The sequence below is a fragment of the Pseudoalteromonas sp. SWYJZ19 genome, from assembly GCF_015864375.1.
In the GTDB taxonomy this organism is placed as follows: Bacteria; Pseudomonadota; Gammaproteobacteria; order Enterobacterales; family Alteromonadaceae; genus Pseudoalteromonas; species Pseudoalteromonas arctica.
Genome location: NZ_JADYXI010000015.1, coordinates 1 through 57,671 on the forward strand (window position 1 = coordinate 1; position 57,671 = coordinate 57,671).

The 57,671-nt window shown below is 39.7% G+C and carries 50 protein-coding genes and 1 pseudogene (1 of these 51 running past the window's edge); 24 read left to right on the forward strand and 27 right to left on the reverse strand.

Going from position 1 to position 57,671, the window contains the following annotated elements:
• Positions 1 to 205 precede the first annotated feature (205 nt).
• Together I6F45_RS14690 and I6F45_RS14695 are read right to left on the reverse strand one after the other, a co-directional pair.
• Positions 206 to 592 (reverse strand): hypothetical protein, encoded by a 387-nt coding sequence (locus tag I6F45_RS14690; protein WP_197160907.1) that lies wholly within the window; start codon positions 590 to 592, stop codon positions 206 to 208.
• A 103-nt stretch (positions 593 to 695) separates the two neighbouring features.
• Positions 696 to 1,244 carry a hypothetical protein gene (locus I6F45_RS14695; RefSeq protein WP_197160909.1) on the reverse strand — a complete coding sequence of 183 codons (549 nt, stop codon included), beginning with the start codon at positions 1,242 to 1,244 and terminating at the stop codon, positions 696 to 698.
• Between the two features lie 263 nt (positions 1,245 to 1,507).
• Between I6F45_RS14695 and I6F45_RS14700 the strand changes: the two genes are divergently transcribed.
• Positions 1,508 to 2,476, forward strand: a complete 969-nt coding sequence (locus tag I6F45_RS14700; RefSeq protein WP_197160911.1) for an integron integrase — start codon at positions 1,508 to 1,510, stop codon at positions 2,474 to 2,476.
• A 422-nt stretch (positions 2,477 to 2,898) separates the two neighbouring features.
• Here I6F45_RS14700 and I6F45_RS14705 read toward each other — a convergent pair whose 3' ends face one another.
• From I6F45_RS14705 to I6F45_RS14735, 7 genes are all read right to left on the reverse strand, one after another.
• Positions 2,899 to 3,669 (reverse strand): SDR family oxidoreductase, encoded by a 771-nt coding sequence (locus tag I6F45_RS14705; protein ID WP_197160913.1) that lies wholly within the window; start codon positions 3,667 to 3,669, stop codon positions 2,899 to 2,901.
• A gap of 9 nt (positions 3,670 to 3,678) precedes the next feature.
• Positions 3,679 to 4,578 carry a 3-hydroxyisobutyrate dehydrogenase gene (gene mmsB / locus I6F45_RS14710; RefSeq protein ID WP_165727519.1) on the reverse strand — a complete coding sequence of 300 codons (900 nt, stop codon included), beginning with the start codon at positions 4,576 to 4,578 and terminating at the stop codon, positions 3,679 to 3,681.
• A gap of 24 nt (positions 4,579 to 4,602) precedes the next feature.
• A complete protein-coding gene (locus I6F45_RS14715) occupies positions 4,603 to 5,745 on the reverse strand; it encodes an enoyl-CoA hydratase/isomerase family protein (RefSeq protein WP_197160915.1) in 1,143 nt (380 codons plus the stop codon).
• The gene (locus tag I6F45_RS14720; RefSeq protein ID WP_197160917.1) at positions 5,745 to 6,536 is read right to left on the reverse strand and encodes an enoyl-CoA hydratase; all 792 of its coding nucleotides are present in this window, start codon (positions 6,534 to 6,536) and stop codon (positions 5,745 to 5,747) included. The genes I6F45_RS14715 and I6F45_RS14720 overlap by 1 nt, the downstream gene beginning before the upstream one ends.
• 10 nt (positions 6,537 to 6,546) lie before the next feature.
• The gene (locus I6F45_RS14725; protein ID WP_165727517.1) at positions 6,547 to 7,704 is read right to left on the reverse strand and encodes an acyl-CoA dehydrogenase family protein; all 1,158 of its coding nucleotides are present in this window, start codon (positions 7,702 to 7,704) and stop codon (positions 6,547 to 6,549) included.
• 168 nt (positions 7,705 to 7,872) lie between these two features.
• Complete coding sequence (locus I6F45_RS14730) at positions 7,873 to 9,363, reverse strand: CoA-acylating methylmalonate-semialdehyde dehydrogenase (RefSeq protein WP_197160919.1); 1,491 nt, start codon at positions 9,361 to 9,363, stop codon at positions 7,873 to 7,875.
• Between the two features lie 124 nt (positions 9,364 to 9,487).
• A complete protein-coding gene (locus I6F45_RS14735; protein ID WP_197139734.1) occupies positions 9,488 to 10,669 on the reverse strand; it encodes a thiolase family protein in 1,182 nt (393 codons plus the stop codon).
• A 330-nt stretch (positions 10,670 to 10,999) separates the two neighbouring features.
• On the opposite strand from I6F45_RS14735, the gene I6F45_RS14740 reads away from it, so the two are divergent.
• From I6F45_RS14740 to I6F45_RS14780, 9 genes are all read left to right on the forward strand, one after another.
• Positions 11,000 to 11,434 carry a MerR family transcriptional regulator gene (locus I6F45_RS14740; protein WP_007580242.1) on the forward strand — a complete coding sequence of 145 codons (435 nt, stop codon included), beginning with the start codon at positions 11,000 to 11,002 and terminating at the stop codon, positions 11,432 to 11,434.
• A gap of 46 nt (positions 11,435 to 11,480) precedes the next feature.
• Entirely contained in the window at positions 11,481 to 12,656 is a 1,176-nt protein-coding gene (locus tag I6F45_RS14745; protein WP_165727515.1) for an isovaleryl-CoA dehydrogenase, read from the forward strand.
• Positions 12,657 to 12,666: 10 nt separating this feature from the next.
• On the forward strand, positions 12,667 to 14,274 hold the full coding sequence (locus I6F45_RS14750) for a carboxyl transferase domain-containing protein (RefSeq protein WP_197119144.1): 1,608 nt from the start codon (positions 12,667 to 12,669) through the stop codon (positions 14,272 to 14,274).
• A 12-nt stretch (positions 14,275 to 14,286) separates the two neighbouring features.
• The gene (locus I6F45_RS14755) at positions 14,287 to 15,057 is read left to right on the forward strand and encodes an enoyl-CoA hydratase/isomerase family protein (protein ID WP_197139730.1); all 771 of its coding nucleotides are present in this window, start codon (positions 14,287 to 14,289) and stop codon (positions 15,055 to 15,057) included.
• An 8-nt stretch (positions 15,058 to 15,065) separates the two neighbouring features.
• Positions 15,066 to 17,084: an acetyl/propionyl/methylcrotonyl-CoA carboxylase subunit alpha gene (locus I6F45_RS14760; protein WP_197160921.1), complete on the forward strand. Its 2,019-nt coding sequence runs from the start codon at positions 15,066 to 15,068 to the stop codon at positions 17,082 to 17,084.
• Entirely contained in the window at positions 17,084 to 17,980 is an 897-nt protein-coding gene (locus I6F45_RS14765) for a hydroxymethylglutaryl-CoA lyase (protein ID WP_197160923.1), read from the forward strand. Before I6F45_RS14760 ends, I6F45_RS14765 begins: the two co-directional genes overlap by 1 nt.
• Positions 17,981 to 18,054: 74 nt before the next feature.
• Positions 18,055 to 18,753 (forward strand): CoA transferase subunit A, encoded by a 699-nt coding sequence (locus I6F45_RS14770; protein WP_197160925.1) that lies wholly within the window; start codon positions 18,055 to 18,057, stop codon positions 18,751 to 18,753.
• A gap of 14 nt (positions 18,754 to 18,767) precedes the next feature.
• Positions 18,768 to 19,424: a CoA transferase subunit B gene (locus I6F45_RS14775; RefSeq protein ID WP_007580251.1), complete on the forward strand. Its 657-nt coding sequence runs from the start codon at positions 18,768 to 18,770 to the stop codon at positions 19,422 to 19,424.
• A gap of 344 nt (positions 19,425 to 19,768) precedes the next feature.
• Complete coding sequence (locus I6F45_RS14780) at positions 19,769 to 20,650, forward strand: LysR family transcriptional regulator (RefSeq protein WP_166419004.1); 882 nt, start codon at positions 19,769 to 19,771, stop codon at positions 20,648 to 20,650.
• Between the two features lie 773 nt (positions 20,651 to 21,423).
• Here the strand turns inward: I6F45_RS14780 and I6F45_RS14785 are convergent.
• Both I6F45_RS14785 and msrA read right to left on the reverse strand, forming a co-directional pair.
• Positions 21,424 to 22,200: an amino acid ABC transporter substrate-binding protein gene (locus I6F45_RS14785; RefSeq protein WP_165727508.1), complete on the reverse strand. Its 777-nt coding sequence runs from the start codon at positions 22,198 to 22,200 to the stop codon at positions 21,424 to 21,426.
• A gap of 139 nt (positions 22,201 to 22,339) precedes the next feature.
• Positions 22,340 to 23,629: a peptide-methionine (S)-S-oxide reductase MsrA gene (gene msrA, locus I6F45_RS14790; protein WP_165727507.1), complete on the reverse strand. Its 1,290-nt coding sequence runs from the start codon at positions 23,627 to 23,629 to the stop codon at positions 22,340 to 22,342.
• A 249-nt stretch (positions 23,630 to 23,878) separates the two neighbouring features.
• Here msrA and pxpB point away from each other — a divergent pair, with 249 nt between their 5' ends.
• From pxpB to I6F45_RS14820, 6 genes and pseudogenes are all read left to right on the forward strand, one after another.
• Positions 23,879 to 24,544 carry a 5-oxoprolinase subunit PxpB gene (gene pxpB, locus I6F45_RS14795; RefSeq protein WP_197160934.1) on the forward strand — a complete coding sequence of 222 codons (666 nt, stop codon included), beginning with the start codon at positions 23,879 to 23,881 and terminating at the stop codon, positions 24,542 to 24,544.
• On the forward strand, positions 24,537 to 25,466 hold the full coding sequence (locus I6F45_RS14800) for a biotin-dependent carboxyltransferase family protein (RefSeq protein ID WP_197160936.1): 930 nt from the start codon (positions 24,537 to 24,539) through the stop codon (positions 25,464 to 25,466). Before pxpB ends, I6F45_RS14800 begins: the two co-directional genes overlap by 8 nt.
• 22 nt (positions 25,467 to 25,488) lie before the next feature.
• A pseudogene (locus I6F45_RS21625) lies at positions 25,489 to 25,596 on the forward strand (5-oxoproline transporter, DUF979 family subunit); the annotation flags it as partial.
• Complete coding sequence (gene pcp / locus I6F45_RS14810) at positions 25,589 to 26,257, forward strand: pyroglutamyl-peptidase I (RefSeq protein ID WP_197160938.1); 669 nt, start codon at positions 25,589 to 25,591, stop codon at positions 26,255 to 26,257. The pseudogene I6F45_RS21625 and the gene pcp, both read left to right, overlap by 8 nt.
• A 153-nt stretch (positions 26,258 to 26,410) precedes the next feature.
• Positions 26,411 to 28,084, forward strand: coding sequence for an asparagine synthase B (gene asnB, locus I6F45_RS14815; protein ID WP_024598933.1), 1,674 nt, complete (start codon positions 26,411 to 26,413; stop codon positions 28,082 to 28,084).
• Positions 28,068 to 28,958: a PhzF family phenazine biosynthesis protein gene (locus I6F45_RS14820; protein ID WP_197160940.1), complete on the forward strand. Its 891-nt coding sequence runs from the start codon at positions 28,068 to 28,070 to the stop codon at positions 28,956 to 28,958. The genes asnB and I6F45_RS14820 overlap by 17 nt, the downstream gene beginning before the upstream one ends.
• 20 nt (positions 28,959 to 28,978) lie before the next feature.
• Here the strand turns inward: I6F45_RS14820 and egtD are convergent, their stop codons facing one another.
• Together egtD and egtB are read right to left on the reverse strand one after the other, a co-directional pair.
• Positions 28,979 to 29,953, reverse strand: a complete 975-nt coding sequence (gene egtD, locus I6F45_RS14825) for an L-histidine N(alpha)-methyltransferase (protein WP_197160942.1) — start codon at positions 29,951 to 29,953, stop codon at positions 28,979 to 28,981.
• Positions 29,950 to 31,221, reverse strand: a complete 1,272-nt coding sequence (gene egtB, locus I6F45_RS14830) for an ergothioneine biosynthesis protein EgtB (protein ID WP_197160944.1) — start codon at positions 31,219 to 31,221, stop codon at positions 29,950 to 29,952. The genes egtD and egtB overlap by 4 nt, the downstream gene beginning before the upstream one ends.
• A gap of 462 nt (positions 31,222 to 31,683) precedes the next feature.
• Here egtB and I6F45_RS14835 point away from each other — a divergent pair, with 462 nt between their 5' ends.
• Positions 31,684 to 33,264, forward strand: a complete 1,581-nt coding sequence (locus I6F45_RS14835; protein WP_197160946.1) for a BCCT family transporter — start codon at positions 31,684 to 31,686, stop codon at positions 33,262 to 33,264.
• 152 nt (positions 33,265 to 33,416) lie between these two features.
• Here I6F45_RS14835 and I6F45_RS14840 read toward each other — a convergent pair whose 3' ends face one another.
• From I6F45_RS14840 to trhO, 3 genes are all read right to left on the reverse strand, one after another.
• The gene (locus tag I6F45_RS14840) at positions 33,417 to 34,127 is read right to left on the reverse strand and encodes a 3'-5' exonuclease (RefSeq protein WP_197160948.1); all 711 of its coding nucleotides are present in this window, start codon (positions 34,125 to 34,127) and stop codon (positions 33,417 to 33,419) included.
• Between the two features lie 3 nt (positions 34,128 to 34,130).
• Positions 34,131 to 36,026 (reverse strand): DUF294 nucleotidyltransferase-like domain-containing protein, encoded by a 1,896-nt coding sequence (locus I6F45_RS14845; RefSeq protein ID WP_197160950.1) that lies wholly within the window; start codon positions 36,024 to 36,026, stop codon positions 34,131 to 34,133.
• 147 nt (positions 36,027 to 36,173) lie between these two features.
• Positions 36,174 to 37,181, reverse strand: coding sequence for an oxygen-dependent tRNA uridine(34) hydroxylase TrhO (trhO, locus tag I6F45_RS14850; protein ID WP_197160952.1), 1,008 nt, complete (start codon positions 37,179 to 37,181; stop codon positions 36,174 to 36,176).
• A gap of 208 nt (positions 37,182 to 37,389) precedes the next feature.
• Here trhO and I6F45_RS14855 point away from each other — a divergent pair, with 208 nt between their 5' ends.
• Both I6F45_RS14855 and I6F45_RS14860 read left to right on the forward strand, forming a co-directional pair.
• Positions 37,390 to 38,718: a DEAD/DEAH box helicase gene (locus I6F45_RS14855; RefSeq protein ID WP_197160954.1), complete on the forward strand. Its 1,329-nt coding sequence runs from the start codon at positions 37,390 to 37,392 to the stop codon at positions 38,716 to 38,718.
• Between the two features lie 2 nt (positions 38,719 to 38,720).
• On the forward strand, positions 38,721 to 39,554 hold the full coding sequence (locus I6F45_RS14860) for a CvfB family protein (protein WP_024590152.1): 834 nt from the start codon (positions 38,721 to 38,723) through the stop codon (positions 39,552 to 39,554).
• A gap of 43 nt (positions 39,555 to 39,597) precedes the next feature.
• Here I6F45_RS14860 and I6F45_RS14865 read toward each other — a convergent pair whose 3' ends face one another.
• From I6F45_RS14865 to gyrA, 10 genes are all read right to left on the reverse strand, one after another.
• Positions 39,598 to 39,972 carry a hypothetical protein gene (locus I6F45_RS14865; protein WP_165727496.1) on the reverse strand — a complete coding sequence of 125 codons (375 nt, stop codon included), beginning with the start codon at positions 39,970 to 39,972 and terminating at the stop codon, positions 39,598 to 39,600.
• Between the two features lie 93 nt (positions 39,973 to 40,065).
• Positions 40,066 to 40,770 carry an orotidine-5'-phosphate decarboxylase gene (pyrF, locus tag I6F45_RS14870; RefSeq protein WP_165739707.1) on the reverse strand — a complete coding sequence of 235 codons (705 nt, stop codon included), beginning with the start codon at positions 40,768 to 40,770 and terminating at the stop codon, positions 40,066 to 40,068.
• A 43-nt stretch (positions 40,771 to 40,813) separates the two neighbouring features.
• A complete protein-coding gene (gene lapB, locus I6F45_RS14875) occupies positions 40,814 to 41,950 on the reverse strand; it encodes a lipopolysaccharide assembly protein LapB (RefSeq protein ID WP_165727494.1) in 1,137 nt (378 codons plus the stop codon).
• Positions 41,951 to 41,952: 2 nt separating this feature from the next.
• On the reverse strand, positions 41,953 to 42,234 hold the full coding sequence (locus I6F45_RS14880) for a lipopolysaccharide assembly protein LapA domain-containing protein (RefSeq protein WP_024600249.1): 282 nt from the start codon (positions 42,232 to 42,234) through the stop codon (positions 41,953 to 41,955).
• A 21-nt stretch (positions 42,235 to 42,255) separates the two neighbouring features.
• The gene (gene ihfB / locus I6F45_RS14885) at positions 42,256 to 42,543 is read right to left on the reverse strand and encodes an integration host factor subunit beta (protein WP_007583054.1); all 288 of its coding nucleotides are present in this window, start codon (positions 42,541 to 42,543) and stop codon (positions 42,256 to 42,258) included.
• A gap of 67 nt (positions 42,544 to 42,610) precedes the next feature.
• Entirely contained in the window at positions 42,611 to 44,278 is a 1,668-nt protein-coding gene (gene rpsA, locus I6F45_RS14890; protein ID WP_002961176.1) for a 30S ribosomal protein S1, read from the reverse strand.
• 96 nt (positions 44,279 to 44,374) lie between these two features.
• Positions 44,375 to 45,085: a (d)CMP kinase gene (gene cmk, locus I6F45_RS14895; protein WP_165739709.1), complete on the reverse strand. Its 711-nt coding sequence runs from the start codon at positions 45,083 to 45,085 to the stop codon at positions 44,375 to 44,377.
• A 106-nt stretch (positions 45,086 to 45,191) separates the two neighbouring features.
• Positions 45,192 to 46,469, reverse strand: coding sequence for a 3-phosphoshikimate 1-carboxyvinyltransferase (gene aroA / locus I6F45_RS14900; RefSeq protein WP_165727492.1), 1,278 nt, complete (start codon positions 46,467 to 46,469; stop codon positions 45,192 to 45,194).
• Complete coding sequence (serC, locus tag I6F45_RS14905) at positions 46,469 to 47,551, reverse strand: 3-phosphoserine/phosphohydroxythreonine transaminase (protein WP_165739711.1); 1,083 nt, start codon at positions 47,549 to 47,551, stop codon at positions 46,469 to 46,471. Before serC ends, aroA begins: the two co-directional genes overlap by 1 nt.
• A gap of 118 nt (positions 47,552 to 47,669) precedes the next feature.
• Positions 47,670 to 50,369, reverse strand: coding sequence for a DNA gyrase subunit A (gyrA, locus tag I6F45_RS14910; RefSeq protein WP_197160956.1), 2,700 nt, complete (start codon positions 50,367 to 50,369; stop codon positions 47,670 to 47,672).
• Between the two features lie 177 nt (positions 50,370 to 50,546).
• Here gyrA and ubiG point away from each other — a divergent pair, with 177 nt between their 5' ends.
• From ubiG to yfaE, 5 genes are all read left to right on the forward strand, one after another.
• Positions 50,547 to 51,257 (forward strand): bifunctional 2-polyprenyl-6-hydroxyphenol methylase/3-demethylubiquinol 3-O-methyltransferase UbiG, encoded by a 711-nt coding sequence (gene ubiG, locus I6F45_RS14915; RefSeq protein WP_165727489.1) that lies wholly within the window; start codon positions 50,547 to 50,549, stop codon positions 51,255 to 51,257.
• On the forward strand, positions 51,257 to 51,937 hold the full coding sequence (locus I6F45_RS14920) for an HAD-IA family hydrolase (RefSeq protein WP_165727488.1): 681 nt from the start codon (positions 51,257 to 51,259) through the stop codon (positions 51,935 to 51,937). The genes ubiG and I6F45_RS14920 overlap by 1 nt, the downstream gene beginning before the upstream one ends.
• Before the next feature lie 1,065 nt (positions 51,938 to 53,002).
• Positions 53,003 to 55,285 (forward strand): class 1a ribonucleoside-diphosphate reductase subunit alpha, encoded by a 2,283-nt coding sequence (nrdA, locus tag I6F45_RS14925; RefSeq protein WP_165727487.1) that lies wholly within the window; start codon positions 53,003 to 53,005, stop codon positions 55,283 to 55,285.
• 65 nt (positions 55,286 to 55,350) lie between these two features.
• Positions 55,351 to 56,481 (forward strand): class Ia ribonucleoside-diphosphate reductase subunit beta, encoded by a 1,131-nt coding sequence (gene nrdB / locus I6F45_RS14930; RefSeq protein ID WP_165727486.1) that lies wholly within the window; start codon positions 55,351 to 55,353, stop codon positions 56,479 to 56,481.
• A complete protein-coding gene (gene yfaE, locus I6F45_RS14935) occupies positions 56,481 to 56,753 on the forward strand; it encodes a class I ribonucleotide reductase maintenance protein YfaE (RefSeq protein ID WP_197160958.1) in 273 nt (90 codons plus the stop codon). Before nrdB ends, yfaE begins: the two co-directional genes overlap by 1 nt.
• An 87-nt stretch (positions 56,754 to 56,840) precedes the next feature.
• Here the strand turns inward: yfaE and aldA are convergent, their stop codons facing one another.
• A protein-coding gene (aldA, locus tag I6F45_RS14940; RefSeq protein ID WP_165727484.1) for an aldehyde dehydrogenase crosses the window boundary here: on the reverse strand, positions 56,841 to 57,671 show its 3' portion. It continues 618 nt past the right edge of the window; only the last 831 of its 1,449 coding nucleotides appear in the window; the start codon falls outside the window, past its right edge; it ends in the stop codon at positions 56,841 to 56,843.

Sequence of the window (57,671 nt, forward strand, 5' to 3'; positions counted from 1 at the left end):
TTACCGTGGGTGAATAATATCTATTAGATCACAGCGAACAGATGGATTCAAGGTTAAAAAGCAACCAACCAAGAATAGTTGGATACGTTCCTAAAAAGAGTAATTCTACAGCCTCAACGCCGCGTTAAGCGGACAAAAATTGTGGGTTAGAATGTGTAGCGAAGCGAAACGTAACCCACTGTTTTTGTTCCGTTTAAACGCCTTGTTAGGTGCTTAGCAAGTACATGTTAATTACAAAGTATAAAATACATGAACTAGCAAATAATTTAAACAAGCCAACAAAGATCAAAAACTTACCAATTAGAACAGCTTTACTGCCACTGGTGATTTTTGACTTTTCAACAGCCCATACATTAGGAGGCGGAACTTGTTTATTACGCAAAATATTTAAACCGTATGCAGCTATAAATAAACCGCCACTAAAACCTATTAAAACAAATAAGCAGCCTTGAAGTAGACGACTCAAGATAGAATCACTAATTAAATTATTTAAACCAATAAATGAACAATAAACAGTAATGCATAATGCTATCAAAAGCAGTAACATTTTATGAAGACTGATAACTTTATTAGTTGAATTACTAACGATCATTACACTTGCACCTAACGCCGCAATAAGCGGACTAAAATGGTGGGTTATAATGTGGAGAGAAGCGAAACGTAACCCACTGTTTTAGTTCCGTTTAATTGCCTTGTTATGTGTGTATGCCCGACATTTCAGAAATAAATTCTTTTAGTTTCAGCTGTAACGTTTGCCTATTTTTCAATGATCTTTCATAAGCCTCTCGGTTGTCTAAATCTGCAAAAAAGACTTCATCATGAATTTCCTCATCTATCTTTTTAGATTGCTCAATATGATTAACAAGTTCATTGCTCATTAGTGAACCATAAACATTTAAAGCTAAATTTGTTTGAGACTTCAGTTTAGACCAGACTCGTGAGTCAGGGTTATGTCCTATTTCATGTGCATATTGAGGATCCAAAGCTAATTCAGTTTCTTCAATTGCGTGTGAAACTAAACCTAATAGATCCAATAAAACATCTTTGTTTATTTCCCATATTCGATCTTTTCTTTGTTTTTTCACCGAATCATAATGGATAATTGCAGCGATAGCAGTGCCCACAGCAATTACAATATTGCTAACAACTGTCATGTCAAACGTTATGTCAGCTACTAAAACTAATGAGAGAGAAACCATTGCAACAAAAAAGCCAATAATTGTACCTAATAAAAATAAAAACATACTTCCTCAAAACCTAGAAATAAAACGGATAAAAATACACATAACAGCTTTATCAGAGGACACTTTCCTCTTTTTATGAGCAATGTATGTCCTCTTAATTATTTTTAATATTAATAACAAATCCTGTAACACATTGCCAGCTTTAAACTTTAAGTCAGGCTGTTCTTTTATTAAAATGCAGAAAAGAGGAAAATGTCCTCATTTCTTGACTTAGGAGGAAAAACGTCAATACTGTATATAAATACAGTTAATTGAGATTTAAAATGAAAACTAAATCCCCTTTTCTTAATAGTATTATCAACTATATGTATAGCCATCACTATGCTAAAAAATCTATCGAAACTTATGTATTTTGGATTACTTCCTATATCCATTTTCATAATAAGCGGCACCCTACCAGTATGGGTAATAATGAAGTAGAAATATTTTTAAATCACTTAACAGTCACTAAAAAAGTGGCAGCGAGAACACAAGCAACCGCTTTAAATGCGCTTGCTTTTTTATATAAACATATTATTAAGAATGAGCTCTCATTAGATTTAAATTTCGTTAAAAGTAACCGCCAACAGAAACTTCCTGTCGTACTTACAAAAACTGAGGTATCGCTATTTTTTAGAAATATAAATAAACGACATTATTTGATAGCAAGCCTGCTATATGGAAGTGGTTTACGGCTGATGGAAGCAGTAAAAATAAGAGTTCAAGATATTGACTTCGACTATAAAAACATACGCATTTGGAACGGTAAAGGTAATAAAAATCGTATTGTGACACTTGCTGAAGAATTAATACCAATGCTAAGAAATCAAATAATTCAAGTTGATGAATATTTACAGTTAGATTTAAAAAATGATGCGTACGCCGGTGTATGGATGCCTCATCGACTTAGTAAAAAATACCCAAGCGCTAATAAGTCTTTACAATGGCAGTTTTTATTCCCATCACATAAATTAAGTACGGACCCTGAAACAGGAGAAATAAGACGTCACCACTTAGATCATTCTGGGGTAAGAAAGGCAGTTAAACTGTCTTCAACAAAAGCTGAAATTAATAAACACGTTACGCCACATACTTTACGCCACTCTTTCGCTACGCATTTGCTGCAAAGCGGCGCTGATATACGCACAGTACAAACACAACTAGGCCATAGTGATGTGCGTACTACACAAATATATACCCATGTACTACAACAAGGTGCTAATGGTGTTATTAGTCCTTTTTCAAGATTATAAATAGCTCAGTAACAAAACAAAAATTGGGTTATATAGTTTATCTATATGAGAAGTTTTTAACGCAGTTAATGAGTTATTTAGAACGCTAAAATGTTTAACGTTTTAATTCAGCGGGTATCCTACCCATGTACTACAACAAGGTGCCAACGGTGTTATTAGCCCTTTTTCAAGATTATAAATATCTCAGTAACAAGGCAAAAATTTAGTTATATTGTTTGTCTATATGAGAAGTTTTTAACGCAGTTAATTAGAACGCTAGAATGTTCTACGTTTTAATTCAACGGGTATCCTACTCATGTATTGCAGCAAGGCGCCAATGCCGTTATCAGCCCTTTTTCAAGATTATAAACTCCCCGATTTAAAACAAAAAAGCACAGCCCACAATAGCCATGCTTTTTAAATAAACCTTAATCCAGTTCGGTTTACAAACGAATCCCGCCGTCTATTTCAACCACGCGACCTGTAAAAAAGTCGTTTTCGATTATGTATTGTGCGGTATGGGCAATTTCGTCGCTTTCACCCAAGCGCCCGACTGGCGTTACTGCAAGCATACGTTGTTTGGCTTCGGGCTTCATGGCGTCGGTCATGGCGGTGCTTATTATACCTGGTGCAATAGCGCCTACACGTATACCAAAGCGGCCAAGTTCTTTAGCCCATGTGGTGGTAAGTGCCACTACGCCTGCTTTTGATGCCGCGTAATTTGTTTGGCCTATGTTACCTGCACGCGCTACGCTCGACATATTAACGATTACGCCGCCTTTGCCTGATTCAATCATGTGGCTTGCCGCTTCGCGCCCTGCTAAAAACACACCTGTCAGGTTTACATCAATCACTGATTGAAATTGCTCAAGAGACATTTTTTTAACGACTTTGCCGTCTTTAGCCTTTATAAACATGCCGTCGCGTAAAATACCGGCGTTGTTTATAAGCACGCCAATGTGGCCAAAATCACTGTTAATGGTATTAAATACGTTTTCTACTTCGCTTTCAGCGGTTACGTTTGCGGCATACCCTTTAATGTTGCCTGTGACACCTTCAAGCTGTGTGAGTTGCTCGCATGCTGTATTAAGAAGCTCTTGCGCCATATCTATTAAAGCAATGTTTGCGCCCATAAGTGCAAACTTTTGCGCCATTGCAAAGCCTAAACCTTGTGCGCCACCGGTTATTACTACCGTGTTATTTTTAATTTCCACGCGTTGCTCCTACTTGGAAAACAGTTTAAAAATGGCACTAAAATCATCACTACCTGCACCTTGGTGCTGTAGCATAGTGTATAAATTTTTAGCCATTGAACCCATAGGGGTTGATGAATTACTTTGCTGCGCGGCCTCCATAGCAAGGCCTAAATCTTTAGCCATTAAATCAACCATAAAGCCTGGTTTGTAATCGTTACTTGCAGGTGCGGTATCCATTACACCTGGGCATGGGTTGTAAAGTTCAAGCGTCCAGTTACGGCCCGAACTTGCGGTCATTATGTCGCTAAGTACTTTAGGATCGAGGCCGTTATTAATACCCATTTGCAGGGCTTCGCTGGTGCCTGCCATTAAAATACTTAACAGCATGTTGTTACATATTTTGGCAACTTGCCCTGCGCCAATATCGCCTGCATGGAATATGTTTTTACCCATATCACTCAGCACTGTATTTGCTTTATTAAACGCTGCTTTTTCGCCGCCTACAATAAAAGTAAGTGTGCCAGCAGTTGCGCCTGCAACGCCGCCCGATACCGGTGCATCTACAAAGCTTATGCCTTGTTCACCAAGCGCACTGCCTACAATACGGGCTGATTCTGCATCTATTGTTGAGCAGTCAATTACTAAAGTATTTTTGCTTAGCACTTTAATTAAACCGCTGTCGTCGTTATTACCTAAATAAAGCGATTTAACATGTTTGCCCGCAGGTAACATACTAATAAGTACGTCAGCATTAGTTGCGCACTGCTTTGCATCAACCGCTGCTTTTGCGCCTTTGCTTGCAAGTTCATTTACGACCGATTGGTTTAAATCGAACACACTAACAGTATGTCCAGCTTTAATTAAGTTAGCCGCCATTGGGCCGCCCATATTACCTAAACCAATAAAACCTATGTTTAATTTACTCATAGTTGTTCCTTTTAAATACCAATTTTACTTAACAGCAAGCTCATTGAGCGGGTGATTTTCGCCAAAGCGGTTAGCAAAAAAGCTATCTATTATTGTTTGTGGTACATCACTAAGTGTTTTGTATTGCCAATTTGGCGCACCGTCTTTATCTATTAGTAGCGCCCTTACACCTTCTTGAAACTCACCTACTTCGCCAGCGCGAACCGACATACCCAGCTCCATTTTAAAACACGCTAATAAGCTTTTGCCTTGGCTTGTTTTTAATTGCTCACTTACAAGTGCACAACTTAGTGGGCAGCCATGCTTAAGTGATTTTTGAGCGCGCTGTAGCCATTTATCGTCAGTAGTTAGCCCTAAAATGTAATCAACCTGCTCCTGCAAGGTTGTAAACTCACCCAGTTTTTGAATCGTTTTTAGGTTAGCTTTTACGTTGCCTTTAGGCATACGCGCCGACTGGTTATCTAAATCGGTGAGTAAATCGGTTAACCTGTCATGATTTAGGCTTGCCGTTTTTCCCCACTTGACAGTTAAAATTTGCGCAAGCATGGCATCATATTTAGTGCTGTCGATAAAGTGATCGGCAAGCGATACAAAACGCGCGTCGTCGCAGTTTATAGAGGCCGACGTTAAGCCTAAAAATAGTCCGACGCTTTGTGGCATTTTATGTAAAAAGTAACTGCCGCCTACATCTGGGTATAAACCAATGGTTTGCTCTGGCATGGCAATGCGAGATGTTTCGGTTACGACGCGGTGGCTAGCACCGGCCATTAACCCTAAACCGCCGCCCATTACTATGCCGTTACCCCAAACAAGGATTGGTTTATCAAAGGTATGAATAAGGTAATCAAGCTTGTACTCTAGCGTAAAAAACTCTTCAACTAGGCTTGTTGGTTTACCTTGCGCCATTGCACGATGAAGGCTTACAACATCGCCACCAGCACAAAATGCTTTATCGCCAGCGCCTTTTAACAATACCATTGCAATAGCATCATCATCTTGCCAAGCTCGCAATTGCGGCTCAAGTAATTTGATCATCTCAAAATTAAGCGCATTTAACGCTTTTGGCGCATTGAGTGTAATAAGCCCTATTAAACTGCCATTTTCTGCGGTTGCGGTTTCAAATACCACGGGCTCTACGGCGCTATTTAATACTGTTAAAGCACTCATTAGCCGTTTACCCAGTTAGCACGGCGTTTTTCTAAAAAGGCATTTACGCCCTCTTGTTGATCTTCGGTATCAAACAAACCAACAAATAACTCACGTTCAAGGGGTAATATGCTTGCCATTGGTTGATGACGCCCTTTTTGAATCAATATTTTACACGCTGCTACTGAGCTTGGACTTTGATCGGCCACTTGGTTAGCTAGCTTTAATGCCGCAGCAAAGCTTTCACCTTGTGGAACTACTTCTTCTACTAAGCCAATTTGCAGGGCTTTATCAGCTTTTAAGCGCTCGCCGCATAAAATCATGCGTTTTGCCCAGCCTTCACCTACAAGCCATGCTAAATTTTGTGTACCACCCGCACACGGTAATAACCCTACTTTAGCTTCAGGAAGCGCCATTTGTGCTTGCTCTTCAGCAATACGTATATCGCACGCAAGGGCGACTTCTAGCCCGCCGCCCATTGCATAGCCGTTTATAGCTGCAACCGACACGCCTCTAAAATTAGTAAGCGCTTCAAATGCTTCACCAAATACACGCGACATATCAGCAGCTACGCCTTTATCGCCGCATGCAAATACGTTTAGGTCGGCACCGGCGCTAAAAAACTTTTCGCCTTCGCCAGTAAGTACTAATGCATAAATATTTTTATTATTATTAAGCTCGTTAACGGTATTTTTTAAATCAACTAAGGTGTCTTTTGTCCAGGTGTTTGCTGGCGGGTTAGACATCGTTAAAATAGCAACATGACCTTCGGTTGTAAGTTCAATACTTGGATTAGATTTAGATTCTGACATAGATTGCTCCTTATAAAACGTCGCTTGCTGACTCTGCTAAAATACGGCGCGCAATAATTACGCGCATGATTTCGTTAGTGCCTTCTAAAATTTGATGAACACGCACATCGCGTACATGGCGCTCTAGCGGGTATTCTTTTATGTAACCGTAACCACCATGAATTTGCAGTGCGTCGTTACACACGGTAAAGCCCACATCGGTAGCAAAGCGTTTAGCCATGGCGCAGTAAGTGGTTTTTTCAACATCATTATTATCTAATTTAAATGCAGCAAGCCTTACCATTTGGCGCGCAGCTACAAGCTCGGTGTTCATATCGGCAATTTTAAATTGCAGCGCTTGAAACGCAGCGAGTGGTTTACCAAATTGGGTGCGTTCTTTTAAATATTCGCGGGCGGTATTGAGTGCTGCCTGCGCTGTACCAATTGAACATGTGGCAATGTTAATTCGGCCGCCATCAAGGCCTTGCATCGCAAATTTAAAGCCTTCGCCCTCAGCCCCTAATAAGTTGTGTGCAGGAATGCGTACATCTTCAAAGCTAATTAGGCGTGTAGGTTGTGCGTTCCAACCCATTTTTTCCTCAGCTTTGCCGTATTCCACGCCTTTTGCGTCGGCCGGGACTACAAATGCCGAAATACCCGCTGCGCCTTCGCCGCCTGTACGTGCCATTACAACTAATACTTCGGTTTCGCCAGCGCCCGATATAAACATTTTTGAGCCGTTAATAACGTACTCATCGCCCTCAAGCACAGCTTTTGTTTTAAGTGATGCGGCATCTGAACCCGACCCAGGCTCTGTTAAACAATAAGAAGCAAGTAGCTCGCCCATTACTAATTGCTCTACGTATTGGTCTTTAACTGCATCGGTACCAAAACTTGCTACCATCCACGTTGCCATATTATGAATGGTCAACATGGCCGTGGTTGCTGTACAGCCCATAGCAAGCTGTTCAAAAATAATACTCGAATCTAAACGCGATAAACCAAGGCCGCCGGCTTCCTCTGGCGTGTATAAACCACAAAATCCAAGTTCGCCCGCTGCTTTAATCGTGTCTTTAGGAAAAATATGTTCGCGATCCCATTTTGCTGCATAGGGTGCGAGTTCTGACTCGGCAAATTGGCGTGCTGTTTGCGCAAAAGCTTGTTGATCTTCAGATAAGTTAAAGTCCATGTTAGACCTCTTTAGTTGTGTTAGTTGTGTGTTTGTTGTTGTGTGTCGTTTTCCCATTACAGGAATAGTTAGTGATGAGCGGCGAAGACTTATGTGTGTTGTGTGTGAAGTAGCCTTCGCGCCCATCTTTTTTATTATTAGTTATTTAGTTATTCGTTTTAATCATGATTACTTTAAGTTAATGCTCATGTTTGGACCAGACGCAATGTCGTCTTCAAACCAACGTGAGGTAATCGTTTTAGTTTCTGTGTAAAAACGAATACCTTGTTTACCGTACGTGTGTGTATCGCCGTAAAACGAGCCTTTCCAACCAGTGAACGAAAAGAATGGAAGTGGCACCGGAATTGGCACATTAATACCGACTTGGCCCACTTCAATTTCGTGTTGGAATTTACGAGCCACTGCGCCGCTTGACGTAAATAACGAGGTACCGTTACCGTAAGGGCTGTCGTTAATAAGTGCGATTGCTTCATCAAGCGTGTTTACAAACATACACGCTAGTACTGGGCCAAATATTTCTTCTTTGTATAAATCCATCTCTTTGGTTACGTCAGTAAATAACGTTGGGCCAACCCAGTTACCTTGCTCATACCCTTCAACCGTAAAGTCAGAGCCATCAATTAAACAGGTAGCGCCTTGCTCTTTACCACCGGCAATGAGTGATAAAATACGTGCTTTTGCTGCTTTTGATGTTTGTGGACCGTATGCCGCGTTTGCATCATCCCACACGCCTGGGCGTACATTTTCAAAGCCTGCTTTAATTTCATCTACCCATTGACTTGCTTGACCTACAAATACAGCAACCGAAATACCCATACAACGCTGACCAGCAGCACCTACCGATGCGCCTACTAGGTTGTTTACAACGTGCGATTTACTTGCATCAGGCATAATAACCATGTGATTTTTAGCGCCAACACACGCTTGCACACGTTTAAGATTTTGTGTGCCTTTAGAATAAATATAAGCACCTACACCACACGAGCCAACAAACGAAATAGCGCGCACTGCTTTATCTTCTAGTAAGCGGTCTACTTGTGGTTTTGTACCGTGAACAACTTGTAATACGCCTTTTGGTGCGCCGGCTTCAATAAATAGCTCTGCTAAGCGCATTGGTGTAAGTGGATCTTGCTCAGACGGTTTTAAAATAAAGGTGTTGCCACACACAATAGCCAGCGGGAACATCCAAAGTGGGATCATTGCAGGGAAGTTAAACGGAGTAACGCCCGCACACACGCCAAGTGGCTGCATGTAAGAATACGTATCGATTTTACGCGCTACGTTTTCCATTGTTTCACCCATCATTAATGATGGTGCGTTCGCTGCCTGTTCTACTACTTCAATACCACGCCAAACATCGCCTTTTGCATCTTCAAATGTTTTACCCAATTCGTGGCAAATAATGGTAGCAAGCTCATCGTGATGTTCTTTTAATAGCGCAGCGTACTTCATCATAATGCGTGCACGTTCAGTAATGGGTACGTCTTTCCATGTTTTAAACGTCTCAGAGGCTGAGGCAATTGCCGCGTCCATTTCTGACTCGGTGGTGCATGGCACTTGTGCAAGTACTTCTTGAGTTGCTGGGTTTATAACGTCGATAAGCTCTTTAGACGCTGATTGAATAAATTCGCCATTAATAAGTAGTGGAACTTGGTGCATAATTAAATCCTAGTGTGTGAGTTGTGTGTTCTCTTTAAAATTGGTAGCGCCGCTTTGTTAGTATTATGAGTGCAGCGCTTTTATAGTTATTCGTATAGCTTTCTTATAACTATTTAATACCTAGTTAATACGCTTCTACGGCCATAGCAACTGCTTCACCGCCGCCAATACATAAAGACGCAATGCCTTTTTTAAGGCCTCGGTTTTTAAGGGCATGAATAAGCGTTACTAAAATACGCGCGCCGCTTGCACCAATTGGATGACCCAATGCACATGCACCGCCATTCACGTTTACTTTGCTTTCATCAAGTTTTAACTCGTTAATAGCCAGCATGGTTACCATGGCAAATGCTTCGTTAATTTCCCAAAGGTCAACGTCGTTTACAGCCCAACCTGCTTTTTCAAGCACGCTGCTTATTGCACCTACTGGCGCTACTGTAAATTCACTTGGTTTTTGAGAATGAGTACTGTGCGCTACAATTTTACAAAGCGGTGTTAAACCCTGCTCTTTTGCTTTTGATTCGCTCATTAATATAAGCGCCGCGCCCCCGTCTGAAATTGACGATGAATTAGCGGCTGTAATGGTGCCGTCTTTTTTAAAGGCTGCACGTAAGGTAGGAATTTTTTCTGGGCGGGCGTTACCTGGTTGCTCGTCAATCGAAACTGTTACATCACCTTTGCGTGTTTGCATTGTGTGCGGTGCAACTTCGTTATCAAAGCTACCATTTTGTATTGCTGCTTTTGCTTTACTTAATGAGCCTAATGCAAACGTATCCATTTGCTCGCGACCAATGCCGTATTCGTCGGCGGTGTCTTGTGCAAAACAACCCATTGCTTTGTTGTCGTAAGCATCTTCAAGGCCGTCGCTCATCATGTGATCTTTTATTTCGCCATGCCCCATACGCATTCCGCCACGCGCTTTTGGAATAAAGTACGGTGCGTTTGTCATGCTTTCCATGCCACCAGCAATAGCAGATTGAATAGAGCCGGCTTTAATTAAATCGTTTGCAAGCATGGCTGCTTTTAAACCAGATCCGCACACTTTATTAATTGTTGTAGCGCCAGTGCTAAGTGCAAGCCCTGCTTTTAACATTGCTTGGCGTGCAGGCGCTTGCCCAAGCCCTGCTGGTAATACACAGCCCATAATTACTTCGTCTATTGCATCATTAGCTAAACCAGTTTGTGCAAGTGCACTGGCAATGGCGGTAGCGCCAAGCTCGGTAGACTGCGCATCACTTAACGCTCCCATAAAACCACCCATTGGGGTGCGTTTTGCTGCTACAATTACCACTGATTCTAAAGTCATAACTAACTCCGTTGTAATTTAATGCAAATAATTGTTAGTATATTTGCTCTATTAATTTAGTATTCATTTATTATTTAATACCTACACACAATACTAACGTTTACGCCAACGTCAACTAAAAACAGCTTAATTTTTAGTTTTATAAGTGTAAGCATTATTTTCCAGCTGTTAGGCCACACTGAGGAAATAAAATTAACCTACTGAAAATTAATAAAATAAGTCAACTCTTCGCGCCAACACTCCTTTATAAATAGTTTCAAAACACACCAAGCTTTACCTTTACGTAAACTTCACTTATATTGGAGTTATTCGAATGAGGTAAATACAATTATGAAACCAGATAATCAAACAAACTTTGCAAGCTCAGCCAAAATGCCGGCCAGTAATGAACAAACATTTAGCATTAGCGAACTCGCTAAAGAATTTGACATTACAACCCGCTCTATTCGCTTTTACGAAGATCAAGGGTTAATAACCCCAGAGCGTAATGGTCAAACACGTATTTATTCAAAACGCGACAAAGTTCGCTTAAAACTAATATTACGTGGTAAACGATTGGGCTTTACGCTTGCCGAAACCGGCCGTTTGTTTGAACTGTACGACGCTGATAAGTCGAGCGCTAAGCAGCTGGTTACCATGCTTGATTTAATAGCTGATAAAAAGTCTGACCTATCTCAACAAATGGACGACATTAAAGTTGTTCTTATGGAATTAGTGACGGCCGAACGCCGCTGCAGAGACACACTTAACAAAATAGACGAGTAGCCTATTTTAAGAATAACAACACACTGACGACACACAGGAATGAATCATGAGCACTATTTCACTATATAAAGAAATGAACTTTGGCCTAGGCGAAACCGCCGATATGATCCGCGACCACGTAAACAGTTTTGCGAGTCAGGAAATTGCCCCGCTTGCTGAAAAAACTGACTTAGATAACGCTTTTCCAAATCAACTTTGGGCACAAATGGGCGAAATGGGCGTACTGGGTATGACCGTATCTGAAGAGTTAGGTGGCGCGGGGTTAGGTTACTTAGAACATGTTATTGCTATGGAAGAAATTAGCCGTGCCAGTGCCTCTATTGGCCTAAGCTATGGCGCGCATTCAAACCTGTGTGTTAATCAAATTAACCGTAATGGCACACAAGCTCAAAAAGAAAAATACTTACCTAAGCTTATTAGTGGTGAGCACATTGGTGCCCTTGCAATGAGTGAGCCTAATGCAGGCTCTGACGTTGTATCAATGAAACTTAAAGCTGAGAAAAAAGGCGATAAGTACATTTTAAACGGTAACAAAATGTGGATCACTAATGGCCCAGACGCACATACATTAGTTATTTACGCTAAAACAGATTTAGATGCTGGTGCTAAAGGCATTACCGCGTTTATTGTAGAGAGTGACTTTCCGGGTTTTTCTACGGCGCAAAAGCTAGACAAACTAGGCATGCGTGGCTCAAACACCTGTGAGCTGGTATTTGAAAACTGCGAAGTACCCGAGGAGAACATTCTAGGTAACTTAAACGAAGGCGTTAAAGTACTTATGAGTGGCCTTGATTACGAACGCGTAGTACTTGCAGCAGGCCCGCTTGGCATAATGCAAGCGTGTATGGATATAGTAGTACCGTACATTCATGAGCGTAAACAGTTTGACACCCCTATTGGGCAGTTTCAGTTAATTCAAGGCAAAGTAGCCGACATGTATACACAAATGAATGCTGCGCGCTCATATGTATACACGGTAGCTCGCTCTTGTGACCGAGGTGAAACCACCCGTAAAGATGCCGCCGGTGCAATTTTATACGCCGCAGAGCTTGCAACCAAAATGGCGCTAGATGCGATTCAAATTTTAGGTGGCAATGGCTACATAAACGAATACGCAACAGGCCGCCTGCTGCGTGACGCCAAATTATACGAAATTGGTGCAGGTACATCAGAAATACGCCGCATGCTTATTGGCCGCGAACTTTTCACTGAAAGCCGTTAAGGATTAAACCATGACGATTTTAAAATCGAGCGTTAATCCTCACGATCCAACGTTTGTGCAAAACCATAAAAACATGTCGACGCTGGTGGATGATTTACGCAGTAAAGTAGCCACTATTAGCCAAGGCGGAGGCGCCGCATTAAAAGAGCGCCACGAAGGCCGTGGTAAGTTATTTGTACGCGACCGTATAAGTACGTTAATTGACGAAGGCTCACCGTTTTTAGAAATTTCACAATTTGCGGCATTTGGTGTGTACGAACAAGCAATACCGTGCGCCGGTGTTGTAGCCGGTATTGGCCGTGTTAAAGGCATTGAATGCATGATTATTGCAAACGATGCCACGGTTAAAGGCGGTACGTACTTTCCGCTTACTGTTAAAAAGCATTTACGTGCACAAGATATCGCAGAGCGTTGCCACTTACCGTGTATTTATTTGGTTGATTCGGGCGGTGCAAACCTGCCAGAGCAAGACGATGTATTTCCCGATAAGCTGCATTTTGGTCGTATTTTTTATAATCAAGCGCGTATGTCGGGTAAAGGTATCCCACAAATAGCCGTGGTAATGGGGCTGTGTACTGCAGGGGGTGCATATGTACCTGCAATGGCCGATGAAAGCATTATTGTAAAAGATCAAGGCACTATATTTTTAGCAGGCCCGCCGCTGGTAAAAGCAGCAACAGGCGAGGAAGTAACAGCCGAAGAACTTGGCGGCGCCGATGTGCACTGTAAAGTGTCGGGTGTTGCCGACCACTTTGCTGAGAATGATGCTCATGCGCTTTCTATTGCGCGCCAGTGTATTGAGCGAATTAATTACACACGCCCTACAGCCCCTCTTCTAGAGGATGTAAAACCACCGCGTTACGATATTAACGAGCTTTACGGCATTGTAGGCACCGACCTTAAAAAGCCATTTGATGTACGCGAAGTAATAGCGCGCACAGTGGACGACTCATCATTTGATGAATTTAAACGCTACTTTGGTGAGACACTCGTCACCGGTTTTGCCAGCATTTATGGCAACCCTGTTGGCATAGTGGCTAATAACGGTATTTTATTTAGTGAGTCGGCGCAAAAAGGCGCGCACTTTATTCAGCTGTGTGCTCAGCGCAATATTCCTTTGGTGTTTTTACAAAATATTACTGGCTTTATGGTGGGTAAAAAATACGAAGCCGAAGGCATTGCAAAGCACGGCGCTAAAATGGTGATGGCGGTTTCGTGTGCTGATGTGCCTAAATTTACAGTACTTATTGGCGGCTCTTACGGCGCAGGTAACTACGGAATGTGTGGCCGTGCATTTGAACCTACCATGATGTGGATGTGGCCTAATGCCCGTATTTCGGTAATGGGCGGCGAGCAAGCAGCCGGTGTAATGGCGCAAGTTAAACAAGATGGTTTAGCACGCAAAGGTCAAAGCATGAGCGAGCAAGAAATCAGTGACTTTAAAAAGCCAATTATTGATCAGTACGAAGAGCAAGGTCATCCGTATTACGCCAGCGCCCGCTTGTGGGATGACGGCATTATAGACCCTGCCGATACGCGTAATGTATTAGGGCTTGCGTTAACGGCTGCGAACAACGCACCAAAACGTGATTCGAAATTTGGCGTATTTAGAATGTAACCGGAGCGCAAAATGTCAGTAACACTACAAATAACAAAATCTAATGTGGCTGTACTTGTGTTAAGCCGCCCAGAAAAAAGAAACGCATTTAACAGTGAAGTAATACACGAACTGATTCAGTGTATTGAACATGCAAATACGCTTGATATTCGCGCTTTGGTTTTAAAAACAGAAGGTAAACACTTTTCAGCCGGTGCCGATTTAGCCTGGATGAAGTCGATGGCTGATAACAACTACGCCGATAATTTAGCTGACTCAATGCAATTAGCTAAATTAATGCAAGTGTTGGCAAGCTCGCCACATCCTACAATATGCGCTGTACAAGGCGCTGCTTTTGGTGGTGCACTGGGCTTAATAGCCTGTTGTGATATAGCCCTTAGTAAAGACGATGCGCAATTTTGTTTAAGCGAAGTAAAGCTGGGCCTTATTCCGGCTGTTATTAGCCCATACGTAATTAAAGCAATTGGTGAGCGCGCTGCTCGCAGATACTTTTTAACGGCTGAGGTATTTGATGCACATACTGCAAAACAACTGGGTTTAATTCATCAAGTAACCGGTAATTTAGACTGTGCGCTCGATAACATGCTGCAAACACTGATTGATAACGGACCTGTTGCAGTAAAAGCCGCAAAAGTATTAATTAACGATGTCGCAAACATGCCGATTACCGATGAACTCATTGAGCTTACCGCTGAGCGTATTGCAAAAATTCGTGTATCTGAAGAAGGTCAAGAAGGGCTAACTGCTTTTTTTGATAAACGCCCACCCGCTTGGCAACTGTAGGATTAATTATGAACACACAACGATTACAAAAAATACTGATTGCCAATCGTGGAGAAATTGCGTGCCGCGTAATGCGCAGTGCAAAACAAATGGGCTTAACCACGGTCGCGGTTTATTCTGATGCAGACAAACATGCCCAGCACGTAAAAATGGCTGACGAGGCTTACCATATTGGCGCTGCGCCAAGTAAAGACTCGTATTTAGTGGCAGACAAAATTTTACAAGTAGCCAAAGACTGCAGCGCTGATTGTATTCACCCGGGGTATGGTTTTTTATCTGAAAACAGCGAATTTGCTAAAGCCTGCGAAGCGAACAACATTGCTTTTGTAGGGCCACCTGCAAGTAGCATTGAAGCAATGGGGTCTAAAACCCGCGCTAAAGAAATAATGGCAGCAGCTAATGTGCCTTTAGTACCTGGTTATTATGGCGATAAACAAGATCCTGCTTTTTTACAAAGTGAAGCTGAAAAAATTGGCTACCCTGTACTTATTAAAGCCGCCTTTGGTGGCGGTGGTAAAGGCATGCGCGTAGTTGAAAAAGCAAAAGACTTTATGAGTGCACTACAAGGCGCGCAACGTGAAGCTATTGCCGGTTTTGGTAACGATTTAGTATTGCTTGAGCGCTACGTAAACCAGCCTCGCCATGTTGAAGTACAAGTATTTGCAGATAACTACGGTAACTGTGTTTATTTAGGCGATCGTGATTGTTCTTTGCAACGCCGTCATCAAAAAGTAATTGAAGAAGCCCCTGCTCCGGGTTTATCTGACGAGCTACGCAAAGAAATGGGCGAAGCAGCTGTACGCTGTGCACTGGCTATAAATTACCGAGGCGCTGGTACGGTTGAGTTTTTACTGTGTGGCGATGAATTTTTCTTTATGGAAATGAACACCCGCCTTCAAGTAGAGCACCCCGTGACCGAAATGGTAACCGGTGTAGATTTAGTCAACTGGCAAATTAATATTGCGGGTGGGCAAACATTGCCACTGACACAAAGTGATATTCAATTGCAGGGTCATAGCTTTGAAGCGCGAATATACGCAGAAGATCCAGCCAACGACTTTATCCCGTGTTCGGGCACTATTGAAGCACTACACACCCCCCTTAACAGCGAATTTGTGCGCATTGATACAGGTATTGCACAGGGCGATGAAATCAGCCCGTTTTACGACCCGATGATTGCTAAACTTATTGTGCACGACGACAATCGCGAACAAGCACTGGGCCGTTTACAACACGCCCTTGAGCAATTTCATTTAGCGGGTTTTAGTACTAACATTGGTTTTTTACATAATTTAGCAAGCCATCCTACGTTTAAACAAGGTGCGCCAAGTACACACTTTATTGCAGAGCAAGGCGACTTGTTAGTTGCGGTTGATAAATCGTTATTACAAGAAAGCCAACTTATTGGTGCTTTTGCATATTTAGAATCGTTAACTAACACCCAAAATGCGCCAAACAGTGCAAGCCCGTGGCAACAGCTGAGTGGTTTTACACTCAATGCACCGCAAGTAATTAAAGTCCCTTTTGCCGATTTACAGCTAAGCGCTATAAAAACCACAGCGGGCTATAGTATTACGCATAACGAGCATGTATTTAACCTACAAGGCACATTAAATAATGGTCTTTGCAGTGTATTTATTAACGGCGAAAAACATAGTGCGCACGTAACTACGGTAGGTAATAATACTGTTGGCAATAGTACCGTGAGCAATATTGTCACTGTGATGAATAAAGCACTGCAAACTAAGCTTGAACTAGTTGATAAGCATTATATTAGTTCGCACGAAAGCGAAGCACTGCCACTTGCCGCCCCGCTTAATGGCACGGTAGTTAAGCACTTAATCGAAATTGGTAGCACAATTACCAAAGGCGATGCGGTTGTTATTATCGAAGCCATGAAAATGGAATACACGCTTAACGCACCGCATAATGGCATTTTAAAAAGCTACTGTTTTGGTGAAGGCGAATTAGTAACGCATGGCGCTCTGCTTGCGATAGTAGAAGATACGACTGAGGAAGGTGCATAATGAGTGCCTTTGCAAATAAAGTACGTATTGTTGAAGTTGGTGCGCGAGACGGCCTACAAAACGAAAAAACAGTAAGCACAGCTGATAAAGTAGCGCTTATTAACGCCCTAAGTGCTGCTGGCTTAAAAGACATTGAAGCTGGCGCGTTTGTCTCCCCTAAATGGGTGCCGCAAATGGCAGACTCAGCTGATGTGATATCAGCCCTTAATTTACCCGATGTAAATTTAAGTGCCCTTACACCTAACTTAAAAGGTGCACAAGCAGCGCATGCTGTTGGCATTAAAGAGTTTGCTATATTTACCGCTGCGAGTGAGTCGTTTTGTCAAAAAAACATAAACTGCTCAATAGAGCAAAGTATTGAACGCTTTAGCGAAGTAATGGCGTTTGCTAAAGCGAATAATATCCGCGTACGTGGTTATGTAAGCTGTGTGCTAGGTTGCCCTTATGAGGGTGAAATTGACCCACAAGCAGTACTAAGTGTATCGCAAAAGCTAATAGATTTAGGATGTTACGAAGTAAGCCTTGGCGATACCATAGGTGTTGGCACCGCTAAAAAAGTAACGCAGCTAATAGAATTACTTTTAACACACATTGATAAAACCAAGTTAGCCGTGCATTTTCACGATACTTACGGCCAAGCGCTCACAAATATTTACGCAGCCTTAAACCTAGGTATAGCAACGGTTGACGCGGCAGTTGCAGGCCTTGGTGGCTGCCCTTATGCTAAGGGTGCGTCAGGAAATGTTGCCACCGAAGATGTAGTTTACTTGCTACAAGGGCTTGGCATTGAGCATGGAATTGATTTACAAAGGTTAAGTGATGCTGGCTGGGAGATAACCAAAGCACTTGGTAAGCAACCTGTGAGCAAAGTATCTGTGGCACTACACACTAAATAGCTATCTTATAAAATGATAACTCACTACTCATACAAGATAGTTAACAACAAATAGCACACAATGAGGAGAGACTCATGGCCGGTTTTGATAAGGTAGTTTATAGCTACGAAGCTGCAATGGAAGGATTAAAAGACGGCGATACTATTATTGCCGGTGGTTTTGGTTTATGTGGTATTCCTGAGGGCTTAATTAAACAAATTAAGCAGATGCAAACAAAAGACTTAACCGTGGTATCTAATAACTGTGGTGTTGATGACTTTGGTTTAGGTATTTTATTACAAGACAAACAAATTAAAAAAGTAGTTGCCTCATACGTTGGCGAAAACGCCCTATTCGAGCAGCAGTTATTAAGTGGCGAAATTGACGTAGAACTTACGCCACAAGGTACTTTGGCTGAAAAAATGCGTGCTGGTGGCGCGGGTATACCTGCGTTTTACACCGCTACCGGTTACGGTACTCCTGTGGCTGAAGGCAAAGACGTAAAAGAATTTAATGGTCGCCCGTATATTTTAGAAGAGTCTATAACAGGTGAATTTGCCATAGTAAAAGCATGGAAAGCCGATCGATACGGTAATTTAGTGTTTAGACACACCGCCATGAACTTTAATCCAATGGCGGCAACGGCTGGTAAAATTACCGTTGCCGAAGTAGAAGAAATTGTAGAGCCGGGCGAGCTTGAACCAAGCCAAATTCATACCCCGGGTATTTTTGTAAATCGCGTTATTAAAGGCAGCTTTGAAAAACGCATTGAACGTGTAACAACACGAGATTAAGCAGGAGCATAATTATGGCATTATCACGTGAACAAGTTGCAATGCGCGTTGCACAAGAACTTCAAGACGGTTACTACGTAAATTTGGGCATAGGAATTCCGACACTCGTCGCAAACTATGTACCGGATGATATTGAAGTTATGTTACAGTCCGAAAATGGCCTTTTAGGCATGGGCCCGTACCCTACTAAAGCAGAGCTAGATGCCGATATGATTAACGCGGGTAAAGAAACCGTGACAGCAGCTAAAGGTGCAGCCATATTTAATAGTGCAGATAGTTTTGCCATGATACGGGGTGGTCATGTAGACTTAACTGTTCTGGGTGCATTTGAAGTTGACCAGAACGGCAACATCGCATCGTGGATGATCCCTAAAAAGCTGATTAAAGGCATGGGTGGCGCGATGGATTTAGTCGCTGGCGCGAAAAACATTATTGTTACTATGACCCATGCAAGTAAGCATGGTGACTCTAAACTATTAGAAGCCTGCTCTTTACCGCTTACTGGCGTTAATTGCGTTAAAAAAATAGTGACAGATTTAGCCGTACTAGAAGTTAAAGACGGCGCATTTCATCTATTAGAACGTGCTCCGGGCGTAACTGTTGATGAAATCATTAGTAAAACAGCAGGTAAATTACTTGTTGACGGTGAAGTACCAGAAATGGTTTTTTAGGAACTTTTTAACAAGTTAACTTAAAATAACGCTTTACCCTGTACCGACCTCATTCCCAGTGCCAATGGCGCTGAGTTACCCAAAATCCCTCTCACGAGGGATTTTTTTTGTCTTTTTTACTTATTTTTAGTCTTGTTCATACATCTGTAGTAAATTTTTATCTATAATAGTTGCATAAATAGATGATTAGTTAGTTAGAACATTTGCACTACTATGCTTTAATGATGCACCACTTTTGTGAATTTACGCTGTTAATATTTTTAACTTATTGATATTATTGTAATTACTAATTGGTTCGATTTTTGCCTATACTAGGCTATATAAACAACTTAATACTGGAAAACATGCAAACTCCTATTCGTGGCCTTCGCTCTTTTTGCTTTGCAGCAAGAAGCCTAAGTTTTAAGCATGCAGCTAATGAACTGTACTTAACACCTTCGGCAGTGAGCCACCAAATAAAACAACTTGAAGAACAACTTGGTATTGAACTTTTTCAACGTAAAACGCGTTCAATTAGTTTAACCACTGCGGGTAAAAACTTTTTTGATGCTGTGTCCCCAATTATCACTATGTTAGAAGGCACCATTAATGAGTTTAGTCAGATGCAGCAAAATACAAATTTGACGATTACGTTGCCTGAGTTTTTTGCCAGCGAACTACTCATGCCTAAATTAAGTGAGTGGACGTCAGAGCACCCTAATATAAACCTGCAAATGGATACGCTTAAAACACGTAAAGAAATAACCCGTCATAGCGATTTATCTATTGTATTATCATCGAGTAAACCCACTGAAGGTTCTGCAACAGAGCTATTTAATCTTGAATATATCCCTGCATGTAATAAAAAGCTGCTCGATCAGTGGAGGGACGATCACCGTCAAGCGCTTAATCAAGTTCCGCTAATACTACACAAAGCTCGCCCTTGGGCATGGCACCAGTGGGCCGAAAAAGCAGGAATTGATGACTTCTCTCCTTCTCAAATTATTCAAATAGATAGTATGTTTGGTGTAGCACGTGCTGCGCAACAGGGTATGGGGATTGCACTTATTCCACTGCCTATAAGCCAAAGCTGGTTAGATGAGCAGTGGCTCTATAAGTTATTTGAACAGCCTTTAACAACTAAAGATAAGTATTATTTAGTGCAGCACGAATCAAGCACACCTAATCACCCGCTTGATTTATTTGCGAAGTGGGTTGTAAGCACATTTAGAAAAATTCAAGAGTAACTCTCTATTAGGCGAACTTATTAATACAGCCATTGTGTGTTGTATTTATGGTTCGTCTAAATCCTAAACCTCACTTTATACCAACTCCAATAAATAGCTGATCTATTTTACTTGCTAAAACAACCCATTTCTTTGTTGTAAATTTCGCAAAGGGAACAACCATTTACATCAATTTACGCCTAGAACTGAATTATTTTTTCGGCGTAAAATGTAGATCACATACTTAATGGAATTGGTATTATTTTTCAGTAATTTCTTTAAAATACAATCTATTAAAATCACAGTTTAGACTAAAGTCTATAGTTAAATTTTTTTCACTCATTGGTTTCATTTTTATCGTTTGTCGAAAATAGAGTTAAATATTAAAGTTACTTTATCGGCTCGAAACAGTTAAGTTTAATTGTTTATTAAGAGTAATAAATGCAACCTTTTGAGTTTTAGTGACTCAAACCTTGCAGTGAAAAGAATCTTTATATTGTGTGTGAAGATGTTGTCAGTGTGAAAAATGGTTCAAGTTAGGTGGTGACTTGGCTTGAACTGTTTTTATTCTTGGCTCAAACCACATGATATGCAATACAAATGCTTTGAGAGCGTAGCAAACAGAATCTTTATATTGTGTGTGAAGATGTTGTCAGTGTGAAAAACGGTTCAAGTTAGGTGGTGACTTGGCTTGAACTGTTTTTATTATTAAACCACATACATAATATAGCTATATACAGGTTAAATACCTTTGTAAAAAGCCCCGTAAGTTATAACTTACGGGGCTTTTTTAGTTAATTTTTTATTTGATATTCTTTTTTTAATTTACGTATCTGCGCTTTATGTGAAAGCAAAAATGTATCAAATTTCTTAACTACCTCAGGGTAGTCAATGGACGATAATAAAAAGGCTTGTAAATCTGTCGGCAATTCGTTTTGAAAATAAACGGGTCGGGTTAATTTGAAATATTTAACAATATTATAGTTTAATACATCGTTAGATATGTAAATACACTCCACTCGCTCTTTCAAAAGCATCTCTATTAATTCCATTACATTAGCGGTTTCAATTAGCTCAACGTTTTCGTTATTCATTAAAGGTTTAAAGCTTTGAGACGTAAACCCTCTCACCGTTGCAAAACTAACGCATTCATCAATAGTGATATTTTTATTTAAACTCGCAATACCCGTTTTAGTCACAACGGTTGGCTGCGAATAAATAATTTCATTTAAATCATCAAAGGAAGCTTTATAACTTGGTTTCCATTGAGGATTATCTGGATATTTAAAATCAACATGATGGTGATCAATAAATTCTTTATAAAGACGATTAATTGGCAGCGTGTAAAACTCAAATTTAAAGTCGTGCTGCTGTGCAAACAAAGTTAGCAACTCTTCACTGAAGCCATAATAGTCAGCACCATTTGCTCCACTACCATCAAAGTAAGGTAGATACTCTATATTCTCTACGCCGACGACATAGTGCGTTGCCGACTTAGCATCGGTTATAAAAATTAATAAAGCTAAAGGCAAATACATTAACTGCGTTGTTATTTTTATAAATTGATTCATTTATAACCTAAGTAATATTATTGATTGATGTGTAGCTGAACGCTTTAATTTTAACAAATTTGCAAAAAATATGATAAATCTATTTTATTTTATGCAAAAAAAAAGCCTGATTAAAATCAGGCTTTACAAAGTAAAAGGTTTAGCTTTTATCTCTTGGTACAAAATCGAGTACTGTTGCGTTTATACAGTAGCGGTCTGTGCCTCTAGGGCCTTCTCCTGGGAATAAATGACCAAGATGAATACCTGTACTTTTAGAGCGAAGCTCAATACGTGTTATTCCCCAGCTGCTATCGTCATGCTGCGTTACACTACTTTTTACTGGGTGCTTAAACGACAACCAACCAGTGCCTGAATTAAATCTATCACGTGTATCAAATAGTGGCTCTCCACTTAATTTATCAACAAAAGTGCCATCAGGTGTATTTTTAAACTCCTTGTACTCTTTACAGTAAGGTCTATCTGTTCTTGCATCAAATGCGACTTTATAAGCGTCACTTTTACCTAACTTAAATGCACCCAATGCTTTATAAAATTCTTCAGGTGTTGCATAACCTTGACGCCCATATACTTCAATGCCATTTTCTAAAAACAAAATAGTCGGTGTTGCCCACGTGGCTGACTTAATAGTTAAACCTTTAAGCTGGTCAGCATGGCGAAACGACATTGGTATAGTCCCTTTGTAATCATTTGCGACTGTTTTTTTAAATTTTTCACAGTATGGGCAGTATTCACGTGAATCTAAGACTACGATCTGCTTACCTGCGAGTAAGTCACTGTTATCGACTTTTTCTACGGGTTTTTTATTAAAAACAACGCCTGTTGAATGATCTGGGCAATAGCCATTAGGGTTCTTTTGTAGATAATTTTGATGATATTCTTCTGCCGATACAAAACCTGTAAGTGGTTTAATAACCGTTTCGATTTTGCCGTAGCTCGCATCAGTTAAAAGCTGCTGATATTGCGATTTAACTTGCTCAGCTACTTTAGCTTGTGCATCAGTAGTGGTTAATACAATTGAGCGATATTGCGTACCGATGTCGTTACCTTGGCGATTTTTTTGCGTAGGATCGTGGCTTTCAAAATAGTTTTTTAGTAAATCTTCAGCCGAAATTATATTACTGTTATACATAACCTGTACAACTTCAGCATAGTTGTTTTCGTCAAAGCGACGAGACTGATCAGTAATGTTTCTGTATGTTGCTTTAAAGCCATTGCCGTCTGCATAGCCTGACTCGGCATCAATAACGCCATTAAGCGCTTCGTAGCGTTTTTCAGCCCCCCAAAAACAACCTGATCCAAGTACAATGGTTTCTACATGCATGGTGGCTTCTATATTGCTGTGCTCGACCTTTTCCATAGATAAAGCAAAGCTACCTGCGCTAAATATAATAGCAGCGCCTGATAAATATAATAAATGCTGGTGTTTCATAATGTACCTCTTAAACAAGTGCGTGCTAATTAAGACCTCCTTACCTTAATTTTCATTTCAACCTAATTACTTATTTAATACGAAGTGCATTTAGTTTTGCTCTTCAATAAGTTAAATACGATTAATTAAATATAAAAACACTCTTAAACCAGGCTGAGCAAATAAAAATAACCACTTAGTCGCAATGGTGTAAATAAATTAATAAAACTGTGTTACGTTTAAATTATGTTGCACAAATAGGTTTATTTAATGAAGCCAACTCCTCATATTTATGCATTAACAAACAGTAGCTTACTGTTTGATGCATCGCATTTAGACGCAAAAGATAAACTCTCCATTCAAAAGAAAATTTGGGCTTTAACCAACCACTGTAAAAGCACTGATGAATTTACCGGTTTAGTCCCAGCTATGAACTCGCTCACACTTTATTTAAAATCTGATAAACACTTAAATAAATGGCTACAAGCATTGCCCTCGTTGTGGGATGACATTAAAAGCAGTACTTTTAAGGGGCAGCATCACTTAATTGAAACCACATACAATGGCGAGGATATTAATTACGTGGCTAACTATCATAATTTAAGCGCTGTTGACGTTATTAATATTCATAGTAAAGCCAAGTATCACGTATTATTTTTAGGCTTTCAGCCCGGCTTTGCCTACCTTCACGGCTTAGATGAGCAATTACATACCCCAAGGCGTGATGAGCCACGTACTAGGGTTCCTAAAGGCTCTGTTGCGATAGGTGCTGCACAAACCGGAATTTACCCTGCGGATACGCCAGGCGGTTGGCACATAATAGGCAATACAAATACCTCTTTGTTTGATTCAACCTCTGCGCAACCTTGTTTAATTCAACCTGGTGATACGCTTGAATTTGTTCCGCTAGTTAATAAAGGAGCAACTCATGATTAAAGTCCTTAAAAGTGGTGTATTGCTTACAATTCAGGATTTTGGCCGTAATGGCTACCGCCATTTAGGTGTAAGCAAAGCGGGCAGCTTAGACCCCTTTGCGCAAATAATTGCTAATAGATTACTTAACAATAACGACAATGATGCCGTTTTAGAAATAACCGTTGGTTTGTGCGAACTTGAATTTACTTGCGACACAGTCATTGCACTTCATGGTGCCGATTTGCAAGCAACCCTTGATGGGCAAGCAATCTACCCTGGTTGGACATACGCAGTTAAAAACAAGCAAGTGCTTAGCTTTGCTACTGGTAGAGCGGGCTTAAGAGCTTATTTAGCGGTGAAAGGCGGTATACAAAACACTGAGGTTATGGGCTCTAAATCTACAGATTTAAATGCATGTTTTGGTGGTATTGAAGGTAGAGCTCTCACCACTGGTGATGAAATACCTATTACTCCTTATTATGGAAAGTTTATAAAAGTAGGTGCAATTGCTCCACCTCAGCGCAAAATTATACGCTTGTACTCGAGCCCTCACGCTAACTTACTGGGTAAGCCATTATTGGATACCTTTGCAGCAACTGCATTCAAAGTCAGTACTAACAGTAATCGAATGGGCGTAAGGCTTGAGCATAATAAGAATAGCTTGGTGCATTCGCACTCTTTGCCATCACTGGGTGTAAGTCCTGGGAGCATTCAACTACCACCAAATGGTGATCCTATTGTGCTACTTAACGATGGACAAACCACTGGGGGGTACCCTCTTTTAGGAACAGTTATTGAAGCCGACTTACATCAATTTGCACAATTTAGACCTTTAGATACAGTTGAATTTAAATATGTAACGTTTGAAGAAGCAGCAAAGGCAAAGCAGAAACTTGACGGGCACCTACATCAATTGAGCCTTGCACTTAAAAATAACCTATAAAACATTCTAGAATCAACATGCCCTAGATTTAAAAAATAGGTACCATGTAATAAAGGTTCAAATTCCGACGGCCGTTACCTTACTCGCCGTTAATATTATTTTAATATATAGCTTGGTGTTTAATGACTAAATCAACTTCTACTATGCCGTGTGTATTAATAACCGGTTTTGCTCCTTTTGGTGGCGAAACTATCAATCCTTCTTGGCAAGCAGTGCAAAAACTTGATGAAACTATCATCATGAAACACAAAATATGCACACTAGAACTTGCCTGTGAATTTAATACGTCTATCAGTCAGCTTATAAACGCCATTGAGTCGCATAACCCGGCGGTTGTTTTGTGTATAGGACAAGCTGGTGGACGCAGTGAAATATCAATCGAGCGTATTGCAATAAACGTTGACGATGCACACATTAAAGACAATGCAGGTAAGCAGCCTATCGATACGCCAATTGAAAAAAATGGTCCTGATGCCTATTTCACAAACTTACCCATAAAGCGCATGTTACAAGCATTGCACAACAGTAATATCCCTGCTGCTATTTCAAATACGGCAGGTACGTATGTGTGTAATCACGTTATGTATGGCCTTATGCATTACATAAATGATCACTGCGCGGTGATGAAAGGTGGCTTAGTACATGTTCCTTATTTACCAAGCCAAGCCGTGCACCACAATGGCGCACCAAGCATGAGTGAAGAAACCATTATTAACGCTTTAAAGGTTATGATCGCACAAGCTTTGAACAACAATAGTGACGTAAAAATAGCAGCAGGCACCACGCATTAACCACTTTGGTGCAGTTACATCTAAGTTGGTGCATAAATTATTCTTAATTAATTGTAAAAGCTATGTGACTTGAGTAATTTTTTCTGATAAAACAAGGTTTCGCAGTACAGCAAATTAGCTCTGCTGCACACATAATAGGAATGAGGAGTTACTATGTGTTCAATTTTTGGGGTATTAGATATTAAATCTGATCCCACTCAATTGCGTACCCAAGCAATTGAAATGTCAAAGCTGCTTAGACACCGTGGCCCGGATTGGTCTGGTGTATATGCATCTGAAAAAGCTATTTTAGTACATGAGCGTTTAGCTATTGTTGGTGTATCAAGCGGTGCACAACCTTTATACAACCCAGAAAAAACAAATATTTTAGCGGTTAATGGCGAGATTTATAATCATAAAGAACTTGCAGCAGAGCTAGACGTTGATTTTACTTTTCAAACTCAATCAGACTGTGAAGTTATTTTAGCGCTGTATAAACAAAAAGGGCCTGACTTTTTAGATGACCTAAATGGCATTTTTGCATTTTGTTTATACGACGAAGAAAATGATGCCTACTTAATTGGCCGTGACCATATTGGTATTATCCCGCTTTACACCGGTCACGACGAGCACGGTAACTTTTACGTTGCTTCTGAGCTAAAAGCACTTTCTCCAATTTGTAAGCACATTGAAGAATTTCCTCCAGGGCATTACCTGTACAGCAAAGATGGCAAAATGACGCCTTATTACAAACGTGATTGGGAAACATTTGATGCAGTTAAAGATAACAGCGCAGAAGCGCAAGACGTTAAAGACGCATTAGAAGCGGCCGTTAAACGCCAACTAATGTGTGATGTACCTTATGGTGTATTACTTTCTGGTGGCTTAGACTCATCGGTTATCTCTGCTATTACCCAGCGCTTTGCTGCAAAACGTATTGAAGATAACGACGAAAGCGACGCATGGTGGCCTAAGCTGCATTCTTTTTCAGTAGGCCTTGAAGGCTCGCCAGATTTAGCTGCTGCACAAAAAGTAGCTGACATGATTGGTACTATTCACCACCCTATCATTTTTACCATTCAAGAAGGCATTGATGCACTTCGTGAAGTGATTTACCACATTGAAACGTACGATGTAACAACAATTCGTGCCTCTACACCTATGTACTTAATGGCTCGCCAAATTAAGGCAATGGGCATTAAAATGGTGTTATCTGGCGAAGGTGCTGATGAGCTATTTGGTGGTTACTTATACTTCCATAAAGCGCCAAACGCACAAGAGTTTCATGAAGAGTTAAACCGTAAAGTATCAAAACTGCATATGTTTGACTGTTTACGTGCTAATAAATCAATGGCGGCATGGGGCGTAGAAGCACGCGTACCGTTCCTTGATAAAGAATTTGTTGATGTTGCTATGCGTATCAACCCTGAAGCTAAAATGTGTAAAGATGGCAAAATTGAAAAACATATTTTACGTGAAGGCTTTGAAGGCTACTTGCCTGATGAAGTTTTATGGCGCCAAAAAGAGCAATTTTCAGATGGTGTTGGCTACAGCTGGATTGATACATTAAAAGAGTTTGTAAATGAGCAAGTAAGCGATCAAGAGCTTGCGAATGCAAAATTTAAATACCCTATTAATACACCAGATTCAAAAGAAGCATACTACTATCGTGCAATTTTTGAAGAACACTTTCCAGGTGATGCATCAGCTAAATGTGTACCGCATGGTAAATCGGTAGCGTGCTCGACTCCTGAAGCACTTGCATGGGACGCATCGTTCCAAAACAATGCTGATCCATCAGGTCGTGCTGCAGGCGTTCATAACGACGCATATGCAAGCAAAGGTTAACAATTTTCGTATATCGCAGCGTAGGCCTTTATGGCTTACGCTGCGCTTTATAAAGTACACTTACACCCAATCTGTTTTTTTTAGCTCTGCAAATAACTTAAAAGGCTCAAACGCTTTAATTGTTATTTATGAAAATGGGTTAACATCAAAAACAATGCAATATATTGCATCACAATCAATTCACCCTGCTACCGTATTTTTAAATCAAAATGAAATAACTAAACGCCATTGTAAAATTCGTTGGTTTAATCAAATAAGTGAAATTAAACGCTGCGGGCATGGCACTTTAGCAGCCGCTAATTTTTTGATAAAGCATTTTGGTTATTGCCCTAAAGCGTTTATCTCAATGAGTCATGAGCGTTTTACTATAAAAGAAAAAAAACAACGCGCTCAGCTATTACTAAAAAGCATAGAGCCACAAAAAAGCAAATTAGCTAAAGATGAGTTACAAAACGTGTTTTCATTAGCAATAAAAGCAGCCTACAGTACAGGTGATAAAAACGGTTATACGGTTGTATTATTTAATAAGGAATTTAGTGAAGAATTTGATAAAGAATTTAATAAAAACCCCGATGAAAAGCAGGATTTAAAAAGCTTACGCGTTGATTTTAAAGCTTTGAGTAAAGCCCATAAAAATGCAGTTATTGCGCTTAATATACAAAATATAAATGAAAAAACTGCCATAGTGCAGTTTAGATACTTTGCCCCTCAGTTTGGTGTTAATGAAGACAGTGCTACCGGCTCTGCTGTATCGGTTATTGCCCCACTGCTATTTAGACTGCTCGGTTTAAATAAAGCCAAGCTAATCCAACAATCGAATAATGGCGCACTGCTAAACTATGAATTTAACAATGCTAAAGTTTTGATTTACTAAATCATATGGTAAGTAACTGTTTAAAGAGGCCTTAATAAGCACAAAGCAAAATAGTTACTATCGTCTTGCCACGTTTGCTCTAACTTTAAATTAGCCTGCGCTGCAAGCTGCTTAAACGACTCAAGCGTGTACTTATGAGAGTTTTCTGTATGAATGCTTTCACCTTCTATAAAGTCTATTTGCTGATCGTTTATAATCACACTCTGAGTACAATTACTTACTAAATGCATTTCAATACGACTATGTTGCTCGTTAAAGCGTGACTCATGGCTAAAGTTATCTAAGTTAAATGTGCCATTTAGCTCGTTATTAATACGTTCCAGTAAATTTTTATTAAACGCGGCGGTGACTCCCGCTTTATCGTTGTAGGCATCAAGTAGTACTTGGCGCTCTTTGACTAAATCAATTCCAATTAACACATACCCGTTTACACCGCATAATCGATGGAAATTATTCATAATCTCAATCGCTTTTACAGGAGCAAAATTACCAAGAGTTGACCCCGGAAAATACACTAAGTTAGTTTGACTCTCTAAAGCGGTATCTTTGGTTAGCTGTTTGACCATTTGGCTATGTGTAAAGTCTCCTAATAATGGCGAAATTGCCAAATCTGGAAATAACGGTGACAAATGTGCAAGTGAATAACTGAGCATCTCCTCAGATATTTCAAACGGTACAAAGGTTTTAACGTTTGCCATATGCGCTAATAAATAGGCTACCTTTTTACCCGAGCCACAGCCGGGCTCTATAATAGAGAGGTTTTCAGGTAGCATTTGAGCAATCGACTTTGAGTGTTGCGCTAATATAGAAAGCTCAGTACGTGTAACATAATACTCTTGTAAGGTTGTTATTTGCTCAAATAATGCAGCACCTTTATCATCATAAAAATATTTACACGGAAGCGTTTTTTGTTGTTGAGTTAATCCGCTTATCACATCATTTAAAAATTCAGTGTCGGTTATATTGCTTTGCTTAATCGCTGTTATTTGGCTCATACTATATCCTTAGCTAGTCTAATTCCGCTGCACATCCACGCTTGGTGCGGGTAATAAAAATTACGGTATGTTTGTCGTAAATGGTTTTGAGGGGTAAACACACACCCGCCGCGTAATACCATTTGGTTATTCATAAACTTACCATTGTATTCCCCTGCTACGCCTTCAATAGGTTTAAAACCGGGGTATGGTAAATATGCACTGTTCGTCCATTGCCAGCATGAATCAGTCAACTGACTTATTTTAGTATCACCTTTTGCTAGTTGAGGTGTGAGATAACGTTCTTCTGCTTCAACCAAATAATCGTTCTTAGCCGCATATTCCCATTCGAACTCGGTAGGCAAACGCGCTTTTACAAAATTAGCATAGGCACTGGCCTCAAAATAACTAACATGGCAGATGGGTGCATTTAAATTAAGAGGCTGCAACCCATAGTGTGTAAACTCAAACCATTCGTTATTTATGCAATGCCAATATAATGGCTTTGTTAATTTGTTATTTTGAATGTTTGCCCAACCGTCGCTCAGCCAATACTGTGGGTCGCTATACCCACCGGTATTTATAAACTCTAAATATTCACCATTAGTGACTAACCTGTTAGCAAAGCTAAATGGATGAATTAATACTTGGTGCTTAGGTAGCTCGTTATCATATGCAAATTCGTCGTCGGCATTTGTGCCTATATTAATAATGGCTTGCTCAAAGTTTATAAAATTAAGAGGCTTAATATGAATTGGTTTATTTTGATTAGTTAAAAGTGATGTTTGGTATTGTGGAAATAATGGGTTTACTGAAAAGTTATATTTTATATCCATAAGCATCAGCTCTTGATGCTGTTGCTCGTGGTTTAATCCAAGATCAATAATATCTTTAATTTGTGGACTAACTTCGCTCTCAAGCAATTCAATAATACAGCTATTTATATGCTCTCTATAAGCTAACACTTCATCTAAACCAGGTCTGGATAAACTACCTCGGTTGGCGCGCTTAAATTGCTCTCCAATACCATTGTAGTAAGAATTAAAAAGCATTTTATAGTGAGGATTAAACACTGTGTACTGTTTACAATGAACGCTAAGTAAAAACGTTTCAAAAAACCAGGTGGTGTGCGCTAAATGCCATTTGCTTGGACTGGCATCTGCCATAGCTTGTAGTTGGCAATCTTCTACAGTGAGAGGTTCAATAATAGCCAGACTTTCGCCTCTAACGCTGCAAAAACGTTTAATAAGTTCGGTTTGATTGGTATTGTTTAAAGCGCATTCACGCATAATAGTATTAATCCTTTTCCTATCTATTTATAAAATATAGCCCAGTATTTTTTTAAATCATATTCATATTACAACTTGATTAAAAATGCTTATCGGATTATAAATTTATGATAGTCCCAATCTTAAGCATTGAATATATGTTGTTAAAAGTGATCTTTTTTTACTTAACTAAGTAGATTAATACTTTTAATAGCAAACTAAATTTTAACGTTCACTGAATTTATAATTTTAGGGCTTTTAAACTAAAGAATCATGAATTTGGCCATATAAACAGCGTTTTAAATACAAATTCATTTACATTTAATATTTAACTCATACACTACTAGCTGTATGATCACTCTTCAAATTAGTTAGTCTTCAAATAATTACGGTATTACTTTTCACTTAATATTTAAAGGCTAATGTAATTCGATATGACGCCGAATTTATTTTGGCTTGTTAGGACAACTAAAGAGGTATTGCATGAAGGAAAATCATGACAAATATAGTATTGACAGTACAGACTACACTGTAGGTCAGGACAACGTACAAAAGTGGGGTTTTGATATACATAACCCTGTTTTTGGAACTAGTGCGGGTCTGATTGTCATCTTTTTAATCGCCATACTTGTTACCGACCCACAAACTGCAAAAACAGCGCTTGATAGTATCAAGACAGATATTATTAATAATTTTGACGCCCTATTTATGTGGGCTGCTAATTTTTTCGTTGTTTTTTGTTTAGCGCTTATTGTTTCACCTTACGGTAACATTCGTTTAGGTGGTGATGATGCTAAACCGACTCATTCACGTATTTCATGGCTAGCTATGTTATTTGCTGCAGGTATGGGTATCGGCCTTATGTTTTGGGGCGTTGCTGAACCAGTTGCTTACTTTACTGGTTGGTACGAAACACCACTTAATGTGGCAGCTAATACCCCAGAGGCAGCAAAATTAGCAATGGGCGCAACTATGTTCCATTGGGGTCTTCACCCATGGGCTATCTACGCTGTAGTTGGTTTATCTCTTGCGTTTTTTACCTATAACAAAGGCTTACCGCTTTCTATTCGTTCTATTTTTTACCCTATATTAGGCGATAGAGCTTGGGGCTGGCCTGGTCATATCATTGATATCTTAGCTGTACTTGCTACTTTATTCGGCCTGGCAACATCGTTAGGTTTAGGTGCTCAACAAGCCTCAGCAGGTATTAACCATGTGTTCGGTACAGAAGGTGGCATTGGATCTCAAATTTTAGTTATTGCGGGTGTAACACTTTTAGCTATTGTGTCTGTAGTTCGTGGTATTGACGGTGGTGTTAAACTTCTTAGTAATGTAAACATGTTAATCGCATTCTCATTACTATTATTTGTTTGTTTAGTTGGCTTTGCCGTAGCAATGGGTAACGTACCAACGACCGTTATGGGTTATATTGAAAACATTATCCCATTGAGTAATCCGCATGGTCGTGAAGACGAAACATGGATGCATGGCTGGACTGTATTCTACTGGGCTTGGTGGATTTCCTGGTCACCATTTGTAGGTATGTTTATCGCACGTGTATCACGTGGTCGTACAATTCGTGAATTCTTAATTGCGGTATTACTAATCCCTACGCTAGTTACTGTTTTATGGATGTCGATTTACGGCGGTATTGCTATTGATCAAGTAGTTAATGGTGTTGGTGCGCTAGGTACTAATGGTTTAACTGAAGTACCTTTAGCTATGTTCCAGATGCTTGATGAATTACCTCTATCTAATATCTTATCGTTTATTGCGATTATATTAGTATTAGTATTTTTTATTACGTCATCTGATTCTGGTTCATTGGTAATTGATTCAATTACTGCTGGCGGTAAAATTGATGCTCCGGTTCCACAACGTATATTTTGGGCAACGGTAGAGGGCGCAATTGCTGCAGCCTTACTTTGGATTGGTGGTACACAAGCAATTGAAGCATTACAAGCAGGTGCTGTTTCTACAGGCTTGCCATTTACTATTGTATTGTTGTTTATGTGTTTAAGCTTAGTTTTAGGTTTACGAACTGAGCCTCGCCCAGTTAAGTAATAATTTTAGTAAGTTATACTTACAATTAGCAACAAAAGCGCCGCAATTTTTGCGGCGCTTTTTTGTTTAATACCAATATTCTTATATAGGGTCTATTTAACGTTAAGAAAATTACGCTAGAACTAGGCAAAGATTTTAGTATCTAGTTGATATTATACCCACAGCTCTGAGATTGGAGTATCTACACGATAATGATGACTCAGCTGCGCTTGTAATAGTTCAGCGGTAGCAAGAGCATCTGTTAATGCATTATGGTTTTGATACGCGGGCAAAGAATAACGCGCACGGCAATCTGTTAATCTGAGTGAGCCAAGTTTTGTATTAAATACTCGACCTAATAAACCCTGCCTTGCTTTTAGTGCTCTTCTTTCTATTTCCATTGTATCAACAAGCGCAAACTCAATACCTTCTTTAAGCCTTAGCAATAACGCATTATTTAAAAAGTGACGTTCTATTGCGGCGTAATGTACCACTACAATTTTACCGCTAAGCGCTTCAAGTAAAGGTTCAATGATTCGATTAAAATCAGGGGCATCGTCTACCTCAGAATGCGTTATTCCATGGATTAAAATAGACTCTTCATGAAGATTTCGTCTAGGTTGTACAACCCAGTGACGACTGTGCTTGCAATAGATACGTTCTAAACTAAATGGCACTAATCCAACACTCACTATATCGTCGTTTTGACTATTTAAGCCTGTGGTTTCAAAGTCCATTGCTACAAAAGGCACATCTTTCACAGCAGCTTTGCTTTGATTATAAGCCCCAGCATAAAAATGTTTTAACAATTTATTTTCAGTGCTGTTGGCAAGCTCGTTATACCTAGCTTGCCAGTCAACTGATTTATGATTACGCGGATTCATAGACTACTTCACACCCGTATTTGCTGTGTAGCTAAATTTTAAATAGCTTTGTGCTTTTTCTAAAATAGCGAATGCCTCCTTTAAATTTCGCTGTTCAAACGGAGACAATAAATGTGGGTCTAAGTCATTATCTGGCTCTTCGCCCTTCTCTATTTGCCACGCTTGATGACGAATTCGCATCATGGCTATGTACTCAAGTGCATCACGTAAATCTTGCGCTTTACCCTGTGGTAATAGCTTAGCTTCAATAATATCTTCTAAACGCTCAAACGAATTTTGTTTACGCGAACCAATGGCTAACGCATGCACGCGTATAACATCAGAAAGCGGTGCTGTACCTCTTCGCTTTAAGTTCATTGAACGTTTATGCTGGCCATTATGCTCCATAACAAAGCCTTTAAAAAAGCCAAGCGGTGGTGTTCTATTTCTAGCATTTGCTGCCATATTAGCTAAAAACACCCGATTAACTTTACTTTGTTTGGCTATAAATATTTTAAGCTCATTAGCCCACTTAGTTTTACCCCACACCCCGTCTAAATCAAAAAATATAGAACTATTAAGCAGTGCTTGTGGTTTTGGCTGGGCTATCCAATCAGCAAATTGATCAAACCATTCGGAGCGGGTTTTACGCCACTTTTTAAACGACGCCATTATTTCGCCATCACAATAGGTGTAACCACATTGCGCTAGGCCATCACAGACAAAGTCTGAGATATTTTGAAAATATTCATTATGTTTTTCGTCGTCGTAACTGTCATCTAAAATTAATGCGTTATCTTGATCAGTTACAATAAGTTGCTCGTCGCGAGCCATTGAGCCCAGTGCAATAAAGCAATAAGGAACGGGAGGTGGGCCAAATTTTTCTTCAGCTAATACAAGTAATCTTTGCTTAAATGTACGCCCGATAACGGCCATGGCAGTACCAATCATGTGTGAATTTGCATCTTCATTAACCATGCGTACAAATACATTGGGTAATTGGCGTGCATAATGCGCTAAATCCTCAATTGTTTGTTGAGCAAGTATGCCGCGCACAAGTAATAAGCTGCTTTGCGATTCATAACGTAAAATATCAGAGAGTGATATAACCCCTATAGGACGTCTTTTTTGTACTACTGGTAAATGATGTAAGTTGTCTCTAAGCATGGCCAGTACGGCTTCGAAAATATAGTCATTAGCATCTAAAAGCACTAAGTTAGTCGACATAATATCTTTTGCTTGAGTACTAAAAGCAAGCCCTTTAGCCACTACTTTTGAGCGTAAATCCCTATCGGTTATTATGCCAACGACTTGTCCATCATCTTCTTCAGGATCGTCGTTTATAGGTTTATTTACATCGGTTACCAAAACCGACGATACCGCTTCTTCAGTCATCAATTTTGCAATATCTTGTATTGTAGACGTTGCATCTACGGTGACTACATCTCTGTGAATTAATGATTTTACTTTAGCTGTTGTAAGGTCGTTGCCATCAGCTTGTTCAACAATAGCTTGATGTAAACGCACGTTACCATCTGTTTCAAAGTAATCAGCAAATGCATCAAACTCATCACAGTAGCGATTAAATAGTTCAACATTTATGCAGTAAACTAACGTATCTTCAAGAGCAGTTGCAGGAAAACGCACCTTACGGTTCATCAATAAACCCATTTGACCAAATATTCCTGCGATAGCCAAACGATTGTATAGCTCACCATTTCGGCGATACATTTCTACAGAACCACTTCTAATCACATACAAATCAGATATGTCTTGTCCAAAACTTAAAATGTCTGTTTTTGCTCTAAAATAAGCAACTTCTACTTGTTGAGCTAGCTCATTAAGCGCTTTTTGAGGTAAGTCATCAAAAGGAGGATGTTGTGCTAAAAATTGTGCGATTTCAACTTGTTCGGCTTGCATAAATCCCTTCCTGTATGCGCATTAAAATGACTAAATATGTTTGCAGATTAACACTATCATCGGAGTGTGAAAACAATTACTGCACAATTTTGGGCACAAAAAAAGAGCCTAAATAGACTCTTTAAATGTAATACTTATTGTAACAATTTATTTACCGCGCTGAGCGTCTTTTTGCGCTTTTTTAGCTTCTTTACGTTGCTGTAAAACGGCTTGCGCTTCATTGCCAATATGACCTTCACCACGCGCTTGTGCTAGTTCTATTTGCTTTTGGCGCTCCGCAAAACGCGCGCGTTGCTCGTCTGTTACTTCCTCAATACAATGATGACAAGATACACCTTCCATGTATTCAGGCTTTAACTTTTCTTCTTCTGTAATTGGCATACGGCACGCGTGGCATTGATCATAAGAACCTTTTTGTAAGTCGTGATCAACTGCAACGCGATTATCAAATACAAAACATTCGCCTTCCCACATGGTTTCTTCTTTTGGCACTTCTTCAAGGTATTTTAAAATACCGCCTTCAAGATGATAAACTTCATCAAAACCTTGCTCTTTCATGTAGGCTGTCGATTTTTCACAGCGGATACCGCCGGTACAAAACATTGCTACTTTTTTATGCTTCTCAGGGTCTAAGTTTTCTTTTGCCCACTGTGGAAATTCACGGAATGTCGTTGTATTTGGATCGACTGCATTTTGAAAAGTACCAATCTCAATTTCGTAGTCATTACGTGTATCAATTAAAATAACCTCCGGATCAGAAATAAGCGCATTCCAATCTTTTGGTTTTACATAACTACCCACAACTTTTAGAGGGTCAATGCCCTCAACGCCCATCGTCACAATTTCTTTTTTGAGCTTTACTTTAGTGCGATAAAACGGGCATTCATCATCGTAAGATTCTTTTGTTACGATGTTTTTTAAATTTGGTTGCGTATCAAGCCATGCTAGTAAATTGTCTATCCCTTCACGTTTTGCAGAAACAGTGCCGTTTATTCCTTCAGCCGCAAGTAATAACGTACCGCGTACTTCATTCGTTTCCATCACTTCAAGCAATGGCTTACGGATATCTTCAAATTCAGGTAAACCAACAAACTTATACATCGCACACACTACAAAGTGCTCATTTGTTACATTATCTTTATGGACAGCCGTCATTTTATTTCCTATTTTGCTTTTTTAGCCAGTATTGGCGTTTACCGAATCGTAAATCCGGCGCATATGGGGCGCGTATTTTACGCTTTTTTAATTTAATTGCAAAAAATAGCGCTATAGATTGGTTTTTACTGTTAGCGACCTATCTGTGTAAGCTATAATGCGCTGATAAATTTATAGACTTAATTTGCTCATTTTGGAGAAACACACATTGCAGTTTACTGATCTTGGGATTGATACACGCCTTGAAACACAATTAGCACATCAAGGGATCACCCAGCCCACCGACATTCAAGCTCATGCGGTGCCTACAGCACTTGCGGGGTATGATATTTTCGCTCAGTCTAAAACTGGGTCGGGCAAAACCTTGGCGTTTTTATTACCTGCTGTACAAAGGGTTATGAAACAAAAAGCACTCAGTAAACGCGATCCTCGTGTACTTATTGTTGCTCCTACGCGTGAGCTTGCTACGCAAGTATTTACTCAACTGCGTTTATTAATTGCAGGCACAGCAATTAAGGCCGTAAAAATACTTGGCGGCGAAAACTTTAATGACCAAATAAAAGCACTTAGAAACGACCCACAATTCGTAGTTGCTACACCTGGGCGTTTAGCCGATCACATTACAAAACGCTCACTACAATTGAGTGGGCTAGAACTGCTTATTTTTGATGAAGCCGATCGTATATTAGATTTAGGCTTTACCGAGCAGTTAAAAATGATTAACGAGCAAGCTAATCACCGTTTACGTCAAACGTTATTGTTTTCTGCAACACTTGACCATGCTCAAGTAGATGCTCTATCACGTAACCTATTAAAAAAACCAAAGCAAATTACGCTAAGTGCAGCGAACGAGCAACATAGCGATATTAAACAAACGTTATATCTTGCCGATCACCTTGATCATAAAGAAGCGCTTTTAGAGCATTTCTTGAATCAAGATGATGTTGGCCAGTGCATTATCTTTACAGCAACACGTTCTGACACGAGTCGTTTGAGTGAGGCGCTTAATGCTAAAGGCTTTAAGTCTGTAGCACTTGCAGGTGACTTAACGCAAAGTAAACGTTTAGATATTATGGATTCGTTTAGTCGCGAAAACTTTAAAATATTGATAACAACCGATGTTGCGTCACGTGGTTTAGATTTACTAAGCGTAACGCATGTTATTAACTTTGATTTACCAAAACACGCAGAAGAGTATGTACACCGCATAGGTCGTACTGGACGTGCTGGTTTTAAAGGTAACGCAATTTCATTAGTTGGGCCTAAAGATTGGGCAAGTTATTTAGCTATTAAAGCATTTTTAAATGACGAGTTAAAATTTGCGAGCGTAGAGGGTTTAAAAGCTAAGTTTAAAGGTTTAAAAGAGAAAAAGCCTGAGACAACGTGGGATAAATCTAAAGAAAAAGCAGCTGCTGTTAAAAAGCCTGTATTTAAACGCAAAGCTAAACCTAAAAAGCCAACAGCACCAATTAAAGCACCAATGAACATTGATGGCGATACACCAATGCGCCGTAAAAAAAAGACTGAGCAGGAATAATTATGAGTTACCTAGGAACCACACAAACATTATTTGTAAAAGAAGTGAGTAACGAGGGTGCTTACTTAGACGGCCATGATTTAGGTGAAGTATTTTTACCAAAGCAAGAAATTAAACATGAACTTGAAGCTGGCGATAGCATAAGTGTTTTTATCTTTTTAGATAATGCTAATTTAGCGACTGCGACAACTAAAAAGCCACACGCACAAGTAGGTGAATATGCCCTACTTCGCGTTAAAGAAATTAATAGTATTGGTGCTTTTTTAGATTGGGGTCTTGAAAAAGATGTTCTAACTCCGTTCAACGAACAAAAACCACGCATGCAAGAGGGTCATTCATATTTAGTTCGTTTGTACCTTGATAATGCAAGCCAACGTATTTGTGCATCAAACAACTTTAATCGTTTCTTATCTAAAGATGAGCCGCAATATACTCACTTACAAGAAGTGGATTTAATCGTCGCTGGCAAAACAGATATTGGCTACAAGGTCTTAATTGAAGAATCGCACTTCGGTGTTGTTTTTTACAATATGGTATTTAAAAGCTTATTTGTAGGCCAAAAGCTTAAAGGATTCATTCAAAAAGTACGTGAAGACGGAAAAATTGATGTTGTACTAGAAAAACCAGGCATGGGTAAAGTAAGTGACCTTGGTGAAACTATTATGCAAAAACTTAAAAACGAAGGTGGAGTTATTCCATTAGGCGATAAGTCTGAACCTGAAGCGATTAAAAAGATGTTTTCTACTAGTAAAGCTAATTATAAAAAAGCGATTGGTGGATTGTTTAAACAAGAGTTAATAGATATTGAAGCGAAGTCCATTCGCTTAAGATCTTAGTCATAAATAATAGGCTTTAATTACCAATAATATCTGTTGGTAATTAACCTAAAATATACTTATAAGGCAATGTACATTGCGTATATTGCCTAGAGTAATCAAGCACTTCACCTTTCGACTCAATATTGAGTGGCGCTAAACGGAAAACCTTTTTTTCACATTCTGTTTTTTTATCATCAAGTTTCGATATGCATTCACTCACACTTACATGCTGAGATATGAGTGTATCTTCATTTTTGTAACACAGGTGATGAGCATAATCTTGCATTGTTTTTTTAAAATCAAACATATTGATTGGATATGTTTGAATTATATCTGTAACGGTTGTTACACCGTCATATGCTTTGTTAGAAAAAACATATTTATTTACGCTAAATCCCGCAACAATAATTATTAATGAACCAAATAATAACTTCAAAACAAACCCCTACTTCATCTTCATTCTAATAATGTAACATAAAACACACATTAGGTAAGGGTTATTAGCACTATATTGCTGCTTTTTGTTAATTTATACTATAGAACTATTAACATCACTAAGAACTTTTACGGGATCATCCGCCTGAGTAATAGGTCGGCCTATTACTAAATAATCACTTCCTGCATCTATTGCTTGCTTAGGAGTCATAATACGCTTTTGATCGCCAGCATCACTGCCTTCAGGACGTATACCTGGTGTTACAAGTTTAAAGTTCTCACCTAACTCTGCTTTTAATGCTTTAGCTTCTTGCGCAGAACACACAACGCCATCAAGCCCTGCTTCCTTTGCAAGCTTAGCTAAATATATAACTTGTTCTTGAGCTGATTTATCAACACCCAAACGCTTAAGTTCTGTCTCATCCATGCTGGTTAATACAGTAACAGCAATAAGTAGTGGCGCTTTGTCACCAAATTGCTCAAGAGCAGACTTAGCTTTACTCATCATTTCAAAGCCACCAGATGCATGTACATTAACCATCCATACACCCATTTTCGCAGCGGCAGTAACCGCTTTAGCTACTGTATTAGGAATGTCATGAAATTTTAAATCTAAAAAAACATCAAAACCTAAATCAATTAACTCTTTAACAAATGTAGGTCCAAAATAAGTAAACATCTCTTTGCCGACTTTAAGACGACATGTATTAGGAGAAAGTTGTTTAACAAAGTTTAAGGCAACTTCTTGATCATCGTAATCTAATGCTATAAGAATTTTTTTTGAGTGTTCGAAAGACATGACTATCCTAATGTATGGCAGTAAAATTATTAATATGGGGTTATTAAAATCCGTCTAAGCCTCGACTTGGAACAATGGTTTCCCAATGCTTACAAGAGGGGCAATTCCAATATATTGTGTAACTTGTAAAACCACAATGCTGACATTGAAAGTCAGGCTTTGTAGCAATATAAGAGGTTACAAGTTTATCAATTTCGTTAAGTACTTCTTTGGTATTTTTATTTTGATCGCCCATCAATTGCAGTAAAAAACTGAAACCACGAATAGTAGGTTGACGTTTTAAGCTATCAGTTAAAAATTCAAAGGCTTGTTTTGTATGCCCTTGTTCAAGTAAGGCTTGGCAATGTTTTATTTTAATTAATACACCGCCCTTTTCTAATAAATCACTGACTAATTCATGAAATTGATGCGTTAAATTTAATTGTTTATAACTGTGGGCAAGCTCATCAATAAATAAAGGCGCAAACAAAGTGAATTGAGTAACAAGTTCACGCCAGTAATAAATAGCTTTAACGTAATCTTCTTTTGCGTAAGCAACTAAACCTAATTCGTACAGGGGACGCACAGCTTTATAATTTAAGCTAATCGCTTTTCTCATTAGTTGGGGGGTACTGTCACTTAAAGCCGACTCACAATAAAAATTAGCAATCGCTTTAAATTGTTGTTCTTTTGAAAATAGCTCGCTATGGGCTTCAAACATGTTGATGCCTTTCTCCCATTCACGGGTTTGCGAGTATAAAGTAATAATAGGATCTAGCGCTTCTACATGCCCTGCTTTAACTAACCAAACTAAGTGCTCTTCCGCACTGTCTAGTAGCCCAGCCATTATGTAATCTTCGGCAAGTTCTAAACGGCTTGTTGCAGCTTGTTGTTCATTTAAGCTTGGGTGTTTTAATAAAAGTTCATGAATTTTTATTGCGCGGTCTAATTCACCTCTACGACGAAACATAGCGGCAAGTGTAGAATAGTGTTCAACCGAGTCGGCTGACACTTCAAGTAAGTTAATTAAATGCTCTAAGCCTTGATCTTCTTCTCTGTCGAGTAGAAACTTTAAGCCTTTGCTGTATTCAGAAGTGATCTGACGATTAAGTTGATGAGCTTGGTTTTTAGCACTGTTTTTACCCATAATCCAACCGTAACCGGCGGCAACAGGTAATAGTAAAAACAAAAGCTCAATCATAGTTAGGTGTCTTTATTCGCGGCAAGCTTTTTTTTATCTTTTTCAGGCGCTAATTGCTTTTTTAAACGGTAGTTTTGCCACTTTAATTGCGAAAACAATTTAAAGCTAATAAAACAACCAATCAAAACACCTAATAAAAAGCAGATACTTATTATTACAGCTAAAGGTAATGTATTACTGGCTATAATATAATTTATTTGTACTAACTGTGGGTTTTGTGACCCTAATACAAATGCACTGATAAGGCATAGTGCAACCAGAATAATTTTTAATACCTTGAACAAGTAACTACTCCACTAAGTTAACTAGGCAATGCTTTCATTTACGCGGTCGCGTAATTCTTTGCCTGGTTTAAAATGAGGTACATGCTTTCCTTCAAGCTCAACTGTATCGCCAGTCTTAGGATTACGACCTGTGCGAGGAGCACGGAAATGCAAAGAGAAACTACCAAAACCTCTGATCTCAATACGATCTGAAGTAGATAATGAGCCGGCCATTTGTTCAAGAATTTCTTTTACAGCATTCTCAACATCTTTCACTGGAACGTGTGCGTGTTGTTCCGCAAGTGTTTCTATCAGTTCTGACTTAGTCATAGCGTTTCCTTAAAAAGAGATATAGGAAGGGCAAAAAATGCCCTTCCAACTAAAAACTAATTATATATTAGTCTTTTTGTGCATTTGCGAAAGCAGCTGCCATTGCGTTTTCAAACACTGGCTCTTCTTTCTTAAGCTTCTCTAGTACTTCTTTCTCTTCTGCTTCGAAAAGAGCTTTTACAGATAAGCTTAAAGTGCGGTTCTTACGATCAACACCAACGTATTTAACTTCAATCTCGTCGCCTACAGAAACAACAGTAGTTGCATCTTCAACGCGCTCTTGAGCGATATCAGCTACACGGATGTAACCTTCAACGCCTTCGATAAGTTCAACAGTTGCGCCTTTCGCATCAACTTCAGTCACTTTACCTTTAACAATAGCACCTTTTTTGTTTGCATCAAGGTAGTTATTGAATGGGTCAGCTTCGATTTGCTTAACACCTAGAGAGATACGTTCACGCTCTGGGTCAACTTGCAATACGATAGCAGTGATTTCGTCGCCTTTCTTGAATTCACGTACAGCTTCTTCGCCAGGTGTATTCCAAGAAATGTCTGAAAGGTGTACAAGACCGTCAATACCACCGTCAAGACCGATAAAGATACCGAAGTCAGTGATTGATTTGATCTTACCAGTAACTTGATCGCCTTTGTTCTGTAGACGAGCAAATTCCTGCCAAGGATTAGCAATACATTGCTTAAGACCAAGAGAAATACGACGACGTTCTTCGTCAATTTCTAAAACCATAACTTCAACAGTGTCGCCTAAGCTAACAACTTTTGAAGGATGGATATTTTTGTTAGTCCAATCCATTTCAGAAACGTGTACTAAACCTTCAACGCCTTCTTCGATTTCCACGAAACAGCCGTAATCTGTAAGGTTAGTAACACGACCAGAAAGTTTAGAACCTTCTGGGTAACGACCAGCGATAGCTGCCCATGGATCTTCACCAAGCTGTTTAAGGCCTAGAGATACACGAGTTTTATCTTTGTCGAATTTAAGAACTTTAACTGCGATTTCGTCGCCAACATTAACGATTTCTGAAGGGTGCTTAACACGCTTCCAAGCCATATCAGTAATGTGTAGTAGACCATCAACACCACCAAGGTCAACGAATGCACCGTAGTCAGTAAGGTTCTTAACGATACCTTTAACTTCTTGACCTTCAACAAGGTTAGCAAGAAGCTCTTCACGTTCTTGTGAGTTTTCAGATTCGATAACTGCACGACGTGAAACAACAACGTTGTTACGTTTTTGGTCAAGCTTGATTACTTTAAATTCAAGCTCTTTGCCTTCAAGGTGAGTTGTGTCACGTACTGGACGAACATCAACAAGTGAACCAGGTAGGAAAGCACGGATTGAATCAACTTCAACTGTGAAACCGCCTTTAACTTTACCGTTGATAACACCAGTAACAGTTTCTTGCTCTTCACATGCTTTCTCAAGACGGATCCATGCTTCGTGACGCTTAGCTTTCTCACGAGAAAGAATAGTTTCACCGAAACCGTCTTCAATTGCATCTAGTGCAACATCTACTTCGTCGCCAACAGCAACTTCAAGTTCACCAGCAGCATTTTTGAACTGCTCAGCAGGGATAGCACTTTCTGATTTAAGACCAGCATCTACAAGTACAATGTTGTTCTCGATTGAGATTACTGTACCTTTAACGATAGAGCCTTGCTCTGCTTCAAAACCCTTTAAGCTTTCTTCAAATAACTGCGCAAAATTTTCTGACATACGAATATACGTCTCTATATATTATACCAATAAGCAACCATGCTGCATGGGGTTGTTAAAATAGCACTGGCATCCTGCTGGCGCATAAAATGTGTTTTAGCTTCGTTTAGGAAGCTTACCTTCAGAGATAGCAATATCTAATAAAGTTATTACTTTATCAAACACTTGCTGTGCATTAAGTTCGCTAGTATCGATCTCAATAGCATCCTCTGCAGGCACAAGCGGAGCAACGGCACGATTCATATCGCGCTCATCACGAGCTTGAATATCCTGTAATAGACCACTTAGTGTAACATTAAGACCGCGCGTATTCAACTCAACAAAACGTCTACGAGCACGTTCTTCTGCGCTTGCTGTTAAATATATTTTTAACGGTGCATCTTGAAAAACCACAGTGCCCATATCACGACCATCGGCGATTAAGCCATTTTCAGTGCGAAATGCACGCTGACGGCGTAATAATGCTTCACGAACGCGAGGTAATGCTGCAACCTTTGACGCTGCAGCGCCTACTTCTTCATTACGAATAGTAGTCGTTACATCTTCGCCTTCTAAAATAACTTTTCCTGCATTAGTTTGGCTATCTACCAAAAACTGCACATCTAAATTTGCAGCAAGAGGGACAAGCCCTTCTTCATTGTCTAATGCAATTTGGTGATGAAGTGCAGCTAAAGATAAAACGCGATAAATCGCACCACTATCTAGTACATCCCACCCCAACTTGTCGGCTAACAAGCGACAAACAGTTCCTTTACCTGAACCACTTGGGCCATCAACGGTGATCACGGGCATTAATAACGCCTGCATTTAAAACCTCCTGCAATGCACACCTAAATAAACCGCGACATTATACGTCAGTTATTAAAATATATCTGCTATTAGTGTGTAACTTTTGTAATTACTTCTAAATAGCTTATTCACTGACTGATGCTAAAACATTGAAAAATGTAGGAAATGTTTTATAAGTACACTTTGGATCATTAATCGTTATTGGCTTTCCGCCTACGGCAACCATAGCAAAACACATAGCTATACGGTGATCGTCGTAAGTGTCTATTGCTACATCGTTGAAGTGTTTAGGCGGTGTAATTTCTATAAAGTCATGCCCTTCTACAACTTCAGCGCCTACTTTTCTAAGCTCAGTTGCCATTGCGTACAAACGGTCTGTTTCTTTAACGCGCCAGTTATAAATATTACGAATAGCGGTTTTACCTTTAGCAAACAAAGCAACTGTTGCCAGTGTCATTGCTGCATCAGGAATTGCATTCGCATCTATATCTACGCCATTAAGCTCGCCTTTGCGAACAACTAAACGCTCATCATACCAATCAATTTTAGCGCCAACCTGCTCCATAACTTTAGCAAAGCCAATATCACCTTGAACCGATTTAGCGCCAACACCTTTAATTTCTATCTCGCCACCGGCTATCGCTGCGGCTGCAACGAAATAAGAAGCCGATGAAGCATCACCTTCAACCATAATACGCTCGATTGATTGATACTGTTGACCACCTTTAACGTTAAAAGTTGCATAGTCACTGTGCTCAACATCAATACCAAAGCGCGCCATAACACCTAACGTAATATCAATATAAGGTTTAGATACTAAAGTACCCTTAATAGTTATATTTGTATCGCCGTTAAATAAAGGTGCTGCCATTAACAAGGCAGTTAAAAATTGACTTGAAATACTGCCGTCAATTTCAACTTCACCGCCGTTGATTTGGCCGCCTACGATTTTAAGTGGTGGATAATCTTTATGTTTTGTATAGGTAACATCGCCACCCAGCGTTTGTAGAGCATCAACTAAGTGCCCTATTGGACGCTCTTCCATACGCGGCTCGCCTATTAGCTCGTACTCACCACTTACAGCAGCAAGTACAGCGGTTAGAGGTCGGTAGGCAGTGCCTGCATTACCTAAAAACAATGGTTCACTTGGTGTTTTAAACACACCACCAACACCCTCTACAGTGGCTACAGTGCGTTCTTCATTAAGTGTCACATTTACACCTAAAAGCTTCAGAGCACCCAACATATGACGAATATCATCACTATCAAGTAAGTTCTCTACAACAGTAGTACCACTAGCAAGCGCTGCTAATAATAAAATACGGTTTGATAAACTTTTTGACCCAGGTAAGGTAACTGTGCCGTTTACACGAGAAATGGGCTCTAAACGAAGTTGCTCCATTAGCTATTTTCCTTTGCAAAGGCAGCCATAAAGTCAACTAGTGCTTGAACACCTTCAAGTGGCATTGCGTTGTAAATGCTGGCGCGCATACCGCCCACTATTCGGTGACCTTCCAAAGCAAGTAAACCCGCTTCGTTAGATTGAGCAACAAATTTGCTATTTAAGCTTTCATCATTCAACCAAAAAGGAACATTCATACGTGAGCGACAATGCTTAGCAACAATATTTGAATAAAAATCAGAGTTATCGATAAAATCATACAGTAAATCTGCTTTAGCAATATTTTGTGCTTCCATGGTTTTTACACCACCATTGCTTTCAAGCCATTCAAATACTTCAGCCGCTAAATACCAAGCAAAAGTCGGTGGGGTATTAAACATACTGCCCTGCTTTGCTTCAAGTGCGTAATCTAAAATACCAGGTTTTGCTAAACCTTCACGCTCTAGTAATGTTTTACGTACAATAACGATTGATATACCCGATGGGCCAATATTCTTTTGTGCACCGGCATAAATTAAATCAAATTTATTAACGTCTATTTCGCGCGATAAAATAGTTGACGACATGTCTGCAACAATTGGTGCTGTTGGGTGGCTAGGTACATCAAAAATCTCTAAGCCATCAACGGTCTCGTTAGGGCAATAGTGGATATACGCTGCATCTGCTGGTAAATCCCAGTCAGCAACCGCTTTAATAGAAAACTCGCCATCAGCATCATTACGTATATCGGTAAAAGTCGTTTGAGTGAATTTACTCGCTTCATCTCTCGCACTTTTTGACCATACGCCATTTTCGCAATAAAAAGCGGTTTTACCTTCTTGGTGTAAGTTTAGCGGTACAGCACTAAATTGTCCTCGGCCACCACCATGCATAAACAACACTTCAAACTCATCACTAATATTCATTAAGCGGCGAAGGCTAGCTTCACATTTTGCAGTAACCGTTAAAAACTCTTTACTACGATGGCTTATTTCCATCACAGAAACACCCAAACCTTGCCAATCTAGGAACTCTTTTTGCGCTTTTTTCATCACCGCTTGCGGAAGCATAGCCGGTCCCGCACAAAAATTATATTTACTCATTACCTTTGCCTCATTCCAGTAATTAAAAATTTCAAGCCTGATCGCACTGCAAACAAGCTGTATTAGTTTTATTCAACAACATAAAAAAAAGCGGCTAAAGCCGCTTTTTCAATTTCAATTATTCAGAAGGAGGATTGTCATCCACTACTTCTTCAATAACCGTATCAACTGTTTCAACGTCTTCGATATCAATTAAGTCACTCTCAGTAACTTCAATCTCTTCTATACGTTGTAAACCAACTACTTGCTCTCCGTCAATAGTTCTGATCAAAATAACACCTTGCGTGTTACGTCCAACCGTAGAAACTTCATTAACGCGAGTTCGTACTAAGGTACCACGATTAGAAATAATCATTATTTCATCGTTGTCATCAACTTGCACAGCACCAACAACAGCACCGTTACGTTCACTCACCTTGATAGATACAACACCTTGTGTTGCACGACTCTTAGATGGATAATCTTCAAGCTGTGTACGTTTACCGTAACCATTTTCAGTTACTGTTAGAATAGCACCGTCAGTTTTTGGTACAATTAACGATACTACGCGTTGCTCGTCTGGCATTTTAATACCACGAACACCTGTAGCAGTACGACCCATTGGACGAACACCTTTGAAACGAATCTCAGGGTTGCCTTCTTCATCAAGTACTGGGTTACCGTTTTCATCAACAACGGTTGTTTCTTCAGCTTCTTTAAAACGTACTACTTTACCAGCATCAGTGAACAACATAATTTCGTTGCTACCATCGGTAATATCAACACCAATTAAGCTATCGCCATCATTTAAGTTAACAGCAATGATACCGCTTGCACGTTGACGACTGTAAGCCGTTAATGGTGTTTTCTTAACAGTACCAAATGCAGTTGCCATAAAGATGTATTTATCTTCTGCGTACTCGCGTACTGGCAATATAGCTGTAATACGTTCATCAGCTTCAAGTGGTAACAAGTTAACAATTGGCTTGCCGCGCGCTGCACGACTTGCTAGTGGTAACTGATACACTTTAAGCCAATATAAACGACCCGCTGTAGAGAAACACAATATAGTATCGTGCGTATTTGCAACTAACAGACGTTCAATGAAATCTTCATCTTTCATCTTCGTTGCTGACTTACCTTTACCACCACGACGCTGCGCTTCGTAATCAGACAATGCCTGATACTTCACATAACCTTCGTGAGAAAGCGTTACTACAACGTTTTCTTCAGTAATTAAATCTTCTAAGCTTATATCGTGAGCTGCGGCGTTAATTTCTGTACGACGCTCATCGCCATATTGCTCTTTAATTTCTACTAGTTCGTCACGAATAACTTCCATTAAACGCTCAGGCGTAGCCAAAATATATAAAAGATCAGCAATTAAATCTAATAAGGTTTGGTATTCACTTATAATTTTTTCGTGTTCAAGACCAGTCAACTTATGTAAACGTAAATCTAATATTGCTTGAGCTTGTTGCTCAGAAATATAATATTGACCATCACGAATACCTAAATCAGCGGCTAACCAATCAGGACGAGCTACATTATCTTCACCCGCTTTCTCAAGCATGCCTTGTACATGACCTAGTTCCCACGGACGCGCTGTTAAAGCAATTTTAGCTTCAGCAGGTGTAGGAGATTTACGAATAAGCTCGATAATTGGGTCAATGTTTGCAAGTGCAATCGCTAAGCCTTCAAGCGTGTGTGCACGGTCGCGGGCTTTGCGTAAATCAAACACGGTACGACGAGTTACTACTTCACGACGGTGAATAATAAACTCTTCAAGCATTTCTTTTAAATTAAAACACTTAGGTTGGTTATTAATTAAAGCAACCATATTCATACCAAACACAGTTTGTAACTGAGTTTGTGAATATAAGTTATTTAGAATAACTTCGCCTACGTCACCACGTTTGATCTCAATAACGATACGCATACCGTCTTTATCTGATTCATCTCGTAGCGCGCTAATACCTTCAATTTTCTTATCTTTAACCAGCTCAGCAATTTTTTCAATTAGGCGAGCTTTGTTAACTTGATAAGGAATTTCGTGAACGATGATTGTTTCACGGCCTGTTTTTTCATCGATTTCGACGTCGGCGCGTGCACGCATGTACACTTTACCACGGCCAGTTAAGTAGGCTTGTTCGATGCCCTTCTTACCGTTGATAATTGCAGCCGTTGGGAAATCAGGACCAGGGATATAATCCATTAACTCTAAAATAGTTAAATCAGGATTTTGAATAAGTGCCAAACACCCGTTCACAACTTCAGTTAAGTTATGTGGTGGAATGTTTGTAGCCATGCCTACTGCAATACCCGACGAACCATTCACTAATAAATTAGGAACTTTCGTTGGTAAAACATCAGGGATGAACTCTGTGCCATCGTAGTTAGGAACGAAATCAACCGTTTCTTTTTCAAGATCGGCTAATAACTCATGCGACATTTTTGCCATACGTACTTCTGTATAACGCATTGCCGCTGCTGAATCACCATCAACCGAACCGAAGTTACCTTGGCCATCTACAAGCATATAACGTAGTGAGAATGGCTGAGCCATACGAACTATCGTGTCATAAACTGCACTGTCGCCGTGTGGGTGGTATTTACCGATTACGTCACCGACCACACGGGCCGATTTTTTGTAAGGCTTGTTCCAGTCATTACTAAGCTCGTTCATTGCAAACAAAACGCGGCGGTGAACAGGTTTTAAACCGTCACGTACGTCTGGTAATGCACGTCCTACTATTACGCTCATTGCGTAATCTAAGTAGGAGTTTTTTAACTCGTCTTCAATATTGACTGGCAGAATTTCATTGGCGAGATCAGTCATTTGATATCACATTCCTTCAGTATCAGCTCTCAACAACCCGGTATTGGGTATTAAGAGTATTTGTTATTATTACTAATAGCCATGCTATCACAATTAATTTCAATTTACAGGCGCAAAACTTTGCGATTTATCAATTTAGCCCTATATAATGGCCTCAGATTGACGAGGAAGTATTTTATGACCGAACATCAAAATGTAGATCACGCAGAAATAGCAAAATTTGAAGCCATCGCAGAGCGGTGGTGGGACCTAGACGGAGAATTCAAACCTCTTCACGAAATTAACCCGTTACGTTTAGATTTTATAGCAAACAAAACGCAAGGCTTATTCGATAAAGAAACACTCGATGTTGGCTGTGGTGGCGGCATTTTAAGCCAAAGCATGGCGCGTATGGGTGCTAAAGTAACCGGTATCGATATGGGGCAAGAGCCTTTAACTGTTGCTAAATTGCATAGTTTAGAGACAGGCGTAAATGTAGATTACATAAAAGTACCTGCCGAAGAGTTTGCATCGCAGTACCCTGAGCGCTTTGATGTAATAACGTGTATGGAAATGCTTGAGCACGTACCCGACCCAGCTTCTATCATTCATGCTGTAGCTGCACTTGCCAAACCAGGTGCAGACGTGTTTTTTTCAACCCTGAACAAAACCCCTAAAGCATATTTATACGCGATTGTTGGCGCCGAAAAGCTGTTGAAAATGGTACCTGAAGGTACACATGACCATAAAAAGTTTATAAAACCTGCGCAACTTATTGTATGGGCGGAGCAAGCGGGTTTAAAAGTACGTGCAAGTACAGGGCTTTCTTATAACCCACTATCAAAGCAATATACGCTTAATAACGACGTTAGCGTAAATTACATACTTTATTTTGAGAAGTTAGCTTAATGGCTAGCTCTCAAGCCCCACTGCCTCTTATTGAGTACGATGCATTTTTATTTGATTTAGACGGCACCCTGCTCGATACCGCTGATGATTTAGGCGCCGCTTTAAACGCAGTGCTTATAAGTAATAAAATCACACCTGTTAGTAGTGATGTATACCGCCCTGCAGCATCTAACGGCGCAGGCGCATTATTAGAGGCTGGTTTTAAAGAATTATGGGCTAAACAACCCCAAAGCGAGCTTATAAAGCAATTAGTTGACGAGTACGCTGCAAACATAGCAAAGCACACGCATTGCTTCTCTGGTGTTGAATCGTTACTTATCGCCCTTGATCTGAAAAAGATCAAATGGGGGATCATGACTAATAAACCAGGGTTTTTAACCGATCCTTTAGTGGCAGCTATTCCCGCATTAAAAAATGCCAGTGTGATAATAAGTGGCGACACATTAGCTGAAGCGAAGCCATCACCTCTACCACTGCTACATTGTGCAAAGCTTATGCAGGTAGAACCAAGCCGTTGTTTATACATTGGTGATGCACAACGTGACATACAAGCAGGCAAAGCGGCAGGTATGCATACCGCAACGGCACTTTGGGGTTACATCCCAAGTAAAGATGAAGCGATAGCTTGGGAAGCCAATTTTAACTGGCTAAGCCCAATTGATGGTTTTAACCATATATAGTGCTATGTTAATTATTAAACACTATATATTGTGATTGTGTTAGTTTTCACACAAAGCTTGCTGATAAAAAAAGCAGTCAGAATTTATTTTTAAAATGCGTAAATTTAGCAGATCATTAGTTTACTTTTTAAACGCCTTTGGTTGAGTGGTCGTTTAAGTGTGAGCGTCTACTAACACAAATACGCTATACCGAAGTTATCCACAAATAGGGGCAATTATGTCCCTTGCAAAACAACTCAGACCACATTAGAGTTTTATTAACACTTTGATGGGATTGATATTTCAATTAAGTGGAGGGGCTAACACCATACTCAAATTTTGAATATGATGTTAGCAAAGACACTTGCTCGAGTTTTAAGAAAGTGCCCAAGTTTGGAAGTTTGAGCGTAACTTATTCTTATATTCTCAGCAAGTGACTAACTCAGATTTAGGATAACTAAAATTGAAGTTCAGTTTATCTATAGAAATATCAGAAAGTGTAATAATAGGTATTTTTAAAATTATTACACTGAGCAGCATGCTCTTTGTATAAACTTAAATGGGCTATCTTTTAGCCCATTTCTATATCTTCCCTCTAATTATGCTTTTTATTTATAAAAGCGTTCAACCATGAACACTAAACAACTCACTTAGATAGTGCACTGAAACCATATATAGTGCCATGTTAATTATTAAACACTATATATTGTGATTGTGTTAGTTTTCACACAAAGCTTGTCGATAAAAAAAGCAGTCAAAATTTATTTTTAAAATGCGTAAATTTAGCAGATCATTAGTTGATTTCTGCATATTCTAACTTAAATGATTGTTCGAAGGTGAGTGTCTACTAACACAAATGCGTTATCCCAAAGTTATCCACAAATAGGGGCAATTATGTCCCTTGCAAAACAACTCAGACCACACTATCTTGTGATCTCTAAATTGAACAACACCAGATATTGTGGCCAAATGTTATTCAATTAAATTCGCCATTACGGTGAAACTTATAATAAATGAGTACTTACCTTGCCATTGCGAGGTATGACGCATTGGTCAAAATACATAATTCCCAAGGAATACAGGCAAATGAACCAACAGTTATCTGTAAGCAAACGTGACGGGCGTAAAGAGCCACTTGATCTTGATAAGATCCATCGCGTTATTGAATGGGCCGCCGAAGGTTTAAAAAACGTATCGGTTTCGCAAGTTGAATTAAAATCACACATTCAGTTTTACGACGGTATTCGTACTAAAGACATACACGAAACCATTATTAAAGCTGCTGCAGATCAAATTTCAAAAGAATCGCCTGATTACCAATACCTAGCGGCACGTTTAGCTGTATTCCATTTACGTAAAAAAGCGTACGGCCAATTTGAGCCACCACGTTTATTCGACCATGTAACAAAAATGGTTGGCGATAAACGCTACGACGCCCACTTACTTGTAGATTACACTGAGCAAGAACTAGACGAGCTTGATGCGTACCTTGATCATTCTCGCGATCTTAATTTTAGCTACGCGGCTGTAAAGCAGCTTGAAGGTAAATACCTTGTTCAAAACCGTGTATCGGGTGAGATTTACGAAAGTGCACAGTTTTTATATATTTTAGTAGCGGCGAGCTTATTTTCTGACTACCCACGTGAAACACGCGTTTCTTACATTAAGCGTTTTTACGATGCAGTCTCGTTATTTAAAATATCACTACCAACGCCTATTATGGCAGGTGTACGTACGCCGACTCGCCAGTTTAGCTCATGTGTATTAATTGAGTGTGGCGATAGCCTTGATTCAATTAACGCTACATCGTCTGCGATTGTTAAATACGTTTCACAACGTGCGGGCATTGGTATTAACGCAGGTCGAATTCGTGCGCTTGGTAGCCACATTCGTAACGGCGAAGCGTACCACACTGGTTGTATTCCTTTTTATAAGCACTTTCAAACAGCTGTTAAGAGTTGTTCGCAAGGTGGTGTACGTGGCGGCGCAGCAACATTGTTTTACCCGCTTTGGCACTTAGAAGTAGAAAACCTACTTGTGCTTAAAAATAACCGTGGTGTAGATGACAACCGTGTTCGCCACCTTGATTACGGCGTACAGTTTAATAAATTAATGTACTCTCGTTTAATTAAAGACGATTACATTACGTTATTTAGCCCATCAGACGTGCCAGGCCTTTACGATGCATTTTTTGAAGACCAAGAAGAGTTTGATGCGCTTTACGTAAAATATGAGCAAGACGAATCTATTCGTAAAAAGCGTATTAAAGCCATTGAGCTTTTCTCTATGTTTGCACAAGAGCGTGCAAGTACAGGTCGTATTTATTTACAAAATGTGGACCACTGTAATACACACAGCCCGTTCATTGCTAAAGTTGCGCCTATTCGCCAATCTAACTTATGTTTAGAAATTGCATTGCCAACTAAGCCACTAAGCAACGTAAACGACGAAGAAGGCGAAATTGCCCTTTGTACACTGTCTGCGTTTAACTTAGGCGCCATTGAGTCACTAGATGAGCTTGAAGAGCTAGCTGAACTTGCAGTGCGCGCACTTGATAACTTACTTGATTTCCAAGACTACCCTGTACCGGCTGCAAAAAATGCGACTATGGGTCGTCGTACACTAGGCATAGGCGTAATTAACTACGCATACTACTTAGCTAAAAACGGTAAGCGTTACTCAGATGGCAGCGCAAATGCACTGACTCACAAAACGTTTGAAGCGATTCAATACTACCTAATGAAAGCATCAAACGAGCTTGCTAAAGAACGTGGTGCATGTCCTAAGTTTAACGAAACAACGTATTCACAGGGCATTATGCCAACAGATACGTACAAACGTGACTTAGATAAAATTTGTGATGAACCACTTCACCTTGATTGGGATACATTACGTGCCAGCATTAAAGAGCACGGCATGCGTAACTCAACACTAAGTGCGTTAATGCCTTCAGAAACATCGTCGCAAATCTCTAACGCAACAAATGGTATTGAGCCACCACGTGGTCACATTAGCGTTAAAGCAAGTAAAGACGGTATTTTGAAACAAGTAGTGCCTGAGTACGAACGTTTAAAGAATAACTACGAGTTATTATGGGATATTCCATCAAACGATGGTTACCTACAACTTGTGGGCATAATGCAGAAATTTGTTGACCAAACTATATCGGCAAACACAAATTATGATCCAAATAAATTCGAAGGCGGTAAAGTACCTATGCAAGTCTTATTAAAAGACTTACTAACTGCGTACAAACTGGGTGTTAAAACCTTGTACTACCACAACACTCGCGATGGTGCCTCAGATATGCAAGAAGATACTCCAGAAGTGGAAGATGATGATTGTGAAGGCGGCGCGTGTAAAATATAGTTATTAATTTTTATTTTAAGCGGGCATTTAGCCCGCTTTTTCTGATAGTTTTTTGAGTGATAAACATGTCTTATACTACATTTAGCCGAAACCATAATAACCAAATGCTAGAGCCAATGTTTTTTGGCCAAACTGTTAACGTATCTCGTTATGACCAACAAAAATACCCAATTTTTGAAAAGTTAATCGAAAAGCAACTATCTTTCTTTTGGCGTCCTGAAGAAGTAGATGTAAGCAAAGACCGTTTAGACTTTCAAGCATTACCAGATCACGAAAAGCATATATTTTTAAGTAACTTAAAATATCAAACTTTGCTTGATAGCGTACAAGGTCGTTCACCTAACGTTGCCCTACTTCCTATTGTATCGTTACCAGAGCTTGAAACATGGATAGAAACGTGGGCATTTAGTGAAACGATTCACAGCCGCTCGTACACGCATATTATTCGTAATGTTACGCAAGCCCCTGAACTTATTTTTGATGACATAGTTAGCAACGATAAAATCAGCGAACGTGCCGATGCTGTAACCACATACTACGATGACTTAATTAATTCAGTGTCGCTTTACAACCTTTACGGTGAAGGCAAACACGAAATTAACGGCAAAACAGTGATCGTTAATTTGTTCGAACTTAAAAAGAAACTTTACCTTGCCATGATGTCGGTAAATATTCTTGAAGCCATTCGTTTTTATGTAAGCTTTGCGTGTTCGTTTGCGTTTGCTGAGCGTGAATTAATGGAAGGTAACGCTAAAATCATTAAGCTTATTGCGCGTGATGAAGCACTTCACCTTTCGGGTACTCAGCATATTTTAAATATTATGCAAGACGGTAAAGACGACCCAGAAATGGCAATTGTTGCAGCTCAGTGCCGCGACGAAGCGATTAAAATGTTTGTAGAAGCCGCAGAGCAAGAAAAAGAATGGGCAGAGTACCTATTTAAAGATGGTTCTATGATTGGTCTAAACAAGCATATTTTATGTCAGTACGTTGAGTACATTACTAACGCACGTATGACCGCTATTGGCTTACCAGCACAGTTTGAAAATAACAGTAACCCTATTCCATGGATTAATTCATGGTTAGTGTCTGATAACGTGCAAGTAGCACCACAAGAAGCTGAAATTAGCTCATACCTTGTTGGTCAAATCGACTCGCAAGTAGATGCCTCTGAATTTGGTGACTTTGATTTATAATGAGTGACAAGTCTGCTGCAAGCATAACGCTTGCAGAAAACAGCCAGTGTATAGAATTTACCACTGGCTGCCCTTCTGTTTTACAGTGCTTAGAATCCATGAAAATAGACGTTGCATTCCAATGCCGCGAAGGTTACTGCGGCGCCTGTAGAGCAACGTTAGTTTCAGGTAACGTCGAGTATAACGAAGAGCCACTGGCGTTTGTGCGCGAAGGCGAAATACTCCTGTGCTGCTGCAAGCCTAATGGTGACATAAGCATAAATTTAAAATAATTTATGAACAAAATAAAAAGCCGATAATAAATTATCGGCTTTGTTATTTATAAATCAACGACCCAGGGAGATTGTTGTTTTATCATATTATTTTTCTTTTAAGTAAACGGTTTTCTTTTCTAGATATTGCTCTAAACCAAACTTACCGTCTTCACCGCCAAAACCACTTTGTTTCCAGCCATTATGAAAACCTTGATGCTGCTCACCCATACCACGGTTAATATAAACTTCACCCACTTCTAATTCGTTAATGGCTTTATTAATATCTGAAAAGTTTTGCGTAAATATATAAGCGCTTAAGCCATAAATACTGTCGTTACAGTACTGTATTGCTTGATCCATATCTTTAACTTTTACAATAGGGAGTACTGGGCCAAAAGTTTCTTCGTGTACTGCAATGTTATCTTGCTTAACGTCTACAAGTAACGTTGGTTCGTACCAACAACCACCTTCGAAACCCTCAACAGACGCAACTTTACCACCAGTGGCAATGCTTGCACCTTGCTTAATACTTTGTTGAACAATGTGATCAATGTTGTCTATTTCACGTTGATTACATTTAGGCCCCATTTGTGTATCTGGGTTCATAGGATCCCCAACACGAAGTGCTTTTACTGCTGGTATAAATTTAGCCATAAATGCATCGTACACAGACTCTTGAACATATAAACGCTCAACACAGGTACATACTTGCCCGCAGTTAGCAAAGCGACCCCAAAGCGCACCTTCAACAGCCTCATCAAGGTCGGCATCTGCCATAACAACCATCGGGGCTTTACCGCCAAGTTCAAGCATTACAGGCGTCATGTATTCTGCGCTAGTTTTATAAATTTGCTTACCTGCCGCAGTAGAGCCTGTCATGGTGATCATTTTAGTAATTGGGCTTTCACACAATGCTTGGCCAACAACAGAACCTGA

Excerpts from the sequence above, each read along its gene's own strand:
- I6F45_RS14690 (WP_197160907.1), bottom strand. The coding sequence starts at position 592 with ATGATCGTTAGTAATTCAACTAATAAAGTTATCAGTCTTCATAAAATG.
- I6F45_RS14695 (WP_197160909.1), bottom strand. The coding sequence starts at position 1,244 with ATGTTTTTATTTTTATTAGGTACAATTATTGGCTTTTTTGTTGCAATG.
- I6F45_RS14700 (WP_197160911.1), top strand. The coding sequence starts at position 1,508 with ATGAAAACTAAATCCCCTTTTCTTAATAGTATTATCAACTATATGTAT.
- mmsB (WP_165727519.1), bottom strand. The coding sequence starts at position 4,578 with ATGAGTAAATTAAACATAGGTTTTATTGGTTTAGGTAATATGGGCGGC.
- I6F45_RS14715 (WP_197160915.1), bottom strand. The coding sequence starts at position 5,745 with ATGAGTGCTTTAACAGTATTAAATAGCGCCGTAGAGCCCGTGGTATTT.
- I6F45_RS14720 (WP_197160917.1), bottom strand. The coding sequence starts at position 6,536 with ATGTCAGAATCTAAATCTAATCCAAGTATTGAACTTACAACCGAAGGT.
- I6F45_RS14725 (WP_165727517.1), bottom strand. The coding sequence starts at position 7,704 with ATGGACTTTAACTTATCTGAAGATCAACAAGCTTTTGCGCAAACAGCA.
- I6F45_RS14730 (WP_197160919.1), bottom strand. The coding sequence starts at position 9,363 with ATGCACCAAGTTCCACTACTTATTAATGGCGAATTTATTCAATCAGCG.
- I6F45_RS14735 (WP_197139734.1), bottom strand. The coding sequence starts at position 10,669 with ATGACTTTAGAATCAGTGGTAATTGTAGCAGCAAAACGCACCCCAATG.
- I6F45_RS14740 (WP_007580242.1), top strand. The coding sequence starts at position 11,000 with ATGAAACCAGATAATCAAACAAACTTTGCAAGCTCAGCCAAAATGCCG.
- I6F45_RS14745 (WP_165727515.1), top strand. The coding sequence starts at position 11,481 with ATGAGCACTATTTCACTATATAAAGAAATGAACTTTGGCCTAGGCGAA.
- I6F45_RS14750 (WP_197119144.1), top strand. The coding sequence starts at position 12,667 with ATGACGATTTTAAAATCGAGCGTTAATCCTCACGATCCAACGTTTGTG.
- I6F45_RS14755 (WP_197139730.1), top strand. The coding sequence starts at position 14,287 with ATGTCAGTAACACTACAAATAACAAAATCTAATGTGGCTGTACTTGTG.
- I6F45_RS14760 (WP_197160921.1), top strand. The coding sequence starts at position 15,066 with ATGAACACACAACGATTACAAAAAATACTGATTGCCAATCGTGGAGAA.
- I6F45_RS14765 (WP_197160923.1), top strand. The coding sequence starts at position 17,084 with ATGAGTGCCTTTGCAAATAAAGTACGTATTGTTGAAGTTGGTGCGCGA.
- I6F45_RS14770 (WP_197160925.1), top strand. The coding sequence starts at position 18,055 with ATGGCCGGTTTTGATAAGGTAGTTTATAGCTACGAAGCTGCAATGGAA.
- I6F45_RS14775 (WP_007580251.1), top strand. The coding sequence starts at position 18,768 with ATGGCATTATCACGTGAACAAGTTGCAATGCGCGTTGCACAAGAACTT.
- I6F45_RS14780 (WP_166419004.1), top strand. The coding sequence starts at position 19,769 with ATGCAAACTCCTATTCGTGGCCTTCGCTCTTTTTGCTTTGCAGCAAGA.
- I6F45_RS14785 (WP_165727508.1), bottom strand. The coding sequence starts at position 22,200 with ATGAATCAATTTATAAAAATAACAACGCAGTTAATGTATTTGCCTTTA.
- msrA (WP_165727507.1), bottom strand. The coding sequence starts at position 23,629 with ATGAAACACCAGCATTTATTATATTTATCAGGCGCTGCTATTATATTT.
- pxpB (WP_197160934.1), top strand. The coding sequence starts at position 23,879 with ATGAAGCCAACTCCTCATATTTATGCATTAACAAACAGTAGCTTACTG.
- I6F45_RS14800 (WP_197160936.1), top strand. The coding sequence starts at position 24,537 with ATGATTAAAGTCCTTAAAAGTGGTGTATTGCTTACAATTCAGGATTTT.
- pcp (WP_197160938.1), top strand. The coding sequence starts at position 25,589 with ATGACTAAATCAACTTCTACTATGCCGTGTGTATTAATAACCGGTTTT.
- asnB (WP_024598933.1), top strand. The coding sequence starts at position 26,411 with ATGTGTTCAATTTTTGGGGTATTAGATATTAAATCTGATCCCACTCAA.
- I6F45_RS14820 (WP_197160940.1), top strand. The coding sequence starts at position 28,068 with ATGCAAGCAAAGGTTAACAATTTTCGTATATCGCAGCGTAGGCCTTTA.
- egtD (WP_197160942.1), bottom strand. The coding sequence starts at position 29,953 with ATGAGCCAAATAACAGCGATTAAGCAAAGCAATATAACCGACACTGAA.
- egtB (WP_197160944.1), bottom strand. The coding sequence starts at position 31,221 with ATGCGTGAATGCGCTTTAAACAATACCAATCAAACCGAACTTATTAAA.
- I6F45_RS14835 (WP_197160946.1), top strand. The coding sequence starts at position 31,684 with ATGAAGGAAAATCATGACAAATATAGTATTGACAGTACAGACTACACT.
- I6F45_RS14840 (WP_197160948.1), bottom strand. The coding sequence starts at position 34,127 with ATGAATCCGCGTAATCATAAATCAGTTGACTGGCAAGCTAGGTATAAC.
- I6F45_RS14845 (WP_197160950.1), bottom strand. The coding sequence starts at position 36,026 with ATGCAAGCCGAACAAGTTGAAATCGCACAATTTTTAGCACAACATCCT.
- trhO (WP_197160952.1), bottom strand. The coding sequence starts at position 37,181 with ATGACGGCTGTCCATAAAGATAATGTAACAAATGAGCACTTTGTAGTG.
- I6F45_RS14860 (WP_024590152.1), top strand. The coding sequence starts at position 38,721 with ATGAGTTACCTAGGAACCACACAAACATTATTTGTAAAAGAAGTGAGT.
- pyrF (WP_165739707.1), bottom strand. The coding sequence starts at position 40,770 with ATGTCTTTCGAACACTCAAAAAAAATTCTTATAGCATTAGATTACGAT.
- lapB (WP_165727494.1), bottom strand. The coding sequence starts at position 41,950 with ATGATTGAGCTTTTGTTTTTACTATTACCTGTTGCCGCCGGTTACGGT.
- ihfB (WP_007583054.1), bottom strand. The coding sequence starts at position 42,543 with ATGACTAAGTCAGAACTGATAGAAACACTTGCGGAACAACACGCACAC.
- rpsA (WP_002961176.1), bottom strand. The coding sequence starts at position 44,278 with ATGTCAGAAAATTTTGCGCAGTTATTTGAAGAAAGCTTAAAGGGTTTT.
- cmk (WP_165739709.1), bottom strand. The coding sequence starts at position 45,085 with ATGCAGGCGTTATTAATGCCCGTGATCACCGTTGATGGCCCAAGTGGT.
- aroA (WP_165727492.1), bottom strand. The coding sequence starts at position 46,469 with ATGGAGCAACTTCGTTTAGAGCCCATTTCTCGTGTAAACGGCACAGTT.
- serC (WP_165739711.1), bottom strand. The coding sequence starts at position 47,551 with ATGAGTAAATATAATTTTTGTGCGGGACCGGCTATGCTTCCGCAAGCG.
- gyrA (WP_197160956.1), bottom strand. The coding sequence starts at position 50,369 with ATGACTGATCTCGCCAATGAAATTCTGCCAGTCAATATTGAAGACGAG.
- ubiG (WP_165727489.1), top strand. The coding sequence starts at position 50,547 with ATGACCGAACATCAAAATGTAGATCACGCAGAAATAGCAAAATTTGAA.
- I6F45_RS14920 (WP_165727488.1), top strand. The coding sequence starts at position 51,257 with ATGGCTAGCTCTCAAGCCCCACTGCCTCTTATTGAGTACGATGCATTT.
- nrdA (WP_165727487.1), top strand. The coding sequence starts at position 53,003 with ATGAACCAACAGTTATCTGTAAGCAAACGTGACGGGCGTAAAGAGCCA.
- nrdB (WP_165727486.1), top strand. The coding sequence starts at position 55,351 with ATGTCTTATACTACATTTAGCCGAAACCATAATAACCAAATGCTAGAG.
- yfaE (WP_197160958.1), top strand. The coding sequence starts at position 56,481 with ATGAGTGACAAGTCTGCTGCAAGCATAACGCTTGCAGAAAACAGCCAG.